This window comes from Pseudoxanthomonas mexicana, assembly GCF_010093385.1.
In the GTDB taxonomy this organism is placed as follows: domain Bacteria; phylum Pseudomonadota; class Gammaproteobacteria; order Xanthomonadales; family Xanthomonadaceae; genus Pseudoxanthomonas_A; species Pseudoxanthomonas_A mexicana.
Genome location: NZ_PDWV01000025.1, coordinates 1 through 53,634, shown reverse-complemented (window position 1 = coordinate 53,634; position 53,634 = coordinate 1). Strand labels below are relative to the sequence as shown.

54 protein-coding genes, 2 pseudogenes and 1 riboswitch are annotated in these 53,634 nt (G+C 69.1%); of the genes and pseudogenes, 40 read left to right on the top strand and 16 right to left on the bottom strand.

Annotated features, from left to right (window positions below):
* The first annotated feature begins 104 nt into the window (after window positions 1–104).
* The 4 genes from CSC76_RS10725 (at window position 105) to CSC76_RS10710 (ending at window position 4,206) form a co-directional block, all read left to right on the top strand.
* Entirely contained in the window at window positions 105–1,595 is a 1,491-nt protein-coding gene (locus CSC76_RS10725; RefSeq protein ID WP_162110004.1) for a CoA-acylating methylmalonate-semialdehyde dehydrogenase, read from the top strand.
* A gap of 32 nt (window positions 1,596–1,627) precedes the next feature.
* Window positions 1,628–2,845: a serine hydrolase domain-containing protein gene (locus tag CSC76_RS10720; protein WP_162109998.1), complete on the top strand. Its 1,218-nt coding sequence runs from the start codon at window positions 1,628–1,630 to the stop codon at window positions 2,843–2,845.
* A 103-nt stretch (window positions 2,846–2,948) separates the two neighbouring features.
* Window positions 2,949–3,317, top strand: coding sequence for a response regulator (locus CSC76_RS10715; RefSeq protein WP_162109997.1), 369 nt, complete (start codon window positions 2,949–2,951; stop codon window positions 3,315–3,317).
* A gap of 43 nt (window positions 3,318–3,360) precedes the next feature.
* Window positions 3,361–4,206 carry a cyclic di-GMP-binding domain-containing protein, MshE-related gene (locus CSC76_RS10710; protein ID WP_162109996.1) on the top strand — a complete coding sequence of 282 codons (846 nt, stop codon included), beginning with the start codon at window positions 3,361–3,363 and terminating at the stop codon, window positions 4,204–4,206.
* 10 nt (window positions 4,207–4,216) lie between these two features.
* On the opposite strand, the gene rlmKL is transcribed toward CSC76_RS10710, so the two are convergent.
* From rlmKL to CSC76_RS10695, 3 genes are read right to left on the bottom strand one after another with little or no spacing between them, the layout of a single operon-like run.
* Window positions 4,217–6,352: a bifunctional 23S rRNA (guanine(2069)-N(7))-methyltransferase RlmK/23S rRNA (guanine(2445)-N(2))-methyltransferase RlmL gene (rlmKL, locus tag CSC76_RS10705; protein ID WP_162109995.1), complete on the bottom strand. Its 2,136-nt coding sequence runs from the start codon at window positions 6,350–6,352 to the stop codon at window positions 4,217–4,219.
* Window positions 6,353–6,403: 51 nt separating this feature from the next.
* The gene (locus CSC76_RS10700) at window positions 6,404–6,931 is read right to left on the bottom strand and encodes an alpha/beta hydrolase (RefSeq protein ID WP_162109994.1); all 528 of its coding nucleotides are present in this window, start codon (window positions 6,929–6,931) and stop codon (window positions 6,404–6,406) included.
* The gene (locus CSC76_RS10695) at window positions 6,928–7,419 is read right to left on the bottom strand and encodes an MOSC domain-containing protein (RefSeq protein WP_162109993.1); all 492 of its coding nucleotides are present in this window, start codon (window positions 7,417–7,419) and stop codon (window positions 6,928–6,930) included. Before CSC76_RS10695 ends, CSC76_RS10700 begins: the two co-directional genes overlap by 4 nt.
* Before the next feature lie 77 nt (window positions 7,420–7,496).
* Between CSC76_RS10695 and CSC76_RS10690 the strand changes: the two genes are divergently transcribed.
* From CSC76_RS10690 to CSC76_RS10670, 5 genes are all read left to right on the top strand, one after another.
* Entirely contained in the window at window positions 7,497–8,069 is a 573-nt protein-coding gene (locus CSC76_RS10690; protein WP_162109992.1) for an N-acetylmuramoyl-L-alanine amidase, read from the top strand.
* A gap of 57 nt (window positions 8,070–8,126) precedes the next feature.
* Window positions 8,127–9,041, top strand: coding sequence for an acyl-CoA thioesterase II (gene tesB / locus CSC76_RS10685; RefSeq protein ID WP_162109991.1), 915 nt, complete (start codon window positions 8,127–8,129; stop codon window positions 9,039–9,041).
* A 10-nt stretch (window positions 9,042–9,051) separates the two neighbouring features.
* A complete protein-coding gene (locus tag CSC76_RS10680; protein WP_162109990.1) occupies window positions 9,052–9,549 on the top strand; it encodes a putative signal transducing protein in 498 nt (165 codons plus the stop codon).
* 78 nt (window positions 9,550–9,627) lie between these two features.
* Window positions 9,628–10,842: an RNA polymerase sigma factor gene (locus tag CSC76_RS10675; RefSeq protein WP_162109989.1), complete on the top strand. Its 1,215-nt coding sequence runs from the start codon at window positions 9,628–9,630 to the stop codon at window positions 10,840–10,842.
* A 78-nt stretch (window positions 10,843–10,920) separates the two neighbouring features.
* Window positions 10,921–12,066, top strand: a complete 1,146-nt coding sequence (locus tag CSC76_RS10670) for an RNA polymerase sigma factor (protein ID WP_162109988.1) — start codon at window positions 10,921–10,923, stop codon at window positions 12,064–12,066.
* 47 nt (window positions 12,067–12,113) lie between these two features.
* Here CSC76_RS10670 and CSC76_RS19405 read toward each other — a convergent pair.
* Window positions 12,114–12,194 (bottom strand): annotated as a pseudogene (locus CSC76_RS19405) (EF-hand domain-containing protein); the annotation flags it as partial.
* A 24-nt stretch (window positions 12,195–12,218) separates the two neighbouring features.
* A pseudogene (locus tag CSC76_RS10660) lies at window positions 12,219–12,839 on the bottom strand (EF-hand domain-containing protein); the annotation flags it as partial.
* Window positions 12,840–12,980: 141 nt separating this feature from the next.
* Between CSC76_RS10660 and CSC76_RS10655 the strand changes: the two are divergent.
* The 3 genes from CSC76_RS10655 to CSC76_RS10645 are packed head-to-tail and all read left to right on the top strand — an operon-like array spanning window position 12,981 to window position 15,539.
* Window positions 12,981–13,565, top strand: a complete 585-nt coding sequence (locus CSC76_RS10655) for a phosphatase PAP2 family protein (protein WP_162109987.1) — start codon at window positions 12,981–12,983, stop codon at window positions 13,563–13,565.
* Window positions 13,562–14,287, top strand: coding sequence for an arginyltransferase (locus tag CSC76_RS10650; RefSeq protein WP_202923519.1), 726 nt, complete (start codon window positions 13,562–13,564; stop codon window positions 14,285–14,287). The genes CSC76_RS10655 and CSC76_RS10650 overlap by 4 nt, the downstream gene beginning before the upstream one ends.
* Window positions 14,288–14,333: 46 nt before the next feature.
* The gene (locus tag CSC76_RS10645; RefSeq protein WP_379606160.1) at window positions 14,334–15,539 is read left to right on the top strand and encodes an endonuclease/exonuclease/phosphatase family protein; all 1,206 of its coding nucleotides are present in this window, start codon (window positions 14,334–14,336) and stop codon (window positions 15,537–15,539) included.
* Here the strand turns inward: CSC76_RS10645 and CSC76_RS10640 are convergent.
* Window positions 15,529–15,834, bottom strand: coding sequence for a hypothetical protein (locus tag CSC76_RS10640; RefSeq protein ID WP_162109985.1), 306 nt, complete (start codon window positions 15,832–15,834; stop codon window positions 15,529–15,531). The two genes, CSC76_RS10645 and CSC76_RS10640, sit on opposite strands and share 11 nt — an antisense overlap.
* A 10-nt stretch (window positions 15,835–15,844) precedes the next feature.
* Window positions 15,845–17,029 (bottom strand): formate-dependent phosphoribosylglycinamide formyltransferase, encoded by a 1,185-nt coding sequence (gene purT, locus CSC76_RS10635; RefSeq protein ID WP_162109984.1) that lies wholly within the window; start codon window positions 17,027–17,029, stop codon window positions 15,845–15,847.
* 123 nt (window positions 17,030–17,152) lie between these two features.
* Here purT and CSC76_RS19270 point away from each other — a divergent pair, with 123 nt between their 5' ends.
* The 8 genes from CSC76_RS19270 to CSC76_RS10600 all read left to right on the top strand — a co-directional run bounded on the left by CSC76_RS19270 (window position 17,153) and on the right by CSC76_RS10600 (window position 21,000).
* Complete coding sequence (locus CSC76_RS19270) at window positions 17,153–17,275, top strand: hypothetical protein (protein ID WP_274382093.1); 123 nt, start codon at window positions 17,153–17,155, stop codon at window positions 17,273–17,275.
* A 21-nt stretch (window positions 17,276–17,296) separates the two neighbouring features.
* Window positions 17,297–18,160, top strand: a complete 864-nt coding sequence (locus CSC76_RS10630) for an SPFH domain-containing protein (protein ID WP_162109983.1) — start codon at window positions 17,297–17,299, stop codon at window positions 18,158–18,160.
* 13 nt (window positions 18,161–18,173) lie between these two features.
* The gene (locus tag CSC76_RS10625) at window positions 18,174–18,449 is read left to right on the top strand and encodes a hypothetical protein (protein ID WP_162109982.1); all 276 of its coding nucleotides are present in this window, start codon (window positions 18,174–18,176) and stop codon (window positions 18,447–18,449) included.
* Complete coding sequence (locus CSC76_RS10620; protein WP_162109981.1) at window positions 18,446–18,646, top strand: type II toxin-antitoxin system antitoxin; 201 nt, start codon at window positions 18,446–18,448, stop codon at window positions 18,644–18,646. The genes CSC76_RS10625 and CSC76_RS10620 overlap by 4 nt, the downstream gene beginning before the upstream one ends.
* Entirely contained in the window at window positions 18,643–18,822 is a 180-nt protein-coding gene (locus CSC76_RS10615; protein ID WP_162109980.1) for a DUF4177 domain-containing protein, read from the top strand. Before CSC76_RS10620 ends, CSC76_RS10615 begins: the two co-directional genes overlap by 4 nt.
* Before the next feature lie 25 nt (window positions 18,823–18,847).
* Entirely contained in the window at window positions 18,848–19,393 is a 546-nt protein-coding gene (locus CSC76_RS10610; protein WP_162109979.1) for a PH domain-containing protein, read from the top strand.
* A gap of 9 nt (window positions 19,394–19,402) precedes the next feature.
* Entirely contained in the window at window positions 19,403–20,242 is an 840-nt protein-coding gene (locus CSC76_RS10605) for a M15 family metallopeptidase (protein ID WP_162109978.1), read from the top strand.
* 206 nt (window positions 20,243–20,448) lie between these two features.
* Window positions 20,449–21,000, top strand: coding sequence for a DUF4328 domain-containing protein (locus CSC76_RS10600; RefSeq protein WP_202923518.1), 552 nt, complete (start codon window positions 20,449–20,451; stop codon window positions 20,998–21,000).
* A gap of 15 nt (window positions 21,001–21,015) precedes the next feature.
* Here CSC76_RS10600 and CSC76_RS10595 read toward each other — a convergent pair whose 3' ends face one another.
* The 5 genes from CSC76_RS10595 to CSC76_RS10575 form a co-directional block, all read right to left on the bottom strand.
* Window positions 21,016–21,690: a DNA-3-methyladenine glycosylase family protein gene (locus tag CSC76_RS10595; protein WP_162109977.1), complete on the bottom strand. Its 675-nt coding sequence runs from the start codon at window positions 21,688–21,690 to the stop codon at window positions 21,016–21,018.
* Window position 21,691: 1 nt separating this feature from the next.
* Window positions 21,692–22,060 (bottom strand): DUF423 domain-containing protein, encoded by a 369-nt coding sequence (locus CSC76_RS10590; RefSeq protein ID WP_162109976.1) that lies wholly within the window; start codon window positions 22,058–22,060, stop codon window positions 21,692–21,694.
* A 144-nt stretch (window positions 22,061–22,204) separates the two neighbouring features.
* Window positions 22,205–23,365: a polyketide cyclase gene (locus CSC76_RS10585; protein WP_162109975.1), complete on the bottom strand. Its 1,161-nt coding sequence runs from the start codon at window positions 23,363–23,365 to the stop codon at window positions 22,205–22,207.
* Between the two features lie 272 nt (window positions 23,366–23,637).
* Complete coding sequence (locus CSC76_RS10580) at window positions 23,638–24,279, bottom strand: response regulator (RefSeq protein ID WP_162109974.1); 642 nt, start codon at window positions 24,277–24,279, stop codon at window positions 23,638–23,640.
* On the bottom strand, window positions 24,276–25,511 hold the full coding sequence (locus CSC76_RS10575) for a sensor histidine kinase (RefSeq protein ID WP_162109973.1): 1,236 nt from the start codon (window positions 25,509–25,511) through the stop codon (window positions 24,276–24,278). Before CSC76_RS10575 ends, CSC76_RS10580 begins: the two co-directional genes overlap by 4 nt.
* A gap of 179 nt (window positions 25,512–25,690) precedes the next feature.
* On the opposite strand from CSC76_RS10575, the gene CSC76_RS10570 reads away from it, so the two are divergent.
* The 8 genes from CSC76_RS10570 (at window position 25,691) to CSC76_RS10535 (ending at window position 33,162) form a co-directional block, all read left to right on the top strand.
* Window positions 25,691–26,287: a GNAT family N-acetyltransferase gene (locus tag CSC76_RS10570; RefSeq protein ID WP_162109972.1), complete on the top strand. Its 597-nt coding sequence runs from the start codon at window positions 25,691–25,693 to the stop codon at window positions 26,285–26,287.
* Entirely contained in the window at window positions 26,284–27,072 is a 789-nt protein-coding gene (gene minC / locus CSC76_RS10565; RefSeq protein ID WP_238394939.1) for a septum site-determining protein MinC, read from the top strand. The genes CSC76_RS10570 and minC overlap by 4 nt, the downstream gene beginning before the upstream one ends.
* 43 nt (window positions 27,073–27,115) lie before the next feature.
* Window positions 27,116–27,925 (top strand): septum site-determining protein MinD, encoded by an 810-nt coding sequence (minD, locus tag CSC76_RS10560; RefSeq protein WP_162109971.1) that lies wholly within the window; start codon window positions 27,116–27,118, stop codon window positions 27,923–27,925.
* A 2-nt stretch (window positions 27,926–27,927) separates the two neighbouring features.
* Window positions 27,928–28,182 (top strand): cell division topological specificity factor MinE, encoded by a 255-nt coding sequence (gene minE / locus CSC76_RS10555; protein WP_093296824.1) that lies wholly within the window; start codon window positions 27,928–27,930, stop codon window positions 28,180–28,182.
* Window positions 28,183–28,291: 109 nt separating this feature from the next.
* Complete coding sequence (locus tag CSC76_RS10550; protein ID WP_162109999.1) at window positions 28,292–28,783, top strand: hypothetical protein; 492 nt, start codon at window positions 28,292–28,294, stop codon at window positions 28,781–28,783.
* An 83-nt stretch (window positions 28,784–28,866) separates the two neighbouring features.
* A complete protein-coding gene (locus CSC76_RS10545) occupies window positions 28,867–30,843 on the top strand; it encodes a M2 family metallopeptidase (protein ID WP_162109970.1) in 1,977 nt (658 codons plus the stop codon).
* 71 nt (window positions 30,844–30,914) lie between these two features.
* Complete coding sequence (locus CSC76_RS10540; protein WP_162109969.1) at window positions 30,915–32,474, top strand: trypsin-like serine peptidase; 1,560 nt, start codon at window positions 30,915–30,917, stop codon at window positions 32,472–32,474.
* A 124-nt stretch (window positions 32,475–32,598) separates the two neighbouring features.
* Window positions 32,599–33,162 (top strand): metal-dependent hydrolase, encoded by a 564-nt coding sequence (locus CSC76_RS10535; RefSeq protein ID WP_162109968.1) that lies wholly within the window; start codon window positions 32,599–32,601, stop codon window positions 33,160–33,162.
* Window positions 33,163–33,261: 99 nt separating this feature from the next.
* Here the strand turns inward: CSC76_RS10535 and CSC76_RS10530 are convergent, their stop codons facing one another.
* Window positions 33,262–33,672: a hypothetical protein gene (locus CSC76_RS10530; protein WP_162109967.1), complete on the bottom strand. Its 411-nt coding sequence runs from the start codon at window positions 33,670–33,672 to the stop codon at window positions 33,262–33,264.
* A gap of 17 nt (window positions 33,673–33,689) precedes the next feature.
* Window positions 33,690–34,943 carry a multidrug effflux MFS transporter gene (locus tag CSC76_RS10525; RefSeq protein WP_162109966.1) on the bottom strand — a complete coding sequence of 418 codons (1,254 nt, stop codon included), beginning with the start codon at window positions 34,941–34,943 and terminating at the stop codon, window positions 33,690–33,692.
* Between the two features lie 199 nt (window positions 34,944–35,142).
* Window positions 35,143–35,263, top strand: a riboswitch (glycine riboswitch).
* A gap of 42 nt (window positions 35,264–35,305) precedes the next feature.
* Here CSC76_RS10525 and gcvP point away from each other — a divergent pair.
* Together gcvP and CSC76_RS10515 are read left to right on the top strand one after the other, a co-directional pair.
* Complete coding sequence (gcvP, locus tag CSC76_RS10520) at window positions 35,306–38,209, top strand: aminomethyl-transferring glycine dehydrogenase (protein ID WP_202923517.1); 2,904 nt, start codon at window positions 35,306–35,308, stop codon at window positions 38,207–38,209.
* Window positions 38,210–38,380: 171 nt separating this feature from the next.
* On the top strand, window positions 38,381–39,712 hold the full coding sequence (locus CSC76_RS10515) for an alpha/beta hydrolase family protein (RefSeq protein WP_162109964.1): 1,332 nt from the start codon (window positions 38,381–38,383) through the stop codon (window positions 39,710–39,712).
* A gap of 117 nt (window positions 39,713–39,829) precedes the next feature.
* On the opposite strand, the gene CSC76_RS10510 is transcribed toward CSC76_RS10515, so the two are convergent.
* Window positions 39,830–40,258: a VOC family protein gene (locus tag CSC76_RS10510; RefSeq protein ID WP_162109963.1), complete on the bottom strand. Its 429-nt coding sequence runs from the start codon at window positions 40,256–40,258 to the stop codon at window positions 39,830–39,832.
* A gap of 173 nt (window positions 40,259–40,431) precedes the next feature.
* Here CSC76_RS10510 and CSC76_RS10505 point away from each other — a divergent pair, with 173 nt between their 5' ends.
* From CSC76_RS10505 to CSC76_RS10460, 10 genes are all read left to right on the top strand, one after another.
* Complete coding sequence (locus tag CSC76_RS10505; protein ID WP_162109962.1) at window positions 40,432–42,525, top strand: catalase; 2,094 nt, start codon at window positions 40,432–40,434, stop codon at window positions 42,523–42,525.
* A gap of 39 nt (window positions 42,526–42,564) precedes the next feature.
* Window positions 42,565–43,023 (top strand): hemerythrin domain-containing protein, encoded by a 459-nt coding sequence (locus tag CSC76_RS10500; RefSeq protein ID WP_162109961.1) that lies wholly within the window; start codon window positions 42,565–42,567, stop codon window positions 43,021–43,023.
* Between the two features lie 43 nt (window positions 43,024–43,066).
* Window positions 43,067–44,287, top strand: a complete 1,221-nt coding sequence (locus CSC76_RS10495; RefSeq protein WP_162109960.1) for a helix-turn-helix domain-containing protein — start codon at window positions 43,067–43,069, stop codon at window positions 44,285–44,287.
* A gap of 31 nt (window positions 44,288–44,318) precedes the next feature.
* Window positions 44,319–44,984 carry an NHL repeat-containing protein gene (locus CSC76_RS10490; protein ID WP_162109959.1) on the top strand — a complete coding sequence of 222 codons (666 nt, stop codon included), beginning with the start codon at window positions 44,319–44,321 and terminating at the stop codon, window positions 44,982–44,984.
* A 111-nt stretch (window positions 44,985–45,095) separates the two neighbouring features.
* Window positions 45,096–45,860 carry a DUF899 domain-containing protein gene (locus CSC76_RS10485; protein ID WP_162109958.1) on the top strand — a complete coding sequence of 255 codons (765 nt, stop codon included), beginning with the start codon at window positions 45,096–45,098 and terminating at the stop codon, window positions 45,858–45,860.
* Between the two features lie 12 nt (window positions 45,861–45,872).
* Complete coding sequence (locus CSC76_RS10480; RefSeq protein ID WP_162109957.1) at window positions 45,873–46,499, top strand: hypothetical protein; 627 nt, start codon at window positions 45,873–45,875, stop codon at window positions 46,497–46,499.
* Window positions 46,500–46,608: 109 nt separating this feature from the next.
* Window positions 46,609–47,121 carry an RNA polymerase sigma factor gene (locus CSC76_RS10475; protein WP_162109956.1) on the top strand — a complete coding sequence of 171 codons (513 nt, stop codon included), beginning with the start codon at window positions 46,609–46,611 and terminating at the stop codon, window positions 47,119–47,121.
* A complete protein-coding gene (locus CSC76_RS10470; RefSeq protein ID WP_162109955.1) occupies window positions 47,121–48,146 on the top strand; it encodes a FecR family protein in 1,026 nt (341 codons plus the stop codon). The genes CSC76_RS10475 and CSC76_RS10470 overlap by 1 nt, the downstream gene beginning before the upstream one ends.
* A 125-nt stretch (window positions 48,147–48,271) precedes the next feature.
* The gene (locus tag CSC76_RS10465) at window positions 48,272–51,316 is read left to right on the top strand and encodes a TonB-dependent receptor (protein WP_162109954.1); all 3,045 of its coding nucleotides are present in this window, start codon (window positions 48,272–48,274) and stop codon (window positions 51,314–51,316) included.
* Window positions 51,317–51,416: 100 nt separating this feature from the next.
* Window positions 51,417–52,811 carry a CehA/McbA family metallohydrolase domain-containing protein gene (locus CSC76_RS10460; RefSeq protein WP_162109953.1) on the top strand — a complete coding sequence of 465 codons (1,395 nt, stop codon included), beginning with the start codon at window positions 51,417–51,419 and terminating at the stop codon, window positions 52,809–52,811.
* 562 nt (window positions 52,812–53,373) lie between these two features.
* Here the strand turns inward: CSC76_RS10460 and CSC76_RS10455 are convergent.
* Window positions 53,374–53,634: hypothetical protein (locus CSC76_RS10455; RefSeq protein WP_238394938.1), on the bottom strand; the 261-nt coding region annotated here is incomplete at its 5' end.

Sequence of the window (53,634 nt, the reverse complement as noted above, 5' to 3'; positions counted from 1 at the left end):
GTTGGGTGGGGATGGTGTCGACCATGACCTCGTTCCCCACCGATGCAACACCATCCCCATCCCAGCCTTCCCCTTGAAGGGGAAGGAGACAAGCGGTGAACGCCATGGCCGAAGCGATTTCCCACTTCATCAACGGACACACGGCCGCCGGCACGGGCGACCGCTTCGGCGATGTCTACGATCCCGCCACCGGCCGCGTCACCGCGCGCGTGCCGCTGGCCTCGGCCGCTGACGTGAAGCAGGCCGTGGACGCCGCAGCCGCCGCCTTCCCCGCCTGGGCCGCCACCACCCCACTGAACCGCGCGCGGGTGATGTTCCGCTTCAAGGAGCTGCTGGAAGCGCATGCCGGCGACCTGGCGAAGATCATCACCTCGGAGCACGGCAAGGTGCTGTCCGACGCACGCGGCGAAGTGACGCGCGGGCTGGAAGTGGTGGAGTTCGCCTGCGGCATCCCGCACCTGCTCAAGGGCGAGCATTCGATGAACGTCGGCCGCGACGTGGACTCGTGGACCGAATACGCGCCGTTGGGTGTCGTCGCCGGCATCACGCCGTTCAACTTCCCCGCGATGGTGCCGCTGTGGATGTTCCCGGTGGCGCTGGCCTGCGGCAACACCTTCGTACTGAAACCGTCCGAGCGCGACCCGTCCGCGGCGCTGTTCATGGCCGACCTGCTGAAGAAGGCCGGGCTGCCGGATGGCGTGCTCAACGTCGTCCACGGCGACAAGGTGGCGGTGGACGCCTTGCTCGACGAGCCACGCGTGCAGGCGCTGAGCTTCGTCGGCTCCACCCCGATCGCCGAGTACATCTACGCGCGCGGCAGCGCCAAGGGCAAGCGCGTGCAGGCGCTAGGCGGGGCGAAGAACCATATGGTCGTGCTGCCCGATGCCGACCTGGACGGCGCGGTGTCCGCACTGCTGGGGGCCGGCTACGGGTCGGCCGGCGAACGCTGCATGGCGATTTCCGTGGCGGTCTGCGTGGGCGATGCCACCGCCGATGCGCTGGTGGCGACGCTGGCGCCCAAAGTGGCGGCACTGAAGATCGGGCCGGGCTGCCTCGATCCGGAGATGGGCCCGCTGGTCACCGGCGCCCACCGCGACAAGGTGCGCGGCTACGTCGATGCCGGCGTTGCGGAAGGCGCGAGCCTGGTCGTCGATGGCCGCGGCCATGTCGTCGATGGACATGCGGAGGGCTTCTTCCTGGGCGGCTGCCTGTTCGACCGCGTGACACCCGACATGACGATCTACCGCGAGGAGATTTTCGGCCCGGTACTCTGCGTGGTCCGCGTGCCGGACCTGGATAGCGCGCTGCGCCTGGTCAACGAGCACGAATACGGCAACGGCACTGCCGTGTTCACCCGCGACGGCGGCGCGGCGCGCGAGTTCGCCCATCGCGTCCAGGCCGGCATGGTCGGCATCAACGTCCCCATCCCGGTGCCGATGGCCTTCCACAGCTTCGGCGGCTGGAAGCGCTCGATCTTCGGCCCGCTGCATGTGCATGGCCCGGACGGCGTGCGCTTCTATACGCGCCTGAAGACCGTCACCGCCCGCTGGCCGGACACGCACGCCGCAGAGTTCGTGATGCCGACGATGAAGTAAAGTCGGGGCCGGTTCCCTCGAGGTGCTGGCCGATGTCCCTGCGTTCCCTCCGCATCCTGCTTTCCCTCGCCTGCCTGGTGGCATCCGCGGTGGCGTCCGCTGTTGAGCCCGTCGCGCAGGTACGCGTCGCCTTCGACGGTAACGGCGTGGTCAATACGCGTGCGGAAGGCATGGCCGACCTCGCCACCGGCCGCAAGGTCACCGCCGACGATCCCGTGCGCGTCGCCTCGATCTCCAAGCTGGTGACGTCGATCGGCGTGATGCGGCTGGTCGAAGCCGGCCAGCTCGATCTCGACGCCGACGTCTCGACGTACCTGGGCTGGTCCCTGCGCCATCCACGGCACCCGGACACGCCGATCACGCTGCGCCTGCTGCTGTCGCACCGCTCCAGCCTGACCGATGCGGCCGGCTACTACGCCACGCCGCTGGGGCAACCGCTGAAGACGATCCTCGACGACCCGAAGGCCTGGGACGATGCGCACGCACCCGGCACGCACTTCCGCTACACCAACCTCAATTTCCCGCTGGTGGCGATGGCGATGGAAAACGCCACCGGCGAACGCTTCGACCTGCTGATGCGCCGGCTGGTGCTGGAGCCGCTGACGCTGGATGCCTGCTTCAACTGGGAAAGCTGCGATGCGGCCACGGCGATGCGTGCCGTGGTGCTGTATCGCGACCGCGCACCGGTGCGCGACGAGAACCGCACGGGCAAGCCGGCCTGCGCCGTGGTCGTCGAGGACGGGGCCGACTGCGACCTCGCCCGCTGGAAGGCCGGCGAGAACGGCGCGCTGTTCTCGCCACAGGGCGGCCTGCGCATCTCGGCGAATGGACTCGCGAAGATCGGCCGGCTGCTGCTCGGCGGCGGCGAAGTCGACGGGGTGCGCCTGCTGTCGTCCGCCAGCGTCGACGCGATGGTGGCTCCGCAATGGAGCTTCGACGGCGGCAATGGCGTGACGCACGAAGAAGACACCGGCGGCGGACAGAACCAGGCCTTCTTCTGCCGCTACGGCCTGGCCGTGCAGACGCTGGCGACTCCGACGACGGGATGCGGTGACGATCCGTTCAACGACGGGGTGGCGCGCGTCGGCCATTCCGGCGATGCCTATGGTCTCCGTTCCGGCCTGTGGATCGACCGCAAGGCGGGTACGGGCGTCGTCTACTTCGCCACCGACGCGGGCGGTTCGCGCGGCGGCGCGCATTCCGCGTTCAGCCTCGTCGAGGAAGCACTGGCGGCCGGCACGGCGCGCTGACCGCCCTGCGCTCAAGAACTCCCCGGACCGGCCGATACGGCCTACATGTCGAACCGCGCCGCATCCGCCGCGCGGGCAATACGATCCACGGGGGGATCTTGAAATGACGTCACGTCCGACGGTTCTGCTTTGCGATGACTCGCGCGCCCTGCGCATGCTGGCGGCCCGCCAGCTCGACGATTGCGGCTTCCACGTGGTGGGCGAGGCCGGCAACGGCCATGAGGCGGTCAGCCAGTACCAGGCGCTGAAGCCGGACGTGGTGCTGATGGACCTGGTGATGCCCGAATGCGACGGCAAGCAGGCCCTGGGCCGGATCCTGGCGCAGGATCCCGCTGCGCGCGTGGTGATCCTGAGTTCGCTGGGTGCGCAGAGCGACATCGAGGAGTGCCTGAAGCTGGGCGCCAGGTCCTACCTGCAGAAACCCATCGATCCGGAAGTGATGGATCGCGTGCTGCACGAGGCGGTCGCCTGACCGGCGCGCACGTCCTTCCACCTTCCGTACGAGACCACCCGACATGGCAGCGAAATTCCTGGGCCAGTTCCTGCTGGAACGCGGCACCCTCACCCCGGCACAGCTCCTGGCCGCCCTCGATGCGCAGCGTGCGTCGAATCCCCTGCTCGGCGCGCTGGCCATCCACCACGGCATGCTCGACGCCTTGCAGGCCCGCCGCATCAACGAACGCCAGCGCGCCGCAGACCGGCGTTTCGGTGACATCGCGCTGGAGATGGGCTGGCTGAGCGAAGGCCAGCTGGACGTCCTGCTCGCGGCGCAGAAGAAGGGCCGCAAGCTGTTCGGCCAGATCCTGGTCGAACAGGGCGTCCTGACCGCCGAGCAACTGGAAACCGAACTGGCCGCGCATCGTCGCGACCTGGACGAAGCCAACCACGCCCTGGCACTGGGCATCGCGGGCCATTCCCTGGCCGATGTGGTGACCAGTGCCATCCGCGTCTGCAACCGCCTGTTCCCGCGTCTGGTCGGCAGCCAGTGCCAGGCCGCCGGGATCGCCCACGATGCCGCACTCGACGCCTGCGAAGTCACCGCGCACGTGCGCATCACGTCCGGATCGGAGTCGCTGCTGGTCGGCGTGGGGTGCAGCCGCGCCACCATGCACGCCATGGCCTGCGCCCTGCTCTCGCTCGCACCGGAACAATGCGACGACGAACTGGCGGTGGACGCCCTGGGCGAACTGGTCAACGTACTGATGGGTTATGTCGTGCGCGATACCTTGCCCGACGACGCGGTTTACCGCGCCCAGCCGCCCTCCACCCAGTTGTCCGCGGCCGACCTGGCCGCCACCGGCCGCACCCTGGCGCTGGCGATGGCGTCCCAGCGCGGCGACTTCGTGCTGATCGTCGGCTGATCGACGGACGTCAGGCCCGCGTCAGCCGCCACGCGCGGTGGATGCGGGCATTGCGTTCGAAATCGGGCGGAATCGTGCTGGCGCTGATGTCTTCGCAGCGCGCGAACTCCGCCACCGCGTCCTCGTCCAGCCTGAAGCGGCGGAAGTTGTTGCTGAAATACAGCACGCCGCCCGGTGCCAGGCGGGCGACGGCGGCACGCAGCAGGCGGACGTGCTCCTTCTGCACGTCGAAGTCGTCGGCGCGCGCGGAGTTGGAAAACGTGGGCGGGTCGCAGAAGACCAGGTCGTACTCGGCCTGCTCGGCCTCCAGCCAGCGCATGGCATCGGCCTGCACCAGCCGGTGCTTCGCGCCGCCCAGGCCGTTCTCGGCCAGATTGTCCGCGCACCACTGCAGGTAGGTCGCCGACAGGTCCACGCTGGTGGTGCTCGCTGCACCCGCCACCGCCGCCTGCACGCTGGCCACGCCGGTGTAGCAGAACAGGTTGAGGAAGCGCTTGCCGCGCGCTTCCTGCGCCATGCGCCGGCGCAACGGACGGTGATCGAGGAACAGGCCGGTGTCCAGGTAGTCGAACAGATTGACCCGCAGCAGCGCGCCCGACTCGCGCACGACGATGAACTCGTCCCGCTGCTGCATGCGTCCGTACTTGGACCCGCCCTTGCCGCGCTCGCGCGCCTTCACCGCGATCTGCTCCTGCGGCACGCCGAAGGCCTCGCGGGTGGCAGCCAGCAGTTCGCTGAAGCGGCGACGCACATCGTGCTCGGGGATGCTCGCCGGGGCGGCGTATTCCTGCACGTGCAGGAAGGTGCGGCGCTGTCCGCCTTCTTCTTCGTAGACATCGAGGGCCGCCGCGTATTCGGGCAGGTCGGCATCGTAGGCGCGGTAGCAGGTCACGCCCTCGCGCGTGCGCCAGCCCTTGAACTTCTTCAGGTTCTTGCGCAGGCGGTTGGCGACCATCTGCGCCCCGTCCGACAGCGGCCTGGCCTCGCGCGGTTCGCGCGCGGGCGTGGCGACCGGATCGCAGACGATCAACGCGCACTCGATGGCGCCGTTGAACAACTGGTACTTCTTCGCCGCCCGCAAGCCGGTGGCGTAGCCGAGGTCGGCGTTGCCGCACAGCAGGCTGGCGCGCCACTGCGGCACGGCGCGCTGCAGCGCGTCGCCCAGCGCGCGGTAGAGATCGGCGTCGGCGGCGAGCCGTTCGTCGTAGGGCGGATTGCACACCACCAGCCCGCGCGGTTCCTCGCGCGTGGGCAACTGGGCGATATCGCGCATCTCGAACTGCAACTGGCCGGCGAGACCGGCGAGCACCGCATTGTCGCGCGCGGCGCGGATGGCGCCCAGGTCGATGTCACTGCCGAAGAACGCCGGCCGCAGCGCCTTGCGCCCGTCCGCTTCGCGCTGCACGGCGTCGGCGAACAGCGTGCGCCAAGCCGCCGCGTCGAAGCCCGACCAGCGGGTCGGCAGCGCATTGCCGTGGCGCTGCAGGCCCGGGGCCACGTCGGCGGCCATCAGTGCGCCTTCGATCAGCAGCGTGCCGCTGCCACACATCGGGTCGAGCAGCGCACCGCCCTCGTGGTACAGCGCCGGCCAGCCGCCGCGCATCAGCACGGCCGCCGCCAGGTTCTCCTTCAACGGCGCCTCGTTCTGCGCCTGCCGCCAGCCCCGGCGATGCATCGGGCCGCCACCCAGGTCGATCGAGATGGTCGCGCGGTTCCTGCGCAGCGACAGGTTGATGCGCACATCGGGCTGTTCGACGTCGACCGACGGTCGCTCCAGGCCCTGCTGGCGCAGCCGGTCGACCACGGCGTCCTTGACGCGCTGCGCCGCATAGCGCGCATGGGTGATCGCCTCGCCGGAGACGTGCGCATCCACCGCCAGCGTCAGTTCGGGGCGTGTGTGCGTTTCCCACGCGATCGCCATCACGCCGTCGTACAGCGCCTGTTCGTTCAGGCATTCGAACTCGGCGATCGGCCACAGCACGCGGCTGGCCAGGCGCGACCACAGCACGGCGCGCTGTGCGTCGACCAGCTCGCCGTCGGCATTCACGCCGGCGATGGTGGCGGTGGCCTTGGGCACGCCGAGGGCGAGCAGCTCATCGGCGAGCAGGTATTCCAGGCCCTTGGCGCCGGAGACGAAGAATTTCAAAGTGGAACCTCATGGTGGACGCCACCCCGGCGCAGGCCGGGATGACGGTCTTCAAAGCGCGGCGAGCAGCTGCCCGAACGCTTCCGCCGAAGCCACGACGTGATCGGACAGGCGATGTCCGTCGTCGACCAGCAACAGGCGGGCACGGCGCGCGTGCGCCCAGTCGGTCACGGCCTGGGCGGGAATCAGTTCGTCGTCCCACCCATGGATGATGGACACCGGCACCGCGGCGGCGTCGAGTTCCGGCAACGGGCCCATCGTGATCGGCGGCGCCATCAGGAACAGGCCGCGCACCGGCACCTCCAGCGAGATGCGGCCGGCGATATAAGCGCCCAGGCTGGAACCGGCCAGCACCACCGGACCGCGCGCAGCGGCCGCCTGCGCCAGCGAGCGCAGGCGATCCAGCCGCGCGACGACATCACCCAGCGAGCTGACCTCGCGGCGGGCGTCGAGATCGGTGTAGTCGGGTCGCTCGTGGGTCCAGCCCAGGCGCTCGGCCACGTCGGCCAACGCGGTGACCTTGGTGGCATCGGGGCCGCTCTCGAAACCGTGCGAGAGGATGCAGTGACCGCGCATCACAGCGCCTCCAGCGCATCGCCCAGACCGAACGTGCCGCCTTCGACGATCCTGGCGCACAGGCCGCCGTGACCGCGCATGGCGTTGTAGCCGCCCGGACCCAGCGCGTCTTCCATGCGTGAGCAGGGGTCGCACTCTTCCGTGCCCTCGAAAACCGCCGTGCCGATACGGAAGCGTCGCTGCTTCAGTGCGATCAGCGGAATGCCGGAGACCACCACGTTCCGGCGCAGCAGCGCGGGCGTCAGATCGGGACGCTGCGCGAGCGCGGCGATGGCCGGCAGATGCTCGGCCTGGATCAGGGTGATGCCGCGCTTGCCGCTGCCGCCCTTGTAGCGGTCGCCTACCAGGCCGGCGCCGGCGATGGCCTCGACGGTCCCGGTGGCGATCATGGCCTCGTCGCGGGCCGGTCGCAGGCCGATCCATTCCACCTTGCCGGCACGCGGCAGGGTGGCCATCAGCCTGGCCAGCGGGGAGTCGGGATTGGGCGGCATGGGGAACCGGACAGCCGAGGAAGGCCGCCAGTTTACCGGAGCGGGCTGCGGCCCGCCCCGCCTGCTAGCATCGGCGCATGAGCACCGAGCCATCCCCTTGCGCCCCCACCGTCGACCCGCTGCCCTACGAGGACAGGCTTGATGCGCGGCCCCTGGGGCAGATCGACCTGGTGGTGATCCACTGCACCGAACTGCCCGACCTGGCGATGGCGCGCCACTATGGCGAACGCATCCTGCATGCGTCGGGCACCGGCAACAGTGGCCACTACTACATCGACCGGGACGGCAGCGTGTATGTCTACGTGCGGCCGGACCGCATCGCCCACCACGTGCGTGGCTACAACCCGCGTTCGGTGGGGATCGAACTGGTGAACACCGGCCGGTATCCCGACTGGCTCGCGCGTGGCAGCCAGAAGATGGAAGAGCCCTACACCGGGGCGCAGATCGCGTCGCTGACCCGGCTGCTGGCGGAACTGCGGCGCGAACTCCCCTCGCTGCGCTACATCGCCGGCCACGAGGACCTGGACACTGCGCGCGAGCCCGCCAGCGACGATCCCACCGTCACCGTGCCGCGCAAGATGGACCCGGGCCCGCTGTTCCCGTGGGATGCCGTGCTGCGTGCGACGCCGCTGGAAAGGCTGGTGCCCTGACGGGCCACGCACGGGCGGCCGGTATAATCGCCGTCCGCCAAGACCCCAGGCCCTGCCGTGCCCGCACCCGAACCCGTCGTCTCCGAGCTGATCGAACTGCTGTCGCTGGAACGGCTGGAAGACAACCTGTTCCGCGGCCAGAGCCGCGACATCGGCACCAAGTACGTGTTCGGCGGCCAGGTGCTGGGCCAGGCGCTGTCGGCCGCACAGGCGACGGTGGACGGCAGCAACGGGGAACGCCGCGCGCATGCGCTGCACGCCTACTTCCTGCGTGCCGGCAACATCGAAGCGCCGATCGTCTACGAAGTGGATCGCACGCGCGATGGCGGCAGCTTCTCCGTGCGCCGGGTCACCGCCATCCAGCACGGCCGGGCGATCTTCTTCTGCGCGGCGTCCTTCCAGGCCGAAGAGGATGGCGCCGAGCACCAGCTGTCGATGCCGGAAGTGCCGCAGCCGGAGGACATCGCCCCGGCGCCGGCGGTGCCCGCCGAGGTCATGGGCACGCTGCCGCCGAAAGTGCAGCGCTGGCTGTCGCGGCGCGGCCCCTTCGAGTTCCGCCACGTCTATCCGCGCGACGAACTGAATCCGCCCAAGCGCCCGCCGTTCCAGCAGGTCTGGTTCCGGCTCAGCGAGCCGGTCGGCGATTCGCCGGAACTGCACCGCGCCCTGCTCGCCTATGCCTCCGATTTCCAGCTGCTGGGCACCGCCACGTACCCGCACGGCATCAGCTACTACCAGCCCAACGTGCAGATGGCCTCGCTGGACCACGCGCTGTGGTTCCACCGCCCGTTCCGTGCGGACGACTGGCTGCTGTATTCGATCGACAGCCCCAGCGCGAGCAGTTCGCGCGGCCTGGCACGCGGGCAGATCTTCGACCGCCAGGGCCGCCTGGTGGCCAGCTCGGCGCAGGAAGGCCTGATCCGCGTGGTGCCGGACGCCGAAGCGGCCTCGGCCGTGCCGGCGAAGGACTGAGGCGCCCCGCATGCGGCAAGTCTTTTCCAGCCAGCGCATCGAAACCGTCGAGGGCGTGGCCAAGCTGCTGACCGATGCGGGCATTGCCGTGCATATCAGCAACGGCCGCTCCTACCAGAGCAAGCGCAGCGGACAGTTCAGCTATACCGAGCCGGTAAAGGCGCAGCTGCAGCCCGCCGTGTGGGTGCGCCACGCCGAAGACCAGCCGCGCGCGCGCGAACTGCTGCGGCAGGCCGGCCTGCTGGAGACCACGCGCCCGGGTCAGGGCCCTACGTTGACCTTCCGCAGCGCACAGGACACACCCGCCGCGCCGCAGCGCTCCTGGGCCTGGCGGATCCGCCTGGTGCTGCTGGCGCTTATCGCGCTGGCCGCCGCCATCATGTGGATGCGGCGCCCGGCGCCTCCTCCTGCCGCTCCGATCCCCGCACCGACGCAGCCGGAGCCGGCGCCGGCCGACGAAGCACCCGAAGAAGACCGCATCCGCATCCAGCCCGCCACCGGCGGCTGACCGCCCGGCCGTGAGATCCGGTCACATCCGTCGTCCCGACCCGTCAGGGTCATCAGCCCACCCGATGATCCTGACGCCATGAACGCCCTCGCCCTGGACCTGATGCTGCAGACCGAACTGCCCGCCGCCACGCGCGGCAGCCAGGAGGCCTACGGCCGCATCGTCCACGCCTGCCAGAACACCGTCACCGCCATCGCGCTGGCGATCACCCGCGATGTGCAGGCCAGCGAGGACATCGCACAAGAAGCCTTCCTAAAGGCATGGCAGCAGCTGGACCGGCTGAAGAACACCGCCAGCTTCCTGCCGTGGCTGCGCCAGATCACCCGCAACCTGGCCCGCGACTGGCTGCGCGCGCAGCACGGCCGCCCGATGTCGGGCGAAGTGGCCGAGATCGCGATCGGCATGGCGGCCGATCCCGATCCGACGCCCGCCGAACGCCTGCTGCAGACGGAAGAGGAAGCGGTGGCGGTCGACATCATTTCCTCGCTGCCGGAAGACAGCCGCGAAGCGCTGCTGCTGTTCTATCGCGAAGGTCAGAGTTCGCAGCAGGTCGCCGAACTGCTGGGCCTCAGCGACGCCGCCGTGCGCAAGCGCCTCTCGCGCGCCCGCGCCCTCGTGCGCGAGGAACTCCTGCAGCGCTTCGGCGAATTCGCGCGTTCCACGGCACCGACCGCGGCCTTCACGATGATCGTGCTGGGTGGACTGGTCGGCGCGATGCCGGCGGCCAGCGCGGCGACGGTCATCGGCTCCGGGGTGCTGGGCACGGGTCTGCTGGGCAAGCTGGGCACGGGCGGCCTGACCACCGGCGGCGTTACCGGCGGGGTGGCCGGCGGCTCGCTGGGCGTCATCCTCGAACACGTCACCCACCATCCCGCCGCTCTGGGCGGCGCGGTGGGCGGCGTGATCGGCGGCCTGATCGGGTACGCCTTCACCTGGTGGTATCTGGCCCGCTTCTGCCAGACCGCGCAGGAACGCCTGCAGGTGCGCCGCTTCATGGCGCTCAACGCGAGCACCGGCGCGGCCTGGATGGTCGGCCTGATGCTGGCGACCCTGCTGGCCCCGGGATGGCGGACGATCCTCGCCGTCACCGTGGCGGGGATGTGCGTGATCAACTACCAGTACCTGGTCACCCTGCCCCGCATCATGGACCCGATCCTGGCCCATCCCGCCAACGCCCGGCGCCGGCGGGGCTACGAGTACATCATCGGCCGCAAGGCGGTGGCGCTGACCAGCGTACTCGCCCTGGCGGCGATCCTGTACGCGCTGGTGGGCAGCGGACGCCTGACCTTCTAGTTCCCGCATCGCGCCGCCCGGGTCACACTCGGCGCCGTCGGTCGTCGTGCCTGCACGAACCGAACGAGCGGAGACCCGATGGACACCCTGACGATCGAACTTTCCCTGCGTGATGCACTGCCGGCCGCCGCGCGCGGCGACCAGGCCGCCTACGGCCGCGTGGTCGCGCTGTGCCAGAACGCCGTCACGGGCATCGCCCTGGCGATCACCCGCGATGTGCACGCCAGCGAAGACATCGCCCAGGAGGCCTTCCTGAAAGGCTGGCGCCAGCTGGCGACGCTGAAGAATCCCGACAGTTTCCTGCCGTGGCTGCGGGAGATCACCCGCAACCTGGCCCGCGACCACCTGCGCGCGCAGCGCCGGCGACCGATGACCGGCGAGACTGCCGAGATCGCGCTCACGCTGGCGGCCGATACCGCGCCCACGCCTGCAGAAGCGCTGCTGCAGACGGAACAGGAAGCCGCGGCGCGCGAGGTCATCGCCGCCCTGCCGGAAGACAGCCGCGAGGTGCTGTTGCTGTACTACCGCGAAGGCCAGCGCTCGCAGCAGGTCGCCTCGCTGCTCGGCATCACCGACGCCGCGGTGCGCAAACGGCTGTCGCGTGCGCGCCAGTACGTGCGCGAAGAACTGATGGCGCGCTTCGGCGAGTTCGCGCGCGCTTCGGCGCCGTCGGCGGCATTCGCCGGCGGCGTCCTGGGCATGATCGCCATTGCGGCGCCACCGTCGGCGGGGGCGGTGGTCCGGGGGGCCGGCGGCGCAGCGGCCGGCAAGGGCCTGCTCAAACTGGTGGGGGGCGCGGTGGGCGCGGCCGCGTTCGGCACGCTGGTCGGCATCGGCGCAGTATGGTTCGGCATCCGCAAGCCGTTGAAGGATCCGCTGGACGCTCGGGAGCGGCGGGGCCTGGGGTTCTATGGCGCGGTCTGCCCCCCGCTGATTCTCGGCTTCCTCGTCGGCCGCATGGCACTGACGCAGGGGCGCGGCTGGGTGCCTCCCCTGGGACTGACCCTGGTCTACATGGGCGGCATCTGCTGGGCCAGTGCGATCTGGCTGCCGCGCATCCTGCGGCGGCGTCAGGCCCGTGACCTTCAACGCGACCCGGAAGGCACGCGGCGACAGATCGAACGCCAGCGCTTCTGGCGCGTGTGGGGGCTGGTGATCGCGATCGGACTCGCAAGTGCGGGCGTGATCGCCGGGTTGGTGATGTCCGGCCGCCTCGCGTTCTGAAGCCCGATGGCGCGTGCACCCGGATGGCCGGGTGCACGCCGTTCCGCTCAGCGGCGGGCAGGCTTGCCTGCCGCCAGCTCATCCCTGGACAGGGAACCGTCCTTGTTGGCGTCGAGCGCGTCGAAGCGCGAGGCCAGGCGGCTGTCCTTCGCCTCATCGCGCGACAGGCGACCATCCTTGTTCGCATCCGCCGCCGCGAAACGCGCGTCCATGCGGGCCTGCCTGCGCTGACCGGCCTCGGCACGGCGCGCAGCGTGGGCCTGGTCGATCTCGGCTCGGGTCAGCTTGCCGTCCTTGTCGGCATCGGCCTTGGCAAACCACGCGTCCCGATGCTGCTTGCCGCGCAGTTCGCGGTCGACGCGATCGATCGCGCCATCCTTGTTGGCATCCAGCGTGTCGAAGCGTTGGGCGAACGACGGATCGGCTGCCGCCTCGGCACGGCTGACCTTGCCGTCGCCATCCGCGTCCAGCTTCCTGAAGGCGATTCCGCCACGCTCGCCACCGCCATGGCGGCCGGGACCGCGCATGCCCTTGCGTTGCGGGCGTTCCTCGGCGCTGAGCTTGCCGTCGCCATTTTTGTCCAGGTCTGCAAAGCGTTCGGCCAGGCGCGGATGCGCGGCGGCTTCGGCCTTGTCGATAACGCCATCGTTGTTCGCGTCCAGGCTCGCGCGCGCGGGTTTGTGCGCGCCGCCTGCCTGGGTGGCGGCCAGTGCGGAACCGGCGCCGAGGGCGGCCAGCACGGCCACGAAAAGCAGGGTCTTGCGATTCATCATGTTCTCCTGAAGACGCGGCGCCAAATGCGCCACTGGCAGGGAGAACGCCTGCCTGCGCGCCGGGTTGACGCGCTGACGGGCGCGTTCAGCCGGCGAACGGTCGCGACCCACGCGACGGGAGCGCCGCAGTATGCTGCGGGCATGCCCCACGCCCTCGCCCGCGCGCTGTCGATCTTCGGCCACCCGATGCTGGTGCTGCCGCTGGCCGTGGTGACGCTCGCGCTGGCACGTGGCGAGCGCGTCACCGCGGTCTGGTCGGCAGCGGGATTCGGCGCGTTCGCCGCCCTCGTCATGGGCTATTCGGCGTGGCAGGTGCGGCGCGGCCGCTGGGCGCACGTGGATGCCAGCGCGCGCCACGAACGGGGGCATCTGAACCGCTTCCTGTTCGTGGCGCTGGCCGCCGGGGCGGCGCTGGTGGCATGGCACGGCACGCAGCCGGTGGTCGCGCTGGGCATGGCGATGTCGGCGGCGATGATCCTGGCCGCGATGGCCAGGGCACGCTGGTGCAAGCTGTCGCTGCACATGGCGTTTGCGGTGTTCGCCGCCTGGCTGCTGCGCGAACTCGGTACCATCTGGACGCTGGCAGCGCTGCTGGTCGCCGTCGCGGTCGCGTGGTCGCGCCTGGCGCTGCGCCGGCACGAGCCGCGCGACCTCGTGGCCGGTGCGATCGCGGGAACGCTGGCGGGCGCCGCATTCTGGCCGCTCGCCGCGCGCTGGATGCCATGACCATGGGCGAGAACACCCAACCGATCGACGACCTGCGCCTGTTCCACACCGGCGAACACCCGTGCGGCGACTGGCCGGACCGGGTGGCGCGCGACCTGGTGCTGGATCCGCGCGATCCCCGCCTTCCGCAGCTGTACCCCGACGCGCTGTCGTGGGGTTTCCGCCGCTCGGGTGACATCGTCTACCGCCCGCACTGCCGGCAATGCCGCGCCTGCGTGGCGGTACGCATTCCGGTGGCGGATTTCGCGCCCGACCGCAGCCAGCGGCGCTGCGCCGCGCGCAATGCCGGCGTCGAAACGCGCATCGTCGCCGCGCTGCGGAGCGACGAGCACCTGGCGTTGTACCAGCGCTACCTGGCCGCCCGGCATCCGCTGGGTGGCATGGACGAGCATGGCGCCGTCGAGTTCGACCAGTTCCTGGTGGGCAGCTGGTCGCGTGGCCGCTTCGTGGAACTGCGCGAGGCGGGCGAACTGCTGGCGGTGGCGGTGACCGACGTGATTCCCGGTGCGCTGTCGGCCGTCTATACCTTCTACGATCCCGCGCAGGAAGCGCGCAGCCTGGGCACGCTGGCCATCCTGCGCCAGATCGAGTGGGCAAAGCGCGACGGCTATTCGCATCTCTACCTCGGCTACTGGATCGACGGTCATCGCAAGATGGACTACAAGCGGCGCTTCCGGCCGCTTGAGCACTTCGACGGTCGCCAGTGGCGCCGCGCCGGGTAGGTGGCGCCAACGCGGGGATGTCATCCGTGCATGGCATCATGGCGGCATGCGAATGCCTGCCGCCCTGTTTCCGATGATCCTCGCCCTGGCCGCCTGCAGCGGCGCCGCCCCGCAGCGCGAAGATACCCCGCCGCACGAGACCCCGATGCGCGTCGCCACTTACAACACCTCACTGTTCTCCGACGAGGCCGGCGGCCTGATCCGCCAGTTGGAAGGCGACGATGCGCATGCGCACAAGATCGCGGCCGTGCTGCAGAAGGTCCGCCCCGACCTGGTGCTGCTGAACGAATTCGACTACGACGATGCACACCGCGCCGCGGACCTGTTCCAGCAGCGCTACTTGGGTGTCGCCCAACCCGGTGGCGGCGAACCGCTGCGTTACCCGTACCGCTATCTCGCGCCGGTGAACACCGGCGTGCCCAGCGGGCTGGACCTGGACCGCAACGGCAGCGTCGGCGCCCAGGGCCGCGAGCGCGGCAACGACGCCTGGGGCTACGGCCTGCACCCGGGCCAGTACGGCATGCTGGTGCTGTCGCGCTTTCCGATAGACGAAGCCAGCGTGCGCACCTTCCAGTTGTTGCGCTGGAGTGCGCTGCCCGGCGCCACCAATCCGATCGACCCCACCACCCGACAGCCGTTCTACACCGACCACGTCTGGACGCAGTTGCGGCTGTCGTCCAAGTCGCACTGGGACGTGCCGGTGCGCACACCCGGCGGCACGGTGCATTTCCTGGTGTCCCATCCCACGCCGCCGGTGTTCGATGGCCCGGAGAACCGCAACGGACTGCGCAATGCGGACGAGATCCGGCTGTGGCGCGAATACCTGACGCCCGGTGACGCGCCCTGGTTGTGCGACGATCAGGGCCGCTGCGGGGGCCTGCCCGCCGATGCGCGCTTCGTCATCGCCGGCGACCTCAACAACGATCCCGCCGATGGCGACGGCCAGCACGCGGCCATCGTCGAACTGCTCGAGCATCCGCGCGTGCTGCGCATGGCGACCCCACGCAGCGAGGGCGGCGAGGAAACCGCGCTTGCGTATGCCGCCAAGGGCATGCAGCGCCGTGGCGCGCCCGCGCACGTCACCGGCGATTTCGGCCGCCGCAACGGCGCCCTGCGGCTGGACTACGTGCTGCCATCCACGGGCCTGACGTCCGTGGGCAGCGGCGTGTTCTGGCCGAAGAAGAGCGATCCGGACGCCGCCATCGCCGATGGCAGCGATCACCACCTGGTATGGGTGGACCTTACGCTGTAGGCGCCGAGGCGGACGCGGGGGCGACGCGCGGACCGAAACCGAACACGGCTTCGCTCTGCGCCGACACGATCATCCGGATCATGCTGCCGGGCACCATCAGTTCCACCTGCACGTCGTGGCCTTCGGCGTCCTTGCCCACCAGGGTCATTTCAGTGAAGGCGCCGCCGGTGTCGATCTCCCGGCAGAAGATGTGCGGGCCCTCGGGCTGGCTGGTCAGGTAGGGCTTGATCGCTTCGCCCAGGGCTTCGAGCGCCTGCGGGAAGAAGAAAACCGCGTAACCGCCATGGCCATTCATCGCGCGCACCTCACTCCAGTTCGATGGTGATGGCCGCGGCGGCGGCGCGGGCCTTGGAGCGGGCGATGTCGACGTCCTCGCCCCGCGCCAGCGTCACGCCGACACGACGGTGGCCTTCGACGCGCGGCTTGCCGAACAGGCGCAGCGCGGTGTCGGGCTCCTCCAGCGCGCCTTCCACATTCCCGAACACCGGCACGCCGTGACCGTGTGCCAGCATCGCGCACGAAGCCGACGGGCCGCTCTGGCGGATCACCGGGATGGGCAGACCCAGGATGGCACGCGCATGCAGCGCGAACTCGGACAGTTCCTGCGAGGCGAGCGTGACCAGGCCGGTATCGTGCGGACGCGGCGAGACTTCGCTGAACCACACCTCGTCGCCCTTCACGAACAGCTCCACGCCGAACAGCCCCCAGCCGCCCAGGTCGTCGGTCACCGCCCGGGCGATCTGCTGGGCCCGTTCCAGCGCACGCGGCGACATCGGTTGCGGCTGCCAGCTTTCGCGGTAATCCCCATCCTTCTGCCAGTGGCCGATGGGTTCGCAGAACGCGGTGCCACCGGCATGGCGCACGGTCAGCAGGGTGATCTCGTAATCGAAGTCGATGAAGCCTTCCACGATGCAGCGCCCGGCGCCGGCGCGGCCGCCGGTCTGCGCGTAGTCCCACGCCGGATCGATGTCGGACTCGCTGCGCAGCGTGCTCTGGCCCTTGCCGGAAGAGGACATCACCGGCTTCACCACGCACGGCAGACCGATGGCGCGCACCGCCTCGCGGTATTCGGCCTGCGTGTCGACGAAACGGTACGGCGAGGGCGGCAGGCCCAGCGTCTCGGCAGCGAGCCGGCGGATGCCTTCGCGGTCCATCGTCAGGCGCGCGGCACGTGCGGTCGGGATCACCCGGGCCGCGCCCTCCGCTTCCAGCGCGACCAGCGTCTCGGTGTGGATCGCCTCGATCTCGGGCACGACCAGATGCGGCTGCTCCCGGGCGATCAGGGCACGGATCGCGGCCGGGTCCAGCATGTCCAGTACATGCGAACGGTGCGCCACCTGCATGGCCGGCGCGTCGGCGTAGCGATCGGCCGCGATCACCTCCACGCCCAGCCGCTGCAGCTCGATGGCCACCTCCTTGCCCAGCTCGCCTGACCCGAGCAGCAGGACACGGGTGGCGTGGGGAGACAGCGGCGTTCCGAGCGTGACCATGGGCGACTTCCAGGAAAGGGGGTCGCCAGTGTAGCGGCCGGCCCGACGGATGGCGGCCCGGACCGTTGACATCTGATATCAAATTGATATCTGATAGGCGCAAGCCAATCCAGGGGACCGACCATGCTCCATGTGATCAAGCAGATCCAGCGTCGCTGGCCCGCCCACGCGCCCCGGATCATCTGCGGCCTGCTTCTCCTCTCCGTGGCCCTGCTTGCGCTGGGCAGCGGCCTGTCGCTGCGGTAACCCTGTCCCGAGACCAAGACCATGAAAGAGAACGCCAAATCATCGCTACCCGGAATTCCCACCCTGCTGGGCCTGCTGGTGCTGGCACTGGGAGTCGCCGCCCTGTTCCTCAATGGCGCCGCCCACAAGCAGCCTGTGCCCATGGTGGTGGCCGCCCTGCTCGGCTTCGTCGTGATGTTCCTGATGGCGGGCCTCTACAAGCTGGAACCCAACCAGTCCGCCGTGCTCAGCCTGTTCGGCAAGTACGTCGGAACGGTGAAGGACAACGGCCTGCGCTGGAACAACCCCTTCTTCAGCAAGCGCAAGGTCTCGCTGCGCATCCGCAACTTCGAAAGCAGCCGACTGAAGGTCAACGAGCTGGATGGCAGCCCCATCGAGATCGCCGCAGTGATCGTGTGGCAGGTGGTGGATTCGGCCGAGGCCGTGTTCAACGTGGACGACTACGAGAGCTTCGTGCATATCCAGTCCGAGGCCGCGTTGCGCGCCATGGCGTCCAGCTATCCGTACGACCAGCACGAGGAAGGCCAGATCGCGCTGCGCAGCCATCCGCAGGAAATCTCGCAGCATCTGCAGGAGCAGATCGCCGAGCGGCTGGGCAAGGCCGGCGTGGACGTGATCGAAGCGCGTATCAGCCACCTGGCCTATGCGCCCGAGATCGCCCAAGCCATGCTGCAGCGCCAGCAGGCCAATGCCGTGATCGCCGCGCGCACGCGCATCGTCGCCGGTGCGGTGGGCATGGTGGAGATGGCCCTGGCCGAACTGCAGAAGAACGACGTGGTGAAGCTGGACGAGGAGCGCAAGGCGCAGATGGTCAGCAACCTGCTGGTGGTGCTGTGCGGCGAACGCGGCACCCAGCCGATCGTCAACACCGGTTCGATCTACTGACAGGCACCACGCCATGCATGCGCTCGCACCCCTCGTCCTCGCGTTCTCCGGCCTGCCCGCGTTGCTCACCGGCGCGTGGGTGAGCCGGGCACGCGATCCGCGTTCGCGCGGCATGGCACTGCACTGGGTGCTGATCGGCCTGACGATCCAGGCCGGCGCGGTCGGTGTGTACTGGGCGGGAGGCGACGACCGCGTGGCGCAGGGTGTCGTGATCGCGATGGTGGTGCTGGTCAACGCGCTGATCGTCTCGATGGTGCTGCAGCTGCGTCGCAGGGGTAAGCGCCCGTGAGCGAGAAACAGGACAAGAAGGCCTACCCGCTGCGGATCAACGCCGATGTGCTGACCGCGGCGCAAAGGTGGGCGGACGACGAGCTGCGTTCGCTCAACGCGCAGATCGAATACGTGTTGCGCGACGCGCTGCGCAAGGCAGGCAGGCTGCCCAGGACCGGCACGGCGCCGGACGCCCCCAAGAAGGAGTCGCCATGAACCCCCGATGGAGCCACAAGGTCATCGAAATCCCGTACAAGATGTTCGCGGGCAAGCTGACCGACCGCATCCAGCAGGAGCTGGACAAGATGAGCACGCAGGGCTGGGAGCTGGTCAGCACGCTCTTCATCGAACACGAAGTCTCGGTGCGGCTGTTCTTCAAGAAGCCCGCCTGATCCCCCACCGCACGGAGTTCCTTTCATGCAGCAGCCGCAGGACATCCCCGTCGCACCGGTGCCAACCCATGCGAACGGGTGGCTGTGGTTGCCGCTGGTGCTCGCGATCGGCGCCGCTGCCGCCGCGATGACGCTGGAATCGGATACCCCGCCACCGCTTGCGGCCTGGCTGACGCTGCCCTTCATCCTGCTGGTCGGCGGGGTACTGTCCATGGCGATGCGACGGCGCGCGATCGTTCTGGACAACCGCGAACTGCAGGTCCGCGCCACGTTCTATACGAAGCGGTTCGCCATCGAGGCGATCGACCTGGACAAGGCCCGCGTGGTGAGCCTGGAAGAGCACACGGAGCTTTCGCCCACCCTGAAGACCAATGGCTTCAGCCTGCCCGGATTCAAGGCCGGGCATTTCCGCTTGCGCAACCTCGGCAAGGCCTTCTGCCTGGTCACCGATCGCACGCGGGTGCTCGCGCTGCCATTGCGGGACGGCAGCCTGGTGCTGGTCAGCCCTGAGCGCCCGGCCGACCTGCTGGCGCGCCTGCGGGAGCTGGCGGCACCCCTGCCCCGCCGCTAAGCTGCGGGCATGCGCCGCCTGCCCGCCCTGCCCCTGAAGTCGGTCCTGCTCAACACGTCGCGGATCGAACTGTGGCCGGCCGACCTGCTGCGCGCACGCAGCAACGCCGATGCCCGCGTGCTGGCAGGTGCGTACGCGGTGCTGCGCCGCAAGCAGGATGGCCGCTACCTGGCGGCGGTGTCCGCGCGCGGCGTGCATCCGCTGGCGACCGGCCTGCCGCGCCAACCCGGCCTGGACGAGGCGTGGGACGCCCTAGACCGCTTCGAAGCGGCCACCCGCGGTTTCGACACCGATGCCCACGGCCTGCTGCCGCTGCATGCCCTGCAGGAACGCCTGCATGCCCTGGGACTGGACGATGCGGCCTACGCCGAACGCACCGGCCTGCCCCTGGTCGCCGAACCGGCCGCCCTCGCCTTCGCAGGACGCGACCGCTACCGCCGCCCGCTCTGGCTGACGCGTTCCGCTGGGCGCGGATGGCAGGCAATGCGCGCCGCCGCCGCACGCGATGGCGTGGTGCTGGAGGCCATCTCCGGCTATCGCAGCCACGACTACCAACTCGGCATCTTCGAGCGCAAGCGCGCGCGCGGACAAAGCGTCGAGGAGATCCTCCACGTCAACGCCGCGCCCGGCTACAGCGAACACCACAGCGGCCGCGCGCTCGACATCGGCACGCCGGGCGAACCGCCCGCCGAGGAGTCCTTCGAGCACACCACCGCTTTCGCCTGGCTCACCCGGCACGCAAGCGATTTCGGCTTCGTCATGAGCTACCCGCGTGGCAACCCGCACGGCATCGTGTACGAGCCATGGCATTGGTACCATCTGGGCCGTGACGGCGGTGCCGACCGCTGAAGCCAGGGCCGAACGCCGGCCATCAGGGGGAACGCGTGGAGAATCCGTACCAAACGCCCGCGGCGGACGTCAGCGCGGCGCCTGCCACGCACACGGCGTGGGCCTTCAAGGACCCCACATGGTTGACCTGGGTCTGCCGCGCCTGCCTGGTCGCCGGCGTACTGGTTTCGCTACTGATGATCGCCGTGGTAGCGCGACAGTATTCGTTGTTCGAGGAAGCCGCGGCCAATGGTTGGACGGTGGATGACGTTTATGCGGAGTCGGGCCTGACCTTTCTCGCCGCCACGCTCCTGCAGTTCATGACGATGATGGCGTCGTTCGTATTCATCGGCATGTGGATCTATCGCGCGGCATGGAACGGACGCGTCTTCGCGGGTGCCCGGCAGCTGGATTTCACGCCGGGCTGGTCGGTCGGCTGGTACTTCCTCCCCATCGCCAACCTGTGGAAGCCCTACCAGGCCATGAAGGAGATCTGGCGCGCCAGTGCTCGCCCGGACAAGGTCGACGACGCCGAGGTTCCCGGCTGGCTTCCGCTCTGGTGGTTCCTCTGGCTAGCCTTCAGCATCACGAGCAACTTCGCCGGCCGGAATTCCATGAAGGCCAACACGCCGGAGGCGGAAATGGACGCCGCGCTCGCGTCCATCACCTGCGATGCGATCAACGTGCCTCTGTGCTTCGTTCTCTTGCTGATCATCACGCGCGTGCACCGCATGCAGTGGCAACGCCAGACCGAGCGCCTGCAGGCGCTCGCGGGCTGACCCCGGGTTTCGAACCTAGTCCTGCGACCGCTTCGTCGCCGTCTTCGCTTCGGTGCCGAAATCGGCGATGCGCCACAGGTACTGCGCCGCGTAGGTGCGGTAGGGCCCCCATTTCTCGCCGCGCGCCAGCAGTTCCTTCGGCGTGGGCATGACCTCCTGACGGTCGACGAACTGCGCGCCCTTGCGCACCCCCAGGTCGTCGATCGGCAGCACGTCCGGGCGGCCCAGGCGGAACATCAGCATCATTTCCACCGTCCAGCGGCCGATGCCGCGGATGGGCACCAGCGCGGCGACGATGTCGTCTTCGCTCATCACCGACATCTGCCGGAGGGTCGGGATCTCGCCCCGCTGCTCACGCGCCGCCAGGTCGCGCAACGCCAGCGTCTTGTTGCCCGAGACGCCGCAGGCCCGCAAGGCCGCGTCGTCGATGCGCCCCAGGGTGTCGAAGTGCAGCCGCGTGCTGCCGATGGCCGCTTCCACGCGACCGACGATGGTCGCCGCCGCCTTGCCGCTGAGCTGCTGGTAGAGGATCGGGCGCGCCAGTGCGTCCACCGGATCGAACGGCTTGCGCCAGGTCGCTTGCGGTTCGATGTAGCCGATCCGCTTCATCCACGTGCCGAGCTTGCGATCGCGCCGGCTCAGGTGGTCCCAGGCCTGTTCGGTATCGAAGCCGCGCGCGTGCCGGGGCATGTCAGCGGCGGATGGCGTCGATCGCCCACAGCACCCAGCCCAGCATCAGCATGATGCCTCCGGCCGGCGCCAGGCGCGTGCTGGTTCCGACCATGGCCCCGGCGACCAGACTGCCTGCGAACAGCAGCGTTCCCAGCAGCAGCAGGGACAGGGCGGCCTTGCCCATGCGACGCGCGGTCCCCGCGCCCAGCGCCGCCAGCGCCAGGCCATGCCCGAAGCCGAACAGTGCCGCCGTCTGCAGGTTCGCCTGCGCCTGCCCATCGCCGACGCCGTGCGACGCGTAGGCCGACAGCCCGACCGCGGCAGCGGCCAGCAGGCCGCCGCACAGGGCCAGGAAGGAGGGTTTGCGTTGACGCCGGTCGTAGTTCATGGATTCAGCGGACCTCGCAGGGAGACCGGCATCCTGCCAGTGGCGGAAGGCATTGCGGAAAACCGATGCCCGGAAACGCAACGCGCCGCATGAAGCGGCGCGTTGGAAGCGTACCTGTCATCGAAGATGCAGGGCCGGGCGGTGTTACTGCTTGACCGCCCAATAGATGTCGAACTTGCCGTCGCCCTCGAAGGCGCCGTCGACGCCCGACTTCCAGGACTCGAACGGACGATCGACCACTTCGTGCCCGGCGGTGACCGCCCAGGCGCGCAGCGCGTTGCGCTGGTTGTCCAGTTCGGCCATGTAGCCGGTGTAGCTGGCAAAGGCGAGCTTGCGCGGCTCGGAGCGCACGTACTCGACCGGGGCGCCCGACGGAATGGTGACCTTCAGCTCACCGGCGGAAGCGACCGGGGCCGGCGCGGCGGCCGGGGCGGCTTCGCCCTCGGCGGCGGCATCGGCCTTCGGCGCGGCCGAGCCCTTGCGGACCGGCTGGGCGACGTCGAAGGCGTACTTCTCGGAGCCGTAGTCGGTGGTGATGATGCGCACCGGGCCGGCGGCCACCAGGCCGTTGGCCTCCATCACGCGCTTGATCCACTCCTGATTCTGCTTGATCGAGGCCTTGATGGCGTCGTTGGTGCGGTCGATGTTGCCGGCGTTCACCACCAGCAGGTCCTCGGCGGGCAGCTCGACCAGCTTCAGGTCGGTCAGTGGGCTGCCTTCGGTCCGGTAGTCGAAGTTCGGCACGGTGGCCAGCATGTTGGTCAGCTTGGACAGGCCGGCCTTGACCGCATCGCCGACGTGGCGGCTGACGTACATGCCGGCGTAGCGCCCGATCAGGTTCCAGCCATAGGTGACCTCATAGGACTGGGTGATCTTGACGTTGCGGTTGTTCTTGCCCGTGGGCTCCAGCGCGAAGGTGCTGCGCTTGTCGGTACCCATGCGCTTGTCGTTGATCGCATAGACGATCTTGCCCGGGCCGCCGGTCGGGGCGGGACGCTCGCTCTCGACGATCTCCCAGCTGCCCTGGCCCCAGGCCGGGTTGGCGGAGTTGAAGTCGACCTTGGCGCCGACGCCGGTATTGTCTTCGCCACCGGAGTAGCTGAGTTCGTTGGCCGCGCTTGGAACCAGCGGGTTCCAGTCCTTCAGTCGGCGCACGTTGTTCAGCGTGTCGAACACGATGGTCATGCGGCGGTTGGTCTCGACGCTTTCCTGCAATTCGCGCGAGGACGGCAGGATCAGGCCGATCACCAGAAACAGCGCCAGGACCAGCGCCAACGCAATCACGAACTCGATCAAACGGGTCATTCAGGAGTCTCCGGGGGCCGGTGCCTCGGCCGTGAAAAAAATGCACCGCGCATCCTAGCAGGGTTGCCGGGCTTCGCGCAGCCCATCTGACACCGGTTGGCCGCCCTATTCCGGGGCGTATGGAACCCCGGGCGGATCGCGACCGGCATGCCGCTGCGGGAGCCGGTCCGAGGGCGTGCCTCGCATGAAACAAGGGCCGCACCGCGTGCGTCACCCGGTCCCGCGGACGGCGGAAGCCTCCTGCGCGGCCGCGTCAGGGCTCGCCGCCGCGCTCAGACGAGCTGTAGTTCGAAGGCCTTCAACACCGCCCGGGTACGGTCGCGCACGCCCAGCTTGGACAGGATGTTGGACACGTGGTTCTTGATGGTGCCCTCCGCCACGCCCAGTGAATTGGCGATCTCCTTGTTGGAGAAGCCGCTGGCCATCAGCCGGAGGATCTCCGTCTCGCGGTCGGTCAGCGGATCCGGGCGGTCCAGGCTGACGAATTCGTTGCGCATATGCTCCAGGCCGGAGAGCAGGCGCTGGGTGACGGCGGGCTGCACCAGCGAGCCGCCATCGGCCACGGTACGGATCGCGCCGACCAGCTGCTCCAGCGAGACATCCTTAAGCAGATAGCCCTTGGCGCCCGCCTTCAGGCCGGCCAGCACCAGCTGGTCGTCGTCGAACGTGGTCAGGATGATGGTCGGCGGCAGCTGCCCCGCCCGGGCCAGGGCCTGGAGCGCCTCCAGGCCGGACATCACCGGCATGCGCATGTCCATCAGCACGACATCCGGCTTCACCTGCGGCACCAGGTCCACGGCCTGCTTGCCGTCGGCGGCCTCAGCCACCACCTCGATGCCGTCGTCCAGCGCCAGCAGGGAGCGGATGCCCTGGCGCACCAGAGTTTGATCGTCGACCAGACAGACACGGATCACGGGGTTCCTCCGGAGCTGAGCTCGGGTGTGGGTTCGGGTGGGGAAACGGGAAGAGGGGCGAAGGCCGGCGCGGCCTCGCTGACGGGCAGCTCGATATGCAGGCAGAAGCCATGGCCGGGCCGCGTTTCGATGCGCAGCGCGCCGCCGTACTGGGCCAGGCGTTCACGCATGCCGGTCAGGCCGTTGCCCGCCACCACCTGCGGGCTTCCGGCACCATCGTCGCGGGCATCGATCAGGATCCTCGCGCCGTCGCGCCGGCAGTGCAGCCACAGGTTGCGCGCGCCGGCATGGCGCACGGTATTGGTGATGATCTCCTGCGTGCAGCGCAGCAGGACATGGGCGCGATGCGGGTCCTCCAGCGTCAGCGGCTCCTCGATGTCCATGTGGATCGCGAGCGAGGGGACCTTCTCGGCCAGCGGCACCAGGGCCGCACCCAGGTCGATCGCGCCACTGTCGCGCAACTGGCTGACGGCTTCGCGCACGTCGGTCAGCAGCAGCCTGGCCAGGGTATGCGCCTGGCGCACGTGTTCCTGCGCCCTCCCCTCGGTCATGTGGCCGGCCACTTCCAGGTTCAGGCTGAGGGCGGTCAGGTGGTGCCCCAGCAGGTCGTGGAGTTCACGGGAGATGCGCGTGCGCTCGTTCACGCGGGCGCTTTCGGCCAGCAGCACGCGGGTGGCGCGCAACTCGGCGTTGAGACGGCGCTGCTCCTCGCGGGCCTGGGCCTGCTGGCGCGCGACGTAGGTGGTGATCATCACGAAGGCGGCAAAGCCCACGTAGAACATGGACTGGAACAGGGCCTCCCAGAACGTGAACTGGTCCCGGGTCATCGTCATGAAGGCCGGCACCAGCGCCACGTGGGCCGCGATCAGCCAGGCCATGGCATAGCGCAGGTCGAGCAGCCACGGCAGCACACCGGCCATGATCATCAGCAGGACCGCGCCCAGGCCCGTCTCGGTGTAGACGCCCACCCCGATGGCCGCGGCCGTCAGCACCATGGCCAGGGGGATGTTCCAGGCCAGGGGAAGCCCGTCCCGACGGCCATCCAGCACGCGTGTCGCCAGCCAGTAGCAGCCACCGAAGCTCAGGTAGCTGAGCGCCGCCATCGGGATGTTGACGGGCTGACCGTTCGGCGGCGGCACCACGACATTGAGGATGATGGGGATCCCCACCAGGGCCCAGGTGTAGAGGCCGGCGGCGCGCAGCAGGCGGGGGTGGCTGAGTCGTCCCAACATCCGGGCATCTTAGGCGGAATCGCCCGCGCCCATGTCCCAACTAAAGTCATGCCGGGCCTGGAGCACGCGACCGCGGGGTTCATCCGCGGCTCACCCGGCGCCTGTCCGGTGCTGCGGCAGCATGCGATAATCCGGGCTTGGCTGCGTGCCGCCCTGCAAGACCCGTTCGGAGTCAGGTAATGTCGATTGTCATCCGCGACGTGCGCGAGCACGAGCTGGATTCCGTCCTAGCCCTCAACAACAATGCCGGACTGGCGATCCTGCCGCTGGATTCGGCCAAGGTCCGCCGCTTCTACGAGACCGCCGAGTACTTCCGCGTCGCCGAGCGCGACGGCAACCTGGCCGGCTTCCTGGTCGGCTTCGGTTCCGGGGCCGGCCACGACAGCAGCAACTTCGCCTGGTTCGGCGAGCGCTACCCGCAGTTCTTCTACATCGACCGCATCGTGGTGGCCAGCCGCCGTCGCGGCGGTGGCGTGGGCCGCGCCTTCTATGCCGACGTGCAGAGCTATGCCGAACTGCGCTACCCGCAGCTGGCGTGCGAGGTGTTCCTCGACCACGGCGCCGATCCGGCGCTGCTGTTCCATGGCAGCTTCGGCTTCCGCGAGGTGGGCCAGCACGTGATGGCCGAAGCGAATGTCCGCGCCAGCATGCTGATGAAGGAACTGTGCAGCTACCCCTGGGTGCGCGACACCTATGGCGACGCCCTGCCCGATGTCGCCTGGGCCCGCACCCGCCTGCAGGCCGATGCCGGCGTCCAGCGGCCGACCGGTACATGAGCGTGACGCGAGCCCCCATGGACTACGAGCAGGCCGGCGAACTGAAGATCGGCCAGGTCGGCATCGCCAACCTCCGCATCCGCACCCTCGACGTCGACCAGTTGATCCGCGAAATGCGCGAGCGCGTCGAGCGCGCCCCCAAGCTGTTCGGTCGCGCCGCCGTGATCGTGGATTTCGGCGGCCTGACCCGCCTGCCCGATGCCGACACCGCGCGTGCGCTGATCGACGGCCTGCGCGGCGCCGGGGTCATCCCGGTGGCGCTGGCCTACGGCACCCGCGACACCGAAACCCTGGCCGAACAGCTGGGCCTGCCGTTGCTCGCCAAGTTCCGCGCCCAGTACGAACCTGTCGGAGGCGCTTCGGCCGCGACCGCTCCCGCCCCCCGCCAGGCCGCGACCGAAACCGCGCCTGCGAAAGCGGCAGCGGCACCCGCCGCGCCCAAGGCGGCCGACACCAAGCCCGGCCTGGTCCAGAAGACGCCCGTGCGCTCCGGCCAGCAGCTGTATGCCGAAAACCGCGACCTGACCGTGCTCAGCACCGTCGGGGCCGGTGCCGAGGTCATTTCCGATGGCTCCATCCACGTCTATGGCGCGCTGCGCGGCCGCGCCCTCGCGGGGGCGCGCGGCAATGCCGACGCACGCATCTTCTGCCGTGAATTCCATGCCGAACTGGTCGCCGTCGCCGGCCACTACAAGGTGATGGAAGACGTACCCAAGGAACTGCGCGGCAAGGCCGTGCAGATCTGGCTGGACCAGGACCAACTCAAGATCGCCGCGCAGGACTGACGCGCGGCGCAACCCGACATAAGAACGACCAAGGAGAACACCGTTGGCTGAAATCATCGTAGTCACGTCCGGCAAGGGCGGCGTGGGCAAGACCACCACCAGCGCCAGCATCGCGTGCGGCCTGGCCCGCCGCGGCAAGAAGGTCGCGGTCATCGACTTCGACGTCGGCCTGCGCAACCTCGACCTCATCATGGGCTGCGAGCGCCGCGTGGTGTACGACTTCGTCAACGTTACCCAGGGCGAGGCGACGCTGAAGCAGGCCCTGATCAAGGACAAGCGATTCGAGACGTTGTACGTGCTGGCCGCTTCGCAGACGCGCGACAAGGACGCGCTGACGAAGGAAGGCGTGGAGAAGGTGCTGAAGGACCTGTCCGACGACGGCTTCGACTTCGTCGTATGCGACTCGCCGGCCGGCATCGAGAAGGGCGCGTTCCTCGCCATGTATTTCGCCGACCAGGCCATTGTGGTGGTGAACCCGGAAGTGTCCTCGGTACGCGACTCCGACCGCATCCTCGGCCTGCTGGACTCCAAGACCCGCCGCGCCGAGAACGGCGAATCGCTGAAGGCCAACCTGCTGCTGACCCGCTACAACCCGGCGCGCGTGGAGGGCGGCGAGATGCTCAGCATCAAGGACGTGGAGGAAGTGCTGGGCCTGAAGACCCTCGGCGTGATCCCCGAGTCCGGCGACGTGCTGAACGCCTCCAACAAGGGCGAACCGGTCATCCTCGACCTGGAGTCGCCGGCCGGCCAGGCCTATGACGACACCGTCGCGCGCCTGCTGGGCGAGGACCGCCCGCTGCGCTTCACCACCCTGGAGAAGAAGGGCTTCTTCAGCAAGTTGTTCGGAGGTTGAGCATGGGCCTGTTCGATTTCCTGAAGGCGAAGAAGAACACCGCCGAAACCGCCAAGAACCGCCTGCAGATCATCATCGCGCAGGAGCGCAGTTCGCGGGGGGCGCCCGACTATCTGCCGCTGCTGCGTCGCGAACTGCTGGAAGTGATCAAGAAATACGTCAACGTCGATGTCGATGCGGTCAAAGTCGACCTGATCAAGGACGGCGACCACGACGTGCTCGATATCTCCGTCGCGTTGCCGGAAGGCAACACCTGACAGGACCGGGCTGCTCGTAGGAGCGCCCCATGGGCGCGATGCTTTTCGATGCGTGGCGGAAAACAGAAGCATCGCGCCCATGGGGCGCTCCTACAGGTGTTTTCCCATGATGGCTGACTCTTCCGACGCCGACGCCGCCCCGCCCGACGTGCTGCGGGTACGCGACCTGCCGCCCGGCGCTGCCGATGCCCTGCTTGCATCCCATGGCCTGCAGCTCCATTTCGTCGACGATGCCGCCCCGATTCCCGGCAGCTTCTGGGGCGAACCGGAAGCAGGCGTGATCGCCCACAACGTCTACGTCCGCGGCGATACGCCGGTGCATTCGATGCTGCACGAAGCCTGCCACCTGATCGTGCTTCCGGTCGAACGGCGCGCGCAGGTGCACACCGACGCCACCGATTCGGTGATCGAAGAGGATGCCACCTGCTGCCTGCAGATCATCCTGGCCGACGACCTGCCGGGCGTGGGTCGCCACCGGCTGATGGGCGACATGGATGCCTGGGGGTACACCTACAGGCTCGGATCGACACGGGCGTGGTTCGAGCAGGATGCGGACGACGCCCGCGCCTTCCTCAAGGAACGCGGGCTGCCGCATCGCTGAGGCTGGGCGCCCCCACTTGCCGCCCCCGCCGCCCCTCACTACCCTTCAGGTTCCTGCGCCCACCGCACCCTGAAGGACGTCCCGTGAAGCATCGCCATCTCCTGCTCGCCCTCGCCATCGGCGCGGGCCTTGTCACCCTTGCCGCCTGCAAGAAGGACGAACCGGCCACCGATTCGGCCGCCACGCCTGCCGCGCCCAAGGGCGAGACCGCGGACCAGTTCATCGCGCGCGTCAACGACGAGTTCAAGAAGATGTATCCGGAGATGACCGCCGCGCAGTGGCTGTCCAGCACCTACATCAACGACGACAGCCAGCTGCTGGCCGCCAAGGGCAACGAGCGCTACCTGACCCAGCTCAACAGCTGGATCGAGCAGGCCAAGAAGTTCGAAGGCCAGCAGATGTCGCCCGAGACCGCGCGCGCCATCCAGCTGCTGAAGCTGGCCACGGCGATGCCGGCGCCGAAGGATCCGGCCAAGCTGGCCGAACTCACCCAGATCGCCACCCGGATGGAAGGCACCTACGGTGCCGGCACCTACTGCACCGGCGAGGGCGACGCGAAGAAGTGCCGCCAGCTGGGCGAACTGGAAGACGTCTTGCGCAGCAGCCGCGACTACGACGCGCAGCTGGACGCGTGGCAGGGCTGGCACACCATCGCCCAGCCGATGCGCAAGGACTACACGCGCTTCGTCGAGCTGGTGAACGAGGGCTCCAAGGAAATGGGCTTCGCCGACACCGGCGAGATGTGGCGCAGCGGCTACGACATGACGCCGGCCGAGATCGCCGCCGAGACCGACCGCCTGTGGGGCCAGGTCAAGCCGCTGTACGAGCAGCTGCACTGCTACACCCGCACCAAGCTGCAGGCCACCTACGGGGTTGAAAAAGGCCAGGTCAACGGCCTGCTGCCTGCGCACCTGATGGGCAACATGTGGCAGCAGGACTGGGGCAACCTATGGGACATGCTGGAGCCGTACAAGGGCGCCGGCAGCCTTGACATCACCGGCGCGCTGGAGAAGCAGTACCAGGCCGACTACCAGGCGGCGCTGGCCAAGGCAGGTCCGGGCCCGGGCACGGACAAGCTGTTCCAGGCCGAGCGCGAAGCGCAGCTGCAGGTCGCCAAGCAGATGACCGAGCGCGCCCAGGACTTCTACACCAGCCTGGGCATGCCCAAGCTGCCCGAGAGCTACTGGACCAAGACCCAGTTCATCAAGCCGATGGACCGCGACGTGGTCTGCCACGCCAGCGCGTGGGACATGAACATGAGTGGCGACGTGCGCACGAAGATGTGCATCAAGCCCAACGAAGAAGACTTCACCACCATCTACCACGAGCTGGGCCACGTCTATTACTACCTGGCCTACAACAAGCTGCCGCCGCTGTTCCAGACCGGCGCACACGATGGTTTCCACGAGGCCATCGGCGACACGATGGTGCTGGCGATGACGCCGGACTACCTGAAGTCGATCGGCATGGTCGGCGAACAGCAGCAGAGCAACGAAGCCCTGATCAATGCGCAGATGCGCATGGCGTTGGCGAAGGTGTCGTTCATGCCGTTCGGCCTGATGATCGATCGCTGGCGCTGGGGTGTGTTCGACGGCAGCATCAAGCCGGCCGACTACAACAAGGCCTGGTGGGAGCTGAAGGCCAAGTACCAGGGCGTGGCACCGGCCACCGCGCGTGGCGAGGACTTCTTCGATCCGGGCGCGAAGTACCACGTGCCGGGCAACACGCCGTACACGCGCTACTTCCTCTCGCATGTGCTGCAGTTCCAGTTCTACAAGGGCCTCTGCGACGCGGCCGGCTACAAGGGCCCGCTGTACAACTGCAGCTTCTACGGCAACAAGGCGGCGGGCCAGAAGTTCTGGGCGATGCTCGAGAAGGGCGCCAGCCAGCCGTGGCAGGCCACGCTGAAGGAGCTCACCGGCGGCGAGAAGATGGATGCCGGCGCGGTGCTGGAGTACTTCGCGCCGCTGCAGGACTGGCTGAAGCAGCAGAACGAAGGCCAGACCTGCGGATGGCCGGCGGCCGCACCCGTGGCGGCCGCGGCGCCCGCCAAACCGTAAGCCCCGTACACGGGCGGACCGTCGTCGGTCCGCCCGTTCCCGCTCCACGCTCCGACACGGAGGTCTGAAGAATGATGCGATCGAACACCCTGCGATGCCTGGCCAGCCTGATGCTGGTCGCTACGCCCTTCGCGGCCAGCGCCGCGGTGACCCAGGTTGCCGGCGAACCCAGCCGCACGCCGGCGCAGGCGGCACCTGCCTGGAAGCTGGCGCAGTTCCCGGCGCGCGACATCACCCGGCAAGGCTATCGGGAACTGGCGATCCGGCGGCTGGCGGAACTGGAGAACCACAATGCCAGCCAGCGCATCAAGGCCACGCAGATCGGCGTCGGGCGCACCCTCGCCCACGAAGGCATCGAACGCGCCACGCCTGCACTGCGCTGGGTGGCGTTGAAATCCGGCGGGGCGGTCGCGCGCCTGCAGGTCGGCTCGCCCGATGCGATGGGCCTGCGCGTGGGTCTGCGGGTCGACCGCCTGCACCCGCACGTCGAACTCCGCTTCGCCGGCTCCGACGAGCCTGCCCGTGTCGTCGCCAAGATCACGGCGGCCGAGGCGCTCGCGCTCGCCGACGAGGGGGGCGTTTACTGGACGCCGGCGACCGACGGCGCCACGCAGGTCATCGAGGTCTACCGTCCGGCCCACGTGACGGTCACACAGGCACGCCTGCAGGCGCCGCAGGTGTCGCACCTGCTGGCCAACAGCCGCAACGATTTCAAGATCGTGGAGAAGGTCGGCGAATCGGCTGCCTGCAACATCAACGCGGTCTGCCGCGTCGACCAGCTGGGGCCGGCCTATGTCCAGGCGAAGAACGCCGTGGCCCATATGGTCTTTGTGGACGGCGGCAAGAGCTACATCTGCACCGGAACGCTGCTCAACGACACCACGGCGTCCACTCAGGTGCCGTACTTCTACAGCGCTGCGCACTGCATCGACAGTCAGACCGTCGCCAATACCCTCAACACCTACTGGGGTTACGAGAACACCGGCTGCGCCACCAGCGACGCCCGCAAGACGAATCCCCTGACGGGCGGCGCCGATATCCTGTTCGTCGACACCAATGTCGATGCGTTGCTCCTGCGCCTGAAGAACCCCGCGCCGGCCGGCGCGACGTTCGCGGGCTGGGACGCCAGCACGCTGGCGCCGAATGCGGATGTGATCGCCATACATCATCCTTCGGGCGACGCGAAGAAATACTCGCGTGGGCAGCACGTCGCAGACACCTACGCGGAACAGTTCACGGTCGGCTGGCTGGAAGGCACAACCGAAGGCGGCAGCAGCGGCTCGGGACTGTTCACCCGCTACGCCGACAACAGCTACCGGCTGCGGGGCGGTCTGTACGGCGGCAATGCCTCGTGCGCCAACACGGGCAACATCGCCAATACCGCGAACCGCGACCATTACTCGCGGCTTGACCTGGTCTTCCCCCAGATCAAGCAATGGATCGCCGCCGATCCCGTCCGCGAGAACAGCTCGCAACCATTGGTGCGCAACGCAGGCGCTACGGCAGGCGCCACGGTACAGACCCAGGGCGCGCGCGTCGCTGCGACACCCGATACCCCTGCCACATCGCCTGCGCGCCCCGCTGCGCCGCGCAGGGCCGCACCGCTCCGCACGACCCAGCGCGAACGCTGAGCCCGGTGAGACGACCTCCTGCGAAAGGCCGGCATACGCCGGCCTTTTTCTTTCCCCACGGAGACTTCATCCGGTCCACACCGGCCGACCCGACGCTGGAAACCCGCCCCACGAGGTTTCCCCCATGCCCACCGTCCTGACCCACGCCCTGCTCCCCGTCGCCGCCGGCATCGCGCTGGGGCGCTCGCGCGTCCCGCCGCGCCTGGTCGCCGCCGGCATGGCGGCCGCGATGCTGCCCGATGCCGACGTCGCGATGTTCGCCCTGGGCATCGACTACGCGCATGCCTTCGGTCATCGGGGCGCGAGCCATTCGCTGGTCTTCGCGCTGGCGTGCGGTCTGCTGGCCGCCTGTTTCGCGCGGATACTGAAAGCGCCGCCCCTCACCGCGCTACTGTTCGTCGCCCTGTCCGCCGTCTCCCACCCGGTGCTGGACATGCTGACCGACGGGGGCCTGGGTGTCGCGCTGCTCTGGCCCTGGTCCGACACCCGTCATTTCGCGCCCTGGCGGGTGATCGACGTGTCGCCGTTCGCGAACCGCTTCTTCAGCGCGCGCGGCGTGGAGGTGCTGCTGTCGGAACTGCGCTGGGTATGGATGCCGACACTCTCGCTGGCCGCTATGGCGGCGTGGCGCCGTTGCAGGAGCGACGTCAGTCGCGACCGCGCGGCGGGAGTGATCGAGAAGGGCTGAAGCACGCAGGACGACCGCCAGGCTGCAAGTCGCCCCTGTTCCCAGCCCGGACAGGCTGCGGTCGCGACTGACGTCGCTCCTACAGAGAGGTGTATGGCGTCAATTCACGTCCGGCGCAGGTTCCGGCTTGTTCGCCTTCATCTGCTCGGCCATCTGCTGTTCGAACTGCTCCAGCGTCAGCCCCTGCGCGGCCGCCTCGATCACGGCGGTATCGCGCAGTTCGTCCGAGTACACCAGGCGCACGGGGTTGCCCTGCGCCTCGTGCAGGGCCGCGGCCTGCTTGATCATCGCCAGCACTTCCGCCGCGCTGTCGGAACTGCCGGCGATGCGGCCGTCCATGCCCAGCACCCACACGCCCGCCTGGCGGACGATGCCGGCCAGCAGGTCGCCCTGCGGATTGCGCAGCTCGGCATGCGGCTCGATCGCCGGTGCGTTGGCGCGCGCCACGTTGCGCTCCTTCGTCGCCTTGCGCTTCTTCGCTTCGCGTCGAGCCTTGGACTGGATGGACATGGGAATCTCGCTAAGCGTCAGAGTTGATCGGTGGGTTGCAGCGCCACGGGTTCGCGGGGGCAGACCGGCTGGCGGCGGCTGGCAAGCGCCTCCCATTGCCACATCAGCCAACCGAGCAGCACGAAACCGGCCATGCCCAGCGCCAGGTGCAGGCCATGATGGCTCAGCAGCGGCGACAGCAGGCCGGCGATGAGCGCGTTCACCATCAGGTTGCTGAAGGCCTGCAGCGAAGACGCCGCGCCGCGCTGGCGCGGATACATGTCCAGGATGGCCAGGGTCAGGATCGGGAACACCAGCGCCACGCCCAGCGCCGCCAGCATCATCGGCAGCACCGCCCAGGGCACCCGGATGTCCGCGCCCGCCCAGGCGTTGTAGCCCACGTTCGCCACCATCGCCAGCGCCATGCAGGCATAGCCGATCTTCACCAGGCGCGCCCCTTCCACGCGACCGGCGGCGCGGCCCGACAGGAACGCGCCCAGCACCATGCCGCCGATGGTCGGCAGGAACAGCCACGCGAACTGCTGCTCGTTGAGGTGCAGCAGGTCCATCACGAACGCAGGCGCGGACGCGATGTACAGGAACAGCCCGCCGAAACTCAGCGAACCGGCCAGCGCCAGGCGCAGGAAGCGCCGGTTGCGCACGATGCCCACGTAGTCGCGCAGCAGGTGGCGCGGCGACACCTTCAGGCGCACTTCGGCCGGATGCGTCTCCGGCAGCCATACGGCCACCGCGACCAGCAACAGCAGCGAGAACGCGGCCAGGAACCAGAAGATGGTCGGCCAAGCGCTCCAGCCCAGGATCCAGCCACCGACGATGGGGGCGATGGCCGGCGCAATGCCGAAGATCATCGATACCTGGCTCATCAGCCGCTGCGCGTCGTCCCCGTGGCGGGCATCGCGGATCACCGCGCGGCCGACGATAAAGCCCACGCCCGCCGACAGGCCCTGCAGGGCGCGGAACAGCAGCAGCGTGCCCATGTCGGTGGCCAGCGCGCAGCCCACCGACGCCAGCAGGAACACGAACAGCCCGCCCAGGATCACCCGCCGGCGGCCGAACGTGTCCGACAGCGGCCCGTGTACCAGGCTCATCAACGCGTAGGTCAACAGGTAGGCGCTGATGGTCTGCTGCATCGCCACCTTGTCCGCGCCCAGCTGCGCGCCCATGGCCGGGAAGGCCGGGAAGATGGTGTCGATGGAGAACGGACCGAACATCGCCAGCCCGCCCAGCAGCAGGGCCAGGCGGCGGTTGGAGATGGCGTGGGGGGCACTCATTGCGGGGGGACGCTCCGGACGGGCGCGGCGGTTCTCCATGAACAGGTCGCGCCGGGCGGCACATGGTACGCCGAAACCGCCGGCGGACCCGCCCGCAGGCTATAATCCGCCGGCAACACCGGTGGGAGAAGCCCGTCGCCCGCGACCGGCTGCCGAAGGCGCAAACGCCCGTAATCGCTCAGGCCCGATACCACCACTGCAACGACACTCTGGAGAGACCGGCCGCCTCGCGGCAGCGCCGGCGCCGAAGGGGCACGAAGCACGCGACCTCCTCGTCGGCGCGCTTCCAAACTCTCAGGCAAAAGGACAGAGGGGCATCCCACGTGCGGTTTCCGCGCGCCCGGTTCCATTGCCCTTCCCGGATGCCTCCCATGTCGAACACCCCCTCCCTGCGCGAGCTCGAGCACCACGGCGCGTTCCTCGAACGCCACATCGGCCCCAACGACGCCGAGATCGCGCACATGCTGCGCGTCGTCGGCCACGACTCGCTGGACGCGATGACGGACGCCATCGTGCCGGCCAGCATCAAGTCCGCGCAGCCGCTGGCCCTGCCCGCCCCGATCAACGAAGAAGAAGCACTGGCCAAGATCCGCGCCGTCGCCGACCGCAACCAGGTCTTCCGCAGCTTCATCGGCCAGGGCTATTACGGCACCCACACGCCGAAGGTCATCCTGCGCAACATCCTGGAAAACCCCGCCTGGTACACGGCCTACACGCCCTATCAGGCGGAGATCTCGCAGGGCCGCATGGAAGCGCTGATCAACTTCCAGACCATGGTGGCCGACCTCACCGGCATGGAGATCGCCAACGCCTCGCTGCTGGACGAAGCCACCGCCGCCGCCGAGGCGATGACGCTGGCCAAGCGTTCGGCCAAGTCGAAGTCCAACACCTTCCTGGTCGCCGGCGACACCCATCCGCAGACGCTGGAAGTGCTGGCCACCCGCGCCGAGCCGCTGGGCATCACCGTCGACGTGGTGCGCTCCACCGACGCCTTCCACCAGAAGCTCGCCGCCGGCGACTACTTCGGCGTGCTGGTGCAGTACCCCGCCTCCAGTGGCTGGGTCGAAGAGTGGTCGAAGGACGCCGACACCATCCACGCGCACAACGCGCTGTTCGTCGTCGCCACCGACCTGCTGGCGCTGCCCCTGCTGCAGCCGCCGGGCGAGATGGGCGCCGACATCGTGATCGGCAACTCGCAGCGCTTCGGCGTACCGTTCGGTTTCGGCGGCCCGCACGCCGCCTTCATGGCCTGCCGCGACGCCTACAAGCGCAGCATGCCCGGCCGCCTGATCGGCGTGTCGGTCGACGCCGAAGGCAAGGCCGCCTACCGCCTAACGCTGCAGACGCGCGAACAGCACATCCGCCGCGAGAAGGCCACCTCCAACATCTGCACCGCGCAGGTGCTGCTGGCCGTGATGGCCAGCATGTACGCCGTCTACCACGGCCCGGACGGGCTGAAGCGCATCGCCGGCCGCGTCGCCCGCCTGACCGCCATCCTGGCCGAGGGCCTGCGCACGCTGGGCTACCCGGCCGTGCATGCCAGCGCGTTCGACACCCTGTGCATCGAACCGGGCGACGCCCGCGACGCCATCCTGGCCCGCGCCCACGCCGCCCGCCTCAACCTGCGCGTGCGCGGCAACGGCTCGCTGTGCATTTCGCTGGACGAGACCACCACCCGCGCCGACATCGAAACGCTGTGGGGCGTGTTCGCCGGCGAAGGCGCGACGCTGCCGTCGGTCGATGCGCTGGACGCCAGCGCGCCGTCGCTGATCCCGCAGGCTCTGCGCCGCACCAGCGATTTCATGACCCATCCGGTCTTCAACACGCACCACAGCGAGCACGAACTGCTGCGCTACATGCGTGCGCTGGCCGACAAGGACCTGGCGATGGATCGCACCATGATCCCGCTGGGCAGCTGCACCATGAAGCTCAACGCCACCGCCGAGATGATCCCGGTCACGTGGCCGGAATTCGCCAACCTCCATCCGCTCGCACCGGCCGAACAGGCCGCCGGCTACCGTCAGCTCATCGACGAGCTGGAAGCCATGCTGGTGGAGTGCACCGGCTACGACGCCGTCAGCCTGCAGCCCAACTCCGGCGCGCAGGGCGAGTACGCGGGCCTGCTGGCGATCCGTGCCTACCACCGTGCGCGCGGCGAAGGCCACCGCGACATCTGCCTGATCCCCGAATCCGCGCACGGCACCAACCCGGCCAGCGCGCAGATGTGCGGCATGACCGTGGTGGTCACCAAGTGCGACGCCAACGGCAACGTCGATGTCGAGGACATCCGCCGCGCCGCCGAGAAGTACAGCGACCGCCTGGCCGCGATCATGATCACCTACCCGTCCACGCATGGCGTGTTCGAGGAAGACGTGGTGGCCATCTGCGACATCGTCCACCAGCACGGCGGCCAGGTGTACACCGACGGCGCCAACATGAACGCCCTGGTCGGGGTGGCCAAGCCCGGCAAGTGGGGCTCGGACGTGTCGCACCTCAACCTGCACAAGACCTTCTGCATCCCGCACGGCGGCGGCGGTCCTGGCGTGGGTCCGTGCGCGGTGAAGGCGCACCTGGCCCCGTACCTGCCGAAGACCTTCGGCGGCGAAGGCGGCGTGGGCATGGTCAGCGCCGCCAGCTTCGGCAGCGCCAGCATCCTGCCGATCAGCTGGATGTACATCACCCTGATGGGCTCGACCGGCCTGCGCCGGGCCACCCAGGTGGCGCTGCTCAACGCCAACTACATCGCCAAGCGCCTGGAGCCGCACTACGACACGCTCTACACCGGCCGCAACGGGTTGGTGGCGCATGAGTGCATCCTCGATCTGCGCCCGCTCAAGGACCGTACCGGCATCAGCGCCGAGGACGTGGCCAAGCGCCTGATCGACTTCGGCTTCCACGCGCCCACGCTGAGCTTCCCGGTGGCCGGCACGCTGATGGTCGAGCCGACCGAAAGCGAATCGCTGCACGAGCTGGACCGCTTCATCGACGCGATGATCGAGATCCGCGAAGAAATCCGCGCGGTAGAGGACGGCCGCCTGGACCGCGAGGACAACCCGCTGAAGAACGCGCCGCACACCGCCACGATGGTGATGGCCAGCGAGTGGACCCACGCCTATCCGCGCGAACTGGCCGCGTTCCCGCTGGCCACGCTGAAACTGCAGAAGTACTGGCCGCCGGTCGCGCGCGTGGACAACGTCTACGGCGACAAGAACGTCATGTGCGCCTGCATCCCGGTGGATGCGTACAAGGAAGACGTGGAGGCGTAAGCCGCCACGGTTTCACGGGAGAAGGCCCCGCACTGCGGGGCCTTCTGCGTTTGCAGCTTGCCCGCCGCGCCCAGAAGTGACTTCTGGCAGCACTCGAAGTGACTTGCGACCCTGCCGTTCCGCCGGCCGCGTCGGCTAGCCTGCCGTTCCTGTCTTCTCTCGGGATGCGTCATGCGCCCTGTCCTCTTTTCCTGCGCCATGCTCGTTGCCGTTCTGCTGCCGAGCGAAGCCCGTTCGGCCGATGCACCTGCCTGCCATGCCGGCGCCTACCGCCTCCTCGATGGCAGCGTGGTGGGGATCGATCGCCTCAGCGAACCTGCCCAACTGCGCTGGCGGCGCGTGGATGGCACCACCGGCCTGCTGTCGCCCGCGGACGGTGCATGGCGCAGCACGACGGGCTGGACCAGCCGGCCCGACGGCAAGGTCGTGCGCTTCGGCGAGTGCGCGGATGCCCGCATCACCTTCGATGGGCAGGCAGGCTCGAAGATCGCCTTCGACATCACCGAAACGCGTTTCGCCGGCAAGGGCGAACAGTTGCGTGGCCGGCTGGTGCTGCCACAAGGCGATCGCCCCGTGCCGATCGCGGTCATCGTGCACGGGTCGGAGGACTACTCCGGCGTCGACTTGTACGCGGCGCAACATATGTTTCCTGCGCAGGGCGTGGGTGTGTTCGTCTACGACAAACGCGGCACCGGGCAGTCCACCGGCACCTACACGCAGGACTTCCATCTGCTGTCCGACGATGCCGTCGCTGCCCTGCACGAAGCCCGTCGCCTGGCGGGGCCGCGCGCGGCGCGCATCGGCTTCCTGGGTGGCAGCCAGGCGGGTTGGGTCGCGCCGCTGGCGGCCAGCAAGACCGACCATGCCGCCTTCGTGGTGGTGGGCTATGGCATGGCGGACAGCCCGCTGGCCGAGGACCGCGACCAGGTGATGCTGGACCTGCGCCGCGCCGGGTACGGCGAGGAGGTGATGGCCAAGGCGCGCGAGATCACCGAAGCCACCGCGGCCGTCGTGGCCTCGCGCCGCGAGGCCGATTGGGAGCGTCTGGAAGTCCTTCGCCGCCGCTACGCGGGCGAGCCCTGGTATCCGGCGATCAAGGGCGAGTTCAGTGGACTGTTGCTGCAGCACACGCGGGAACAGATCGAAGCCACCGCCGCACAGCACGACAAGGGCACCACGTGGAATTACGACACGATGCCGGTACTGCGGGCGCTGCGCATCCCGCAGTTGTGGATACTGGCCGGTGCGGATCGCGAAGCGCCTCCCGAGGAAACCCTGCGGCGTCTCGTGGCGCTGGGGGAAGCAGGCCACCCGATCACCACCGTGGTGTTCCCCGGCACGGACCACGGCATCCGCGAATTCGAGACCGGCGACGACGACACCCGCACGTACACCCGTATCGCCGACGGCTACCAGCGCATGCAGGTCGACTGGATCCTCACCTGTACGCTTCCGCATGCACCTTACGGGCGCGCGCGGGTGGTTGCGCAGCCTGGGCGCTGAGACAACGGGCGGCGCCCCGGCGGATCAAGGCATCGAGGCGTCGGCCGGCATAATTCCGGCACGTCAGTGTCCGCAAGCGCCGCTCCCCTTTTCCCGCGTCAGCGGGGAAAGGCTGTTTCAGAACTCCACCTTCACCGAAGGCGCACTGCGCCTGGCCTCGCCGTGGTACACCGCCTCGATGTTGTTGCCATCCGGGTCCAGCACGAACGCGCCGTAGTAACCGGGGTGGTAGGGACGCAGTCCTGGCGCGCCATTGTCCTTGCCGCCATGCGCCAGCGCGACGGCATGGAAGCGGTCCACCATCGCGCGATCCTGCGCCTGGAACGCCAGGTGGTGGCGACCGGTCAGCTCGCCGTGCGCAGCTTGGCTGTCGGCGGTGGAGACGAACAACTCGTCAGCCCAGAAGTAGTCGTCGGACTCGCCGCCCATCGGCACGCCCAACACGTCGAACACGGCGCGGTAGAAGGTCCTGCTGGCCTCCAGGTCGCGCACGACCAGCTGGATGTGGTCGATCAGGCGGCCACGGTGCAGTTCGTTCGTTTCCATTGCGTCATCTCCCGAGGATAAGGCGACAGTGATGCCACCGGATGCGGACAGCCAGTGTCCGCGACCGCCCGTCGGACCGTCGTCAACGTCTCCTAACGCGGCCTCCACGCGGCCAGACCGATGATGAAGCGAGCCACCCCCCGAGTGGCCCCACGTCGTCCAGGAGACCCCCGATGGCTGCGCGCAAATCCCCCGCGAAATCCTCCCCCCGCCCCAGTGCCGACAACGCGGCGCGCGGCGCCGGCGGCGAACTCCATTTCAGCGCCGGCGGCAAGCATCCGCCGCTGACCACCAACCAGGGCATCCCGGTCAGCGACAACCAGAATTCGCTGCGCGCGCACGACCGCGGGCCGACGCTGCTGGAAGACTTCATCCTGCGGGAGAAGATCACCCACTTCGACCACGAGCGCATCCCCGAGCGCATCGTGCATGCGCGTGGTACCGGTGCGCATGGCTACTTCGAGCTGACCAAGTCGCTGAAGAAGTACACCACCGCGCGCGTGCTGAGCGAGACCGGCGTGCGCACGCCGGTGTTCTGCCGCTTCTCCACCGTGGCCGGCGGCGCGGGCTCGGTCGACACGCCGCGCGACGTGCGCGGGTTCGCGGTGAAGTTCTACACCCAGGAGGGCAACTGGGATCTGGTGGGCAACAACATCCCGGTGTTCTTCATCCAGGACGCGATGAAGTTCCCGGACCTGGTGCATTCAGTGAAGATGGAACCGGACCGTGCCTTCCCGCAGGCTGCGAGCGCGCACGACACGTTCTGGGACTTCATTTCGCTCACCCCCGAATCGATGCACATGATCATGTGGGCGATGAGCGACCGCACGATCCCGCGTTCGCTGCGGATGATGGAGGGCTTCGGCGTGCACAGCTTCCGGCTGCTGGACGCCAAGGGCAACAGCGCCTTCGTCAAGTCCCACGGGCGGCCCAAGCTCGGCATCCAGTCCACCGTGTGGGACGAAGCCGTGAAACTGCAGGCGGCCGACAACGACTCCCACCGCCGCGACCTGTTCGAGGCCATCCAGAAGGGCGATTTCCCCGAGTGGGAGCTGGCGGTGCAACTGTTCACCGAAGAACAGGCCGACGCCTTCCCGTTCGATCACCTCGACCCCACCAAGCTGATCCCCGAGGAGCTTGTGCCGCTGACGGTGATCGGCCGCATGGTATTGGACCGCTGGCCGGACAATTTCTTCGCCGAAACCGAACAGGTCGCCTATTGCCCGGCCAACATCGTGCCCGGCATCGACTTCAGCAACGATCCGCTGCTGCAGGGCCGGCTGTTCTCCTACCTGGACACGCAGCTGTCGCGCCTGGGTGGGCCCAACTTCCACCAGATCCCGGTGAACGCGCCGAAGTGTCCCTTCGCCAACCTGCAGCGCGACGGCCACATGCAGATGCAGGTGCCCAAGGGCCGCGTGAACTACGAGCCCAGCAGCCTGCAGCCCGACACACCGCGCGAAACGCCGGCCGGCTCCCGCAGCCATGCCACGCAGGCCGACGGCCGCAAGGGACGCGTGCGGCCGCAGAGCTTCGCCGACCACTACAGCCAGGCACGGCTGTTCTTCCGCAGCCAGACCGCGCCGGAGCAGGCGCACATGGCGGGCGCGCTGGTGTTCGAACTGTCGAAGGTGGAAACCCCGCACGTGCGCGAAGCCATCGTCGGCCACCTGCGCCATATCGATGCGGACCTGGCCAAGCGCGTCGCCGATGGCCTCGGCCTGGAGGCACTGCCGCCCGCACCGCCGACCACGGTGAAGCCCCAGGACATGCCGCCGTCGCCCGCGCTGCAGATCATCGGCAAGATGAAGCCCACGCTGCAGGGCCGCTGCGTGGGTATCCTGGTCGACGATGGCTCGGATGCCGCTGCGATCGCCGCGCTGCGCAGGGCGGCGGAAGCCGAGGGCGCGCAGGTCAAGATCGTCGCGCCGAAGATCGGCGGCGCGAAGCTCGGCAACGGCAAGCGCCTGCCGGCGGACGGTCAGCTGGCGGGCACGCCGTCGGTAGTGTTCGATGCGGTGGCCCTGGTGCTGTCGGACGCGGCCGGCAAGGCGCTGGCGTCGGAGGCGGCCGCGGTCGACTGGGTGCGCGATGCGTTCGGCCACCTGAAGGCCATCGCGCACGACGACGGCGCGTCCGCCGTCATCCAGGCCGCCGGTATCGGCAAGGATGCCGGTGTGGTGAAGGCGTCGGAAACGGCCGCCTTCATCAAGACCGCACGCACCCGCCAGTTCGCGCGCGAACCCAAGGTGCGCACCCTGCCCTGATCGATGTCGCATCCCCGCCCTTCGCCAGGAAACCACCGCATGCCCGAGACCCTCTACGACGCCCTGCGCGAAAGCCATGAAACCCAGCGCTCGCTGTGCCGCCGCCTGCTGCGCTCCAGGCCCGGCACGCGCGAGCGGCTGGACCTGTTCACCGCGCTGCGCATCGAGCTGGCGGCGCATGCGGCCGCCGAGGAACGCTTCCTCTACGTCCCGATCCTCATGGACGACCGGGGGCTGAACTCCTCGCGGCACGCCCTGCACGAGCACCATCAGATCGACGAACTGGTGGAAGACCTGCAGTCGCTCGATCCCCGCCACGCCGCCTGGCAGAAGAAGGCGCGCGAACTCTCGCAGAAGGTGCACCACCATCTGCGCGAGGAGGAGAAGAAGTTCTTCCAGGTCTCCGGTAGGATCCTGACGGCGGCGAAGAAGACCCAGCTCGCACGCCAGTACCGTCGCGACCATGCCCGCATGCGCAGGGAACTGGAAGCGCAGTAATCCGGCCCGCGACGGCGACCGCGCCACACGGTAGGCTGCCGGCATGGACTCCCTGATCGCCGCCGCCGGACGCGCCCTGACTGCGGGCGACGTACTGGGCGCGCTCAAGCATGTGGGTTGGCGTGAAGATCCGGCGGCGCTGGCGCTGCGCGGCATCGCCATGGCCCAGCTGGGCGACTATCTGCGTGCGCGCGAACTGCTGAAGCGCGCCGCGCGCGGTTTCGGCCCGCGCGAGCGGCTGGCCCGCGCCCTCTGCGTGGTGGCCGAAGCGGAAGTGGCCCTGGCCCTGCGCGATTTCGCCCCCGCACCGCAGCGGCTGGAAGACGCCGCGCAGGCGCTGGCCGCACGTGGCGACCGCGCCAACGCCCGGCACGCGCAGTTGATCGCCCTGCGCCGACACTTGTTGCTCGGCCGGCTGGACAACGCACGTAGCGCGCTGGACGCCCTCGACCTTGAGGGCGCGCCGGCCGCCCATCACGCCCTGGCTGCACTCGCCGCCACCGAGATAGCCCTGCGCTCGCTGCGCACGCACGATGCGCGCCTGGCGCTGCAGCGCGCATGGGCTGCCGCCACCAAGGCCGGCATTCCCGCGCTGTCCGCCGAGATCGCACAGGTCCAGGCCAGCCTGCAGCGTCCTGCCGCGCGCATCCTGCACGCCGGCCACGAACAGCCCGTCACGCTGGACGAGGTGGAAGCCCTGCTCGCCTCCGGCACGCTGGTCGTCGATGCCCTGCGCCACGCAGTGCGCGATGCGCACGGCGCGACCTCGCTCTCGCGTCGGCCCGTGCTGTTCGCGCTGCTGCGTGCGCTCGCCGCCGCGTGGCCGGGCGATGTCGACCGCAGCACGCTGATCGCGCGCGTGTTCCGCACGCGCCATCCCGACGAAACGCACCGCGCGCGCCTGCGCGTGGAGATCGGACGCCTGCGCCGCCTGCTGGCACCGTTCGCCGCCCTCACCGCCAGCACGCACGGATTCCAGTTGTCGCCGCATGGCGGGCGCAACGTCGTGGTGCTGGCGCCCCCCGTCGATGGCGAACAGGGCGCGCTGCACGGGCTGCTGGCCGATGGCATGGCCTGGTCCACCTCCGCGCTGGCCCTGGCCACCGGCGACAGCCAGCGCTCGGTGCAGCGCGCGCTCGCCGACATGGAAGCCGCTGGCCAGGTGCGCGCGATCGGTCGTGCGCGCGCACGGCGCTGGGTAGCGCAGCCGCTCACCGGATTCACGACGATCTTGTTACTCCCCGCCTTGCCGCCGTCTGCGTAGATTGGCCCCGTCGCCCATCCAGGAGCCCGCCATGAACGACACACCGCGCCACGCAGTCCACGTCAGCCCTGTTGAAATCGCCCGCGAATACGGCCCCTTCGACACCAGCGAAGGCGTGGCCGGCGTCACCTACGACGGCCACCACATCTGGGCCGCCACCGGCGAGCGGCTGATCGCCGTCGATCCGGACAGCGGACAGCTCGCGCGCAGCCTGCCGCGTGCGGCCGACGCCGGCACCGCCTTCGACGGCCCTCACCTGTACCAGTTGGCCGAAGCGCGCATCGACAAGATCGATCCCGCCACCGGCGCCGTCCTCGCTTCGATTCCCGCCCCGGGCCAGGGCTGCGATTCGGGCATGGCCTGGGCCGACGGCAGCCTGTGGGTGGGCCAGTACCGTGAACGCCGCATCGTGCAGATCGACCCGGCCACCGGCGCGGTGCTGCGCCCGCTCGAATCCGACCGTTTCGTCACCGGTGTCAGCTGGACCGACGGTGAGCTGTGGCATGGCACGTGGGAAGGCGACGACAGCGACCTGCGCCGCATCGACCCGGATGACGGTCGCGTACTCGAACGGCTGGAACTGCCGGCCGGCGTCCACGTCAGCGGCCTGGAATCCGACGGCGGCGACCTGTTCTCTTGCGGTGGCGGCCGCAGCGGCCTGGTGCGCGCCGTGCGCCGGCCCGCGCGCGCGGCCTGATCGCCCGCCACTTCGCGCTCCATCCATCCCTTGCATCTCCGATGCCCGACGGCATCGGCACGGGCGACGCATGCCCGCGTCCGCTCCACCTCCCCCGACCAGGAGCCCACCATGAACGCCCTTGCACACTACACCCCGACCCTCGTTTCCCGCGATGCCTGGCGCGCCGCCCGCCTCCCCCTGCTCGCACGTGAAAAGGAACTCACCCGCCTGCGCGACCAGGTCGCCCGCGAGCGTCGTGCCCTGCCCTGGGTACGGGTGGACACGCCCTACACCTTCGACACGCCGCACGGCACGCGCACGCTGGCCGAACTGTTCGACGGCCGTCGCCAGCTGATGGTGCAGCACTTCATGTTCGCACCCGGCTGGGAACAGGGCTGCAAGAGTTGCTCCTTCATGGCCGATCATCACGCAGGCGCCCTGCTCCACCTCGCCCAGCGCGCCCTCACCCTGGTCGCCGTGTCGCGCGCACCGCTGGCCGACATCGAGGCCTTCCGCCGGCGCATGGGCTGGACGTTCCCGTGGGTGTCTTCGTCCGGCACCTCGTTCAACCACGACTTCGGCGTCAACTTCAGCCAGGAAGAGATGTCGCGCGGCGCTGTGGACTACAACTACACGCGGCAGCCGTTCCCGCACGAGGAAGCGCCCGGCATCAGCGTGTTCGTGCGCGACGACGACGGTCAGGTCTTCCACACCTACTCGCGCTATGGCCGCGGCGTGGAAGCGATGATGCACACCTACGCCCTGCTCGATCTGACCCCCTACGGCCGCAACGAAGACGCCCTGGACTATCCCATGGCCTGGGTGCGCCACCACGACCGCTACGACACGGCAGCGCCCGTCGCGGCCGGCGGGTGCTGCGCGGCCAGGCCCTGAGGCGGCGACGTCATGCCACTGCTGGATGCGTGGTGGCCGTGGCTCGCCGTCGCCGGTATCGGCGCGCTGCATGGCCTGAACCCGGCCAACGGCTGGCTGTTCGCCGCGGCCCGGGCCACGCACTCCGGCGATGCACACGACGTGCGGCGCAGCCTGCTGCCCATCGCCCTCGGGCACGCCCTGTCGGTGGCGCTGGTCGTGGTGGTGGTGATGCAGGGCATCAGACTGCCGCAGCAGCACCTGCTCGCCCTGGCGGGGAGCGGCCTGCTGGTGTTCGCGGCATGGAGACTCGTCGCGCGCCCACGCATCGCCACGCGCCACGCCGCGCCTCGATCACACGCGGGGCTCGCCGCCTGGTCCTGCCTGATGGGCACCGCACACGGCAGCGGCCTGATGCTGCTGCCGGCGCTGTTGCCGCTGTGCATGGCGGACGGACCCGCGCGCGCCATCAGCGCCACCGGATCGCTTGGGTTGATGCTGGCGGCCGTCGTGGTGCATCTGCTGGCGATGCTGGCGACGACGCAGGCCGTGGCGGCCGGCATCTGCCGTGGCATGCGCGGAAGTAGCGCGCGCGCCGTGGACGCGGCATGTTCACTGGCCCTGGCGACGACCGGCACGGTGATGATTGCCATGTCCTGACGCACCGCGCTGCGCACCACACCGGTCGCCGGGACACGGCATGCGTGTCACCTGACCGTCATCCCCACCGCGTACCTTGCCGCCCTTTCCGACGGGGCGGAACAACACTTTGGCCGAACACGCGATCCGCGCGCTCACCCGTGTGTTCACCGACCAGGCACCGGCACTGCGCGGCTTCTTCGCCCGCCGCGGCGCCAACGACGAAGCCGAGGACCTGGTGCAGGAGACCTACCTGCGCCTGCTGCGTGCGCACCAAGGCCAGGGCGAACGCATCGCCAACCCCGAGGCGTACCTGTTCACCGCCGCGCTCAACCTGGCGCGCGAACAGGCCGCGCGGCGGCAACGCACCCCGGTGCCGATGGAGGATGTGGAGCAGCTGGCCGCGCTGGTCACCCATGCCGACGGCGTGGAGGACGCCACCGAGCGTGCGCAGCGCCGCCAGCACATGCAGGCCCTGTTGGCGAGCCTGCCGGCCCGTACCCGCGCCGTCCTCGTCATGCAGTACCGCGACGGCCTGACCTACCGGCAGATCGGCGAGCGCCTGGGCGTGTCACCGCACATGGTGAAGACGCATGTCGTGCGTGGCCTGGCCGTGTGCCGGCGCGCGATGGGAGCGGCGTGATGGCCTCGCCGCTGTTCCCGCCCGGCACCACCGCCAGCGCTACCCGCGAAGCCGCCTACTGGCACGTGCTGCAGCGCGAAGGCGCGCTGGCGCCTGACGACCAGCAGCGCTTCATGGACTGGCTGGTGGCCTCGCCCGTGCACCTGCGCGAATACCTGGCCATCGCCCGTGTCGCCACCGAAATCGGCGAGGCCGTGCGCGGACTGCCGCCGGAATCCGCAGCCGGCGAGGCACGCGACAACATCGTCGCACTGCCGCTGCGCACCTCCACCACGCGCACGCCGCCGCGACGGCTGCCCCGCATCGCCGCGGCCGCGGCGGTACTGCTGGGCATCGGCATCGCCGTGCAGGCCGCGCTGCCCGTCACGCGCCAGTACACCACCGCGCATGGTGCGCCACGGGTGGTCACGCTGGACGACGGCACGGTGATGCACCTCAATGCGGAAAGCCGCGCCACCGCGACCGTCGGCCTGCTGCGCCGCCGGGTCGACCTGGTACGCGGCCAGGCGAGCTTCGTGGTCGCCGACGACCGCCGCCCGTTCGCCGTGCAGGCCGCCGGCCTGGAGGTGCGCGACATCGGCACCACCTTCGACGTATCGCTGCAGCGCGACCAGGCGCGCTTCGGCGTGGCCGAGGGCCGCATCCACGTGGTCGACCGCGGCGGCAAGGGCCGTCTACTGGCCGACCTGACGGCCGGACAGTCCGCGCGCGTGGCGCATGCCGACCGCCAGGTGAGTGTGGTGCGCGAAGATGCCGCCGCCATGACGGCATGGTGGCAGCGACGCGTCGTGTTCCGCGACGAACCCCTGCGCGACATCGCCGACCGCTTCAACCGCATGAACACCGTGCGCCTGCGCGTCGAGGACCGCGAAGCCGGCGCGCTGCGCCTGACCGGCAACCTGCGAGTGGACGATGTGGCCTCGCTGCGTGCCTTCCTGGCCGAACAACCCACGCTGGCGCTGAGCGCCGACGCGCGCGAGATACGCGTGCGCTCGCGCCGCATGCCGGCGCACGGCACGCGGTGAGTCCGGTGCTGTAAGAAAAATTTCACGGAAAAAACGGTGCCCGATCCGTTCCTTCCGGACTCGTAGGTGAGGTGAGCGCGTGCGATGACGCGCGCCACCACCCCACACCCCATCCGGATTCCACGATGCGCCGACTCCTCGCTCTTTCCATCGCCCTCGCCCTGCAGGCCACCACCGGCACGGTGGTCGCCCAGCAGGCGAACGTCGCCACCGCCGCCATCCCGGCGCAGTCGCTCGACACCGCACTCAATGCGCTCTCGCGCCAGACCGGCCTGCAGTTCGTCTACACCGCGCAGGCCGGCAACCCGCGCACGCGTGCCGTGCCCGCCGGCCTGTCGTCCGACCAGGCCCTGGCGCAACTGCTGCAGGGCACCGGCCTGCGCTACCGCTACCTCAACGCCAGCACCGTCACCCTCGAATCCGACACGCCCGCAGCGCCTGCCCCGGCGCCCGCGCCGGCACCAGCGCCGGCGGCCGCGGCGCCCGTGTCGCAGCCGCACGCGCAGGCGGTGGATGCGCAGGAACTGGAAAGCGTCACCGTGGTGGGCAGCTACAGCCGCAGCCTGGAACAGGCGGTGGACATCAAGCGCTACAACACCGGCTTTTCCGACTCCATCGTCGCCACCGACGTGGCCGATTTTCCCGAGCAGAACCTGGCCGAAGCGCTGCAGCGCATGCCCGGCGTGACCATCGAGCGCAGCAAGGGCATGGGCAGCAAGGTCAACGTGCGCGGCCTGCCTTCGGAGTACACGCATGTCTCCATAAACGACCTCGCCACCGCCTCCGGCAGCGGCGGGCGCGATGTCGAGTTCGACCTGTTCGCCTCGGAAATCATCCAGCAGGTGACGGTGCGGAAATCGCCGACCGCCGCCGACGAGGAAGGCGGCATCGCCGGCTCGGTACAGATCTCCACCGCGCGCCCGTTCGACTACAGCGGTCGCAAGCTGGTGGCCTCCGCCGAAGGCGCCTACAACTCCATCTCGGAAGAAACCGATCCCAAGTTCGCCTTCCTGGCCAGCGACACCTGGGGCGACTGGGGCGCACTGGTGTCGTTCGCCCATGCCGAACGCACCAACCGCACCGATTCCACGTCCGGCATCAACTTCCGCCCGATGTCGCGCTTCCTGGGCGCGTCCGGCACGCGCGGTTCGCAGGCCGAAGCGGTGATCGAGCGCGATACCGGCTGGACGATCGACAACCGCACCGACACCGCCGAGAGCAACCTGATCGTGTTCCAGGACAAGGTGGGCGACCGCGTCTACCTCAACGACCAGGACAAGTGGGGCGCCACCGCCTCGCTGCAGTACAAGCCCAGCCGCGATTTCAGCCTGACCTTCGACGCCATGCTGGGCGGCTACGACACCACCGAGGACGAATACGACGCCGCGGCGTACTCCGCCTCCAGCCGCAGCACGCTGGAAACCATCCATGCGTACGACGACACAACGCTCTCCGAGTACGGCATGCTGGTGCTGCGCGACGTGTCCTACACCGCCACCCAGCACGAGTTCCTCAGCAAGGAACGCATCAACCAGACCGACTACGCCCAGTACAGCCTGGCGCTGGACTGGAAGAACGACGTCTGGGCGATTGATGCGATGGCCGGCTATTCCGGCGCCGAGAAGACCCTGGACTATTCCAACCTCAAGCACGTGGCCTACGCGCCATCGCGCACGCGCTGGACCGGCCGCAGCGGCGAGACCCTCCCCAGCGCCAGCTCCGCCGGCTTCGATATGTACAACTCGCCCTCGCGTTACCTGTTCGAGGCCTACGAGACCACGCTGGAGAAGATCGACGACGACAAGTACGCCGCCAAGCTGGACGTGACGCGCACGCTGGAGCTGCCGTTCCTGCCCGCGCTGCGCAGCGTGCAGTTCGGCGGCCGCTACACCGACCGCAGCAAGGAACGCCGCTACGGCGAGCTGAAGATCACCGGCCCCGGCCCTGGCGACACCTCCTGGGTCAATACGCGCACCCTGGCCGACAGCCCGCTGCAGTGGATCGGCGACATCGTCCCCGGCGGCGCCTACAGCGTGAAGGACCTCGACTGGCAGCAGGTGTCCAACGACTTCGCACGCGGCTACTTCCGCTACCCCGGTTTCTCCACGCCGTTCGACGACGCCCAGTACTACCGCGTGGACGAAGAAGTCACCGCGCTGTACGCGATGGCCAACCTGGACTTCACCCTGGGCCGCGTGCCGGTGACGGTGAACGCCGGCGCGCGCTACGTGGACACGCAGGTGGTCTCCTTCGGCTACCACCCGGTGCAGAATCCCGACGGCAGTACCGGCTACACCGACACGCCGGTGTCCAAGGACGGCGGCTACACCGACGTGCTGCCCAGCTTCAACCTGAGCGCCGAACTGGCCGACGGCCTGCTGCTGCGCGCCGCCGGCTCGGAAACGCTGATCCGTCCGTCGCTGACCGACGTGGCCTACAAGCGCACCGCCAGCTGGAGCTCGTTCCGCTTCACCGACGGCAACCCGGACCTGAAGCCCACCTACGCCAAGCAGGGGGAGATCGGCCTGGAGAAGTACCTGGACAACGGCGGCCTGCTGGCAGCGTCGTACTTCCGCAAGCGCATCGACGGCGTGGTGGTGAGTGCGCTGACCGGCGTGGTGGAGGACGTGGCCGTCTACAACGCCAACGGCACGCTCAACGGTTACTACGACTTCGACGTGTACCAGCCGGTCAACGCCAAGGGCTCCTACGACGTGGACGGCATCGAACTGGTCGCCAACCTGCCGCTGTCCGCGCTGCACGCGTCCCTGGAGGGCTTCGGCATCAACGCCAACTACACCGTGCTGGACAGCTCGCTGGCCGGCGAATCCAGCCTGGGTATCCGCACGCCCATGCCGGGCCTGGCCGAGAAGAGCTGGAACTTCACCGCATACTACGAGAACGCGCGCTTCGACGCCCGCGTGTCGTACAACCACAAGGACGAGTACGTGGAATCGATCGGCTACAACATGTATCCGATCTGGCGCGACGCCTACGGCCAGCTGGACGGGTCGATCGGCTACCGCATCAGCGACCACCTGAAGCTCAGCCTGAAGGGCATCAACATGACGGACGAGGAAACCAGCGGCTACACCATGGATCCCTCGTTCCCGACCATGTACGAGAAATCTGGCCGCCGCATCAGCCTGGGCCTGCGCGCCGACTTCTGAGCCACCGCGCGCCGCCGGCCACTGCCCGGGGCGCGCTCCCTTCTTCCTGCGATGCCGCCGCATGCCGCGGCGGCCTCGTGCTTCGCGAGAAAAAACGTCCATGCGCTCCCTCTTCCTGCCGGCCCTGTCGGTCCTCCTGCTGTCCGCCTGCGCCACCGGTCCCCATGCCGGCCGGAGCTGGCAGGCCGGCGACCACCACGTGCACAGCGAGTGGAGCGTGGACTGGGACCGCAGCACGTCACCGCCCACGCCCATCCGCGGCGGCGATTCGCCGTACACCCGCAGCCGCAACGCACGGCAGGCGCTGGCGTTCGGCCTCAGCTGGATGGTGCATACCGACCACGGCGGCCCCGGCCACTCGGCCGTGACCCGCGACCACGCCTGGCCCGCGCTGCAGCAGGCGCGCCGCGAGGTGCCTGCGCTGATCCAGTTCAACGGGATGGAATTCGACGTACCCGCCGCCGAACACGCTTCGCTGATCATCGCGCCAAGTGCGCGCGAGCGCGACGATCTGGTCGAGATCGAGCGCCGCTTCAGCCGCAACGAACCGGTGGACGGCGTGCAGCGCGACGACGCGCAGACCATGCTCGATGCGCTGGCGCACATGCGTGCCCTGCCCGCACCGCCGCTGGTGTTCGTCAACCACCCCTCGCGCACGGCCACCGGCGTGGGCCAGTGGGGCGACGTGGAACCGGACGAACTGCGCGCCTGGCACGACGCCGCACCGCGGGTATTGGTGGGCATGGAAGGCGCGCCCGGCCACCAGGCGATCCGCAGCGAGCGTGGCCTGTACCGCAACAGCGCCGCACCGACGTTCGGCGGCTTCGACCAGATGACCACACAGGTGGGCGGCGGGGGGGGTACGCTACTGGCCGAAGGGCGCCGCTTCTGGATCACCGCCACGTCCGACTCGCACCACAACCTGCGCGATGGCGGACGCGACTACGATCCTGGCGAATACAGCAAGACCTACGTATGGGCGCGGCGCGAGGCCGGCGACATCCTCGACGGCCTGCGCGAGGGCCGCATGTTCGCCGTGACCGGCGACCTGATCGACGCGCTGGAACTGACCGTGCGCGGCGCCGATGGCCGCACGCCCACCGCCACCCTGGGCCAGACGCTCCCCCTGCCCGCGGGCGCTCTCATGCGGATCGAACTGAAGGTGCGGCAGCCCGCCATCCCCAACCATCACGGCCAGCACCCGGCGCTGGAACAGATGACGCTGATCGTCGGTTCACCCGGTCCCGACGGCACCCCGGTGATGCAGGTGCACCCCGTCACCGCCGATGCCTGGCGCAGCGAAGGCGCGTGGCGCATCGTCACGTGGACGCTGCCCGTCCCCGCGCGTGGCGCGTTCGTGCGCGCACGCGGCAGCAACACGCGCGACACCACACCGCCGGCGGATGTGCCGGGCGAAGACCCGTGGCAGGACCTGTGGTTCCATTCCAATCCGGTGTTCGTGGACACCGGGCATGCGGATGAGGCGTCGCCGTGATGCCATCCGTCGGCGGACAGCACCGATTCACGCCTGCCTGTGACCGCCGCCCCAGTTTTACCTGCTACCGCCGCGCGCGTTGACACCGCCTTTGCGAAGCTCACGCGACACTGCTTACGTGGTCGGCGCCGCAGCAGCGGCCCTCCGGATCCAGGTGAACAGCCACGGCGACCACATGGGTACCGTTGTGCGAAGCCCTAGCTTCGTCCAGCTTGGCTGCAAGTGCGTCCCCGTCGAGGATCGCTGGCGCGGTACCCTCTTCTGCAATGAATCGCTCTCTCAGCAAACCCTCCCCGCGTCGCGGGAGAGGGGTGCATATCGACAGTGCGCGATGATCTTGAAGCGCAGCGCACGGTGTTGCGTCTGCGTCAGTAACGACGTCGATGTCGACGTCTACATCCATAGCCGGACCGGCGAACGCGATGCGTGCAGAAGCGCCTTCTCCCCGCGCGACGGGAAGAAGGTGGCTGAAAAGCCTGCCCCGTACCTGATACGGGGCCGGATGAGGGGCGAGCGCGGTGCACGATGCCGTACACGCAGGCGTGCGCACCGTCGCTGCGCCTTACGCGTCGCCTTCGTCCACCGACAGCGGCAACCCAGACAGCGGCTGCACCGCCACGCGCGTGCCGTCCGGTGCGGTGACGGGACCCAAAGCCATCACCGCCATGGCCAGCAGGCTGGCGGTGGACAGCGGTGCACGCCCGGGCACGCTGCCTTCGCAGTGGCGACGCGTGCGCAGGACGCGGCGGCGGCCGGCATCCGGGGACGCGCGCTTCATACGTTGGGCGGGGGCGCCAGGCGTGCGCGTCGCCACTGCGAAGGC

What these genes read in the sequence shown, in the direction of transcription:
- CSC76_RS10570 (WP_162109972.1), top strand. Translation starts at nt 25,691, where the DNA reads ATGTCGATTGTCATCCGCGACGTGCGCGAGCACGAGCTGGATTCCGTC.
- CSC76_RS10500 (WP_162109961.1), top strand. Translation starts at nt 42,565, where the DNA reads ATGCCCGAGACCCTCTACGACGCCCTGCGCGAAAGCCATGAAACCCAG.
- CSC76_RS10575 (WP_162109973.1), bottom strand. Translation starts at nt 25,511, where the DNA reads ATGTTGGGACGACTCAGCCACCCCCGCCTGCTGCGCGCCGCCGGCCTC.
- gcvP (WP_202923517.1), top strand. Translation starts at nt 35,306, where the DNA reads ATGCCTCCCATGTCGAACACCCCCTCCCTGCGCGAGCTCGAGCACCAC.
- CSC76_RS10605 (WP_162109978.1), top strand. Translation starts at nt 19,403, where the DNA reads ATGCGCCGCCTGCCCGCCCTGCCCCTGAAGTCGGTCCTGCTCAACACG.
- CSC76_RS10625 (WP_162109982.1), top strand. Translation starts at nt 18,174, where the DNA reads ATGCATGCGCTCGCACCCCTCGTCCTCGCGTTCTCCGGCCTGCCCGCG.
- CSC76_RS10690 (WP_162109992.1), top strand. Translation starts at nt 7,497, where the DNA reads ATGAGCACCGAGCCATCCCCTTGCGCCCCCACCGTCGACCCGCTGCCC.
- CSC76_RS10610 (WP_162109979.1), top strand. Translation starts at nt 18,848, where the DNA reads ATGCAGCAGCCGCAGGACATCCCCGTCGCACCGGTGCCAACCCATGCG.
- CSC76_RS10550 (WP_162109999.1), top strand. Translation starts at nt 28,292, where the DNA reads ATGGCTGACTCTTCCGACGCCGACGCCGCCCCGCCCGACGTGCTGCGG.
- minC (WP_238394939.1), top strand. Translation starts at nt 26,284, where the DNA reads ATGAGCGTGACGCGAGCCCCCATGGACTACGAGCAGGCCGGCGAACTG.
- CSC76_RS10715 (WP_162109997.1), top strand. Translation starts at nt 2,949, where the DNA reads ATGACGTCACGTCCGACGGTTCTGCTTTGCGATGACTCGCGCGCCCTG.
- CSC76_RS10525 (WP_162109966.1), bottom strand. Translation starts at nt 34,943, where the DNA reads ATGAGTGCCCCCCACGCCATCTCCAACCGCCGCCTGGCCCTGCTGCTG.
- CSC76_RS10720 (WP_162109998.1), top strand. Translation starts at nt 1,628, where the DNA reads ATGTCCCTGCGTTCCCTCCGCATCCTGCTTTCCCTCGCCTGCCTGGTG.
- CSC76_RS10680 (WP_162109990.1), top strand. Translation starts at nt 9,052, where the DNA reads ATGCGGCAAGTCTTTTCCAGCCAGCGCATCGAAACCGTCGAGGGCGTG.
- CSC76_RS10470 (WP_162109955.1), top strand. Translation starts at nt 47,121, where the DNA reads ATGGCCTCGCCGCTGTTCCCGCCCGGCACCACCGCCAGCGCTACCCGC.
- CSC76_RS10465 (WP_162109954.1), top strand. Translation starts at nt 48,272, where the DNA reads ATGCGCCGACTCCTCGCTCTTTCCATCGCCCTCGCCCTGCAGGCCACC.
- CSC76_RS10490 (WP_162109959.1), top strand. Translation starts at nt 44,319, where the DNA reads ATGAACGACACACCGCGCCACGCAGTCCACGTCAGCCCTGTTGAAATC.
- CSC76_RS10510 (WP_162109963.1), bottom strand. Translation starts at nt 40,258, where the DNA reads ATGGAAACGAACGAACTGCACCGTGGCCGCCTGATCGACCACATCCAG.
- CSC76_RS10495 (WP_162109960.1), top strand. Translation starts at nt 43,067, where the DNA reads ATGGACTCCCTGATCGCCGCCGCCGGACGCGCCCTGACTGCGGGCGAC.
- CSC76_RS10615 (WP_162109980.1), top strand. Translation starts at nt 18,643, where the DNA reads ATGAACCCCCGATGGAGCCACAAGGTCATCGAAATCCCGTACAAGATG.
- CSC76_RS10655 (WP_162109987.1), top strand. Translation starts at nt 12,981, where the DNA reads ATGCCCCACGCCCTCGCCCGCGCGCTGTCGATCTTCGGCCACCCGATG.
- CSC76_RS10650 (WP_202923519.1), top strand. Translation starts at nt 13,562, where the DNA reads ATGACCATGGGCGAGAACACCCAACCGATCGACGACCTGCGCCTGTTC.
- CSC76_RS10640 (WP_162109985.1), bottom strand. Translation starts at nt 15,834, where the DNA reads ATGAATGGCCATGGCGGTTACGCGGTTTTCTTCTTCCCGCAGGCGCTC.
- CSC76_RS10710 (WP_162109996.1), top strand. Translation starts at nt 3,361, where the DNA reads ATGGCAGCGAAATTCCTGGGCCAGTTCCTGCTGGAACGCGGCACCCTC.
- CSC76_RS10725 (WP_162110004.1), top strand. Translation starts at nt 105, where the DNA reads ATGGCCGAAGCGATTTCCCACTTCATCAACGGACACACGGCCGCCGGC.
- CSC76_RS10675 (WP_162109989.1), top strand. Translation starts at nt 9,628, where the DNA reads ATGAACGCCCTCGCCCTGGACCTGATGCTGCAGACCGAACTGCCCGCC.
- CSC76_RS10590 (WP_162109976.1), bottom strand. Translation starts at nt 22,060, where the DNA reads ATGAACTACGACCGGCGTCAACGCAAACCCTCCTTCCTGGCCCTGTGC.
- CSC76_RS10535 (WP_162109968.1), top strand. Translation starts at nt 32,599, where the DNA reads ATGCCCACCGTCCTGACCCACGCCCTGCTCCCCGTCGCCGCCGGCATC.
- CSC76_RS10540 (WP_162109969.1), top strand. Translation starts at nt 30,915, where the DNA reads ATGATGCGATCGAACACCCTGCGATGCCTGGCCAGCCTGATGCTGGTC.
- CSC76_RS19270 (WP_274382093.1), top strand. Translation starts at nt 17,153, where the DNA reads ATGCTCCATGTGATCAAGCAGATCCAGCGTCGCTGGCCCGCCCACGCG.
- CSC76_RS10530 (WP_162109967.1), bottom strand. Translation starts at nt 33,672, where the DNA reads ATGTCCATCCAGTCCAAGGCTCGACGCGAAGCGAAGAAGCGCAAGGCG.
- CSC76_RS10515 (WP_162109964.1), top strand. Translation starts at nt 38,381, where the DNA reads ATGCGCCCTGTCCTCTTTTCCTGCGCCATGCTCGTTGCCGTTCTGCTG.
- CSC76_RS10505 (WP_162109962.1), top strand. Translation starts at nt 40,432, where the DNA reads ATGGCTGCGCGCAAATCCCCCGCGAAATCCTCCCCCCGCCCCAGTGCC.
- minE (WP_093296824.1), top strand. Translation starts at nt 27,928, where the DNA reads ATGGGCCTGTTCGATTTCCTGAAGGCGAAGAAGAACACCGCCGAAACC.
- CSC76_RS10485 (WP_162109958.1), top strand. Translation starts at nt 45,096, where the DNA reads ATGAACGCCCTTGCACACTACACCCCGACCCTCGTTTCCCGCGATGCC.
- CSC76_RS10645 (WP_379606160.1), top strand. Translation starts at nt 14,334, where the DNA reads ATGCGAATGCCTGCCGCCCTGTTTCCGATGATCCTCGCCCTGGCCGCC.
- CSC76_RS10585 (WP_162109975.1), bottom strand. Translation starts at nt 23,365, where the DNA reads ATGACCCGTTTGATCGAGTTCGTGATTGCGTTGGCGCTGGTCCTGGCG.
- CSC76_RS10460 (WP_162109953.1), top strand. Translation starts at nt 51,417, where the DNA reads ATGCGCTCCCTCTTCCTGCCGGCCCTGTCGGTCCTCCTGCTGTCCGCC.
- CSC76_RS10670 (WP_162109988.1), top strand. Translation starts at nt 10,921, where the DNA reads ATGGACACCCTGACGATCGAACTTTCCCTGCGTGATGCACTGCCGGCC.
- CSC76_RS10695 (WP_162109993.1), bottom strand. Translation starts at nt 7,419, where the DNA reads ATGCCGCCCAATCCCGACTCCCCGCTGGCCAGGCTGATGGCCACCCTG.
- purT (WP_162109984.1), bottom strand. Translation starts at nt 17,029, where the DNA reads ATGGTCACGCTCGGAACGCCGCTGTCTCCCCACGCCACCCGTGTCCTG.
- CSC76_RS10630 (WP_162109983.1), top strand. Translation starts at nt 17,297, where the DNA reads ATGAAAGAGAACGCCAAATCATCGCTACCCGGAATTCCCACCCTGCTG.
- CSC76_RS10480 (WP_162109957.1), top strand. Translation starts at nt 45,873, where the DNA reads ATGCCACTGCTGGATGCGTGGTGGCCGTGGCTCGCCGTCGCCGGTATC.
- CSC76_RS10595 (WP_162109977.1), bottom strand. Translation starts at nt 21,690, where the DNA reads ATGCCCCGGCACGCGCGCGGCTTCGATACCGAACAGGCCTGGGACCAC.